The organism is Paractinoplanes lichenicola (assembly GCF_016785085.1).
Classification (GTDB): domain Bacteria; phylum Actinomycetota; class Actinomycetes; order Mycobacteriales; family Micromonosporaceae; genus Actinoplanes; species Actinoplanes lichenicola.
This window is the reverse complement of the sequence record NZ_JAENHO010000004.1, coordinates 669,095-725,032: the sequence shown is the minus strand read 5'-3', so window position 1 is coordinate 725,032 and position 55,938 is coordinate 669,095. Positions and strand designations below refer to the sequence as shown.

56 protein-coding genes and 3 pseudogenes (2 of these 59 only partly in view) are annotated in these 55,938 nt (G+C 66.7%); 26 read left to right on the top strand and 33 right to left on the bottom strand.

Going from position 1 to position 55,938, the window contains the following annotated elements:
* Positions 1-301 carry the 5' portion of a hypothetical protein gene (locus tag JKJ07_RS16965; RefSeq protein WP_202992512.1) on the bottom strand. Its footprint begins 269 nt before the window's first position, so only the first 301 of its 570 coding nucleotides appear in the window; it begins with the start codon at positions 299-301; its stop codon lies off the left edge, out of view.
* A 334-nt stretch (positions 302-635) separates the two neighbouring features.
* On the opposite strand from JKJ07_RS16965, the gene JKJ07_RS16960 reads away from it, so the two are divergent.
* Both JKJ07_RS16960 and JKJ07_RS52245 read left to right on the top strand, forming a co-directional pair.
* Positions 636-1,319, top strand: a complete 684-nt coding sequence (locus tag JKJ07_RS16960; protein ID WP_202992628.1) for an FAD-dependent monooxygenase — start codon at positions 636-638, stop codon at positions 1,317-1,319.
* Positions 1,320-1,630: 311 nt separating this feature from the next.
* A pseudogene (locus JKJ07_RS52245) lies at positions 1,631-1,972 on the top strand (nuclear transport factor 2 family protein); the annotation flags it as partial.
* A 323-nt stretch (positions 1,973-2,295) separates the two neighbouring features.
* Here JKJ07_RS52245 and JKJ07_RS16950 read toward each other — a convergent pair.
* Positions 2,296-2,841, bottom strand: coding sequence for a MarR family winged helix-turn-helix transcriptional regulator (locus tag JKJ07_RS16950; RefSeq protein ID WP_202992511.1), 546 nt, complete (start codon positions 2,839-2,841; stop codon positions 2,296-2,298).
* Positions 2,842-2,931: 90 nt separating this feature from the next.
* Between JKJ07_RS16950 and JKJ07_RS16945 the strand changes: the two genes are divergently transcribed.
* From JKJ07_RS16945 to JKJ07_RS16940, 3 genes are all read left to right on the top strand, one after another.
* Complete coding sequence (locus JKJ07_RS16945) at positions 2,932-3,510, top strand: NADPH-dependent FMN reductase (RefSeq protein WP_202992510.1); 579 nt, start codon at positions 2,932-2,934, stop codon at positions 3,508-3,510.
* Positions 3,503-3,832: a nuclear transport factor 2 family protein gene (locus JKJ07_RS52240; protein ID WP_369077000.1), complete on the top strand. Its 330-nt coding sequence runs from the start codon at positions 3,503-3,505 to the stop codon at positions 3,830-3,832. The genes JKJ07_RS16945 and JKJ07_RS52240 overlap by 8 nt, the downstream gene beginning before the upstream one ends.
* A gap of 146 nt (positions 3,833-3,978) precedes the next feature.
* On the top strand, positions 3,979-4,857 hold the full coding sequence (locus tag JKJ07_RS16940) for a tyrosine-type recombinase/integrase (RefSeq protein ID WP_307834294.1): 879 nt from the start codon (positions 3,979-3,981) through the stop codon (positions 4,855-4,857).
* Positions 4,858-5,297: 440 nt separating this feature from the next.
* Here the strand turns inward: JKJ07_RS16940 and JKJ07_RS16935 are convergent, their stop codons facing one another.
* From JKJ07_RS16935 to JKJ07_RS16895, 9 genes are read right to left on the bottom strand one after another with little or no spacing between them, the layout of a single operon-like run.
* Positions 5,298-6,266 (bottom strand): aldo/keto reductase, encoded by a 969-nt coding sequence (locus tag JKJ07_RS16935; protein ID WP_202992508.1) that lies wholly within the window; start codon positions 6,264-6,266, stop codon positions 5,298-5,300.
* On the bottom strand, positions 6,244-7,017 hold the full coding sequence (locus JKJ07_RS16930; RefSeq protein ID WP_202992507.1) for an N-acyl homoserine lactonase family protein: 774 nt from the start codon (positions 7,015-7,017) through the stop codon (positions 6,244-6,246). The genes JKJ07_RS16935 and JKJ07_RS16930 overlap by 23 nt, the downstream gene beginning before the upstream one ends.
* Positions 7,014-8,036: a hypothetical protein gene (locus JKJ07_RS16925; protein ID WP_202992506.1), complete on the bottom strand. Its 1,023-nt coding sequence runs from the start codon at positions 8,034-8,036 to the stop codon at positions 7,014-7,016. The genes JKJ07_RS16930 and JKJ07_RS16925 overlap by 4 nt, the downstream gene beginning before the upstream one ends.
* Entirely contained in the window at positions 8,033-8,524 is a 492-nt protein-coding gene (locus tag JKJ07_RS16920; RefSeq protein WP_202992505.1) for an HtaA domain-containing protein, read from the bottom strand. Before JKJ07_RS16920 ends, JKJ07_RS16925 begins: the two co-directional genes overlap by 4 nt.
* Positions 8,484-9,899 (bottom strand): NAD-dependent succinate-semialdehyde dehydrogenase, encoded by a 1,416-nt coding sequence (locus tag JKJ07_RS16915; RefSeq protein WP_202992504.1) that lies wholly within the window; start codon positions 9,897-9,899, stop codon positions 8,484-8,486. Before JKJ07_RS16915 ends, JKJ07_RS16920 begins: the two co-directional genes overlap by 41 nt.
* Positions 9,896-11,140 (bottom strand): NAD(P)/FAD-dependent oxidoreductase, encoded by a 1,245-nt coding sequence (locus JKJ07_RS16910; protein ID WP_202992503.1) that lies wholly within the window; start codon positions 11,138-11,140, stop codon positions 9,896-9,898. The genes JKJ07_RS16915 and JKJ07_RS16910 overlap by 4 nt, the downstream gene beginning before the upstream one ends.
* A gap of 4 nt (positions 11,141-11,144) precedes the next feature.
* On the bottom strand, positions 11,145-11,468 hold the full coding sequence (locus JKJ07_RS16905) for a 2Fe-2S iron-sulfur cluster-binding protein (RefSeq protein WP_202992502.1): 324 nt from the start codon (positions 11,466-11,468) through the stop codon (positions 11,145-11,147).
* A gap of 2 nt (positions 11,469-11,470) precedes the next feature.
* Positions 11,471-12,682: a cytochrome P450 gene (locus tag JKJ07_RS16900; RefSeq protein WP_202992501.1), complete on the bottom strand. Its 1,212-nt coding sequence runs from the start codon at positions 12,680-12,682 to the stop codon at positions 11,471-11,473.
* On the bottom strand, positions 12,679-13,962 hold the full coding sequence (locus tag JKJ07_RS16895) for an alpha/beta fold hydrolase (protein WP_202992500.1): 1,284 nt from the start codon (positions 13,960-13,962) through the stop codon (positions 12,679-12,681). Before JKJ07_RS16895 ends, JKJ07_RS16900 begins: the two co-directional genes overlap by 4 nt.
* A gap of 199 nt (positions 13,963-14,161) precedes the next feature.
* Between JKJ07_RS16895 and JKJ07_RS16890 the strand changes: the two genes are divergently transcribed.
* Positions 14,162-14,863, top strand: coding sequence for a TetR/AcrR family transcriptional regulator (locus JKJ07_RS16890; RefSeq protein ID WP_307834293.1), 702 nt, complete (start codon positions 14,162-14,164; stop codon positions 14,861-14,863).
* An 85-nt stretch (positions 14,864-14,948) separates the two neighbouring features.
* Here JKJ07_RS16890 and JKJ07_RS16885 read toward each other — a convergent pair whose 3' ends face one another.
* The 5 genes from JKJ07_RS16885 to JKJ07_RS16865 form a co-directional block, all read right to left on the bottom strand.
* Complete coding sequence (locus JKJ07_RS16885; protein ID WP_202992499.1) at positions 14,949-15,392, bottom strand: universal stress protein; 444 nt, start codon at positions 15,390-15,392, stop codon at positions 14,949-14,951.
* Positions 15,393-15,399: 7 nt separating this feature from the next.
* Positions 15,400-17,052, bottom strand: a complete 1,653-nt coding sequence (locus JKJ07_RS16880; protein ID WP_202992498.1) for an MDR family MFS transporter — start codon at positions 17,050-17,052, stop codon at positions 15,400-15,402.
* Positions 17,049-17,516 carry a MarR family winged helix-turn-helix transcriptional regulator gene (locus tag JKJ07_RS16875; RefSeq protein ID WP_202992497.1) on the bottom strand — a complete coding sequence of 156 codons (468 nt, stop codon included), beginning with the start codon at positions 17,514-17,516 and terminating at the stop codon, positions 17,049-17,051. Before JKJ07_RS16875 ends, JKJ07_RS16880 begins: the two co-directional genes overlap by 4 nt.
* 126 nt (positions 17,517-17,642) lie before the next feature.
* The gene (locus tag JKJ07_RS16870; protein WP_202992496.1) at positions 17,643-18,593 is read right to left on the bottom strand and encodes an alpha/beta hydrolase; all 951 of its coding nucleotides are present in this window, start codon (positions 18,591-18,593) and stop codon (positions 17,643-17,645) included.
* On the bottom strand, positions 18,580-20,253 hold the full coding sequence (locus JKJ07_RS16865; protein ID WP_202992495.1) for a flavin-containing monooxygenase: 1,674 nt from the start codon (positions 20,251-20,253) through the stop codon (positions 18,580-18,582). Before JKJ07_RS16865 ends, JKJ07_RS16870 begins: the two co-directional genes overlap by 14 nt.
* Positions 20,254-20,535: 282 nt before the next feature.
* On the opposite strand from JKJ07_RS16865, the gene JKJ07_RS16860 reads away from it, so the two are divergent.
* The 4 genes from JKJ07_RS16860 (at position 20,536) to JKJ07_RS16845 (ending at position 24,712) form a co-directional block, all read left to right on the top strand.
* Positions 20,536-21,138, top strand: a complete 603-nt coding sequence (locus JKJ07_RS16860) for a TetR/AcrR family transcriptional regulator (RefSeq protein ID WP_202992494.1) — start codon at positions 20,536-20,538, stop codon at positions 21,136-21,138.
* A 115-nt stretch (positions 21,139-21,253) separates the two neighbouring features.
* Positions 21,254-23,698, top strand: a complete 2,445-nt coding sequence (locus tag JKJ07_RS16855; protein ID WP_202992493.1) for a CaiB/BaiF CoA-transferase family protein — start codon at positions 21,254-21,256, stop codon at positions 23,696-23,698.
* A 10-nt stretch (positions 23,699-23,708) separates the two neighbouring features.
* Complete coding sequence (locus tag JKJ07_RS16850) at positions 23,709-24,287, top strand: FAS1-like dehydratase domain-containing protein (protein WP_202992492.1); 579 nt, start codon at positions 23,709-23,711, stop codon at positions 24,285-24,287.
* On the top strand, positions 24,284-24,712 hold the full coding sequence (locus JKJ07_RS16845) for a hotdog family protein (protein WP_202992491.1): 429 nt from the start codon (positions 24,284-24,286) through the stop codon (positions 24,710-24,712). The genes JKJ07_RS16850 and JKJ07_RS16845 overlap by 4 nt, the downstream gene beginning before the upstream one ends.
* 153 nt (positions 24,713-24,865) lie before the next feature.
* On the opposite strand, the gene JKJ07_RS16840 is transcribed toward JKJ07_RS16845, so the two are convergent.
* Together JKJ07_RS16840 and JKJ07_RS16835 are read right to left on the bottom strand one after the other, a co-directional pair.
* Positions 24,866-26,998, bottom strand: a complete 2,133-nt coding sequence (locus JKJ07_RS16840) for an acyl-CoA dehydrogenase family protein (protein ID WP_202992490.1) — start codon at positions 26,996-26,998, stop codon at positions 24,866-24,868.
* A gap of 90 nt (positions 26,999-27,088) precedes the next feature.
* Positions 27,089-29,455, bottom strand: a complete 2,367-nt coding sequence (locus JKJ07_RS16835) for an acetyl-CoA acetyltransferase (RefSeq protein ID WP_202992489.1) — start codon at positions 29,453-29,455, stop codon at positions 27,089-27,091.
* 110 nt (positions 29,456-29,565) lie between these two features.
* Here JKJ07_RS16835 and JKJ07_RS16830 point away from each other — a divergent pair, with 110 nt between their 5' ends.
* A complete protein-coding gene (locus tag JKJ07_RS16830; RefSeq protein ID WP_307834292.1) occupies positions 29,566-30,174 on the top strand; it encodes a TetR/AcrR family transcriptional regulator in 609 nt (202 codons plus the stop codon).
* A complete protein-coding gene (locus JKJ07_RS16825) occupies positions 30,171-31,262 on the top strand; it encodes an MBL fold metallo-hydrolase (protein WP_202992487.1) in 1,092 nt (363 codons plus the stop codon). The genes JKJ07_RS16830 and JKJ07_RS16825 overlap by 4 nt, the downstream gene beginning before the upstream one ends.
* On the opposite strand, the gene JKJ07_RS51750 is transcribed toward JKJ07_RS16825, so the two are convergent.
* The 3 genes from JKJ07_RS51750 to JKJ07_RS16810 form a co-directional block, all read right to left on the bottom strand.
* Positions 31,198-32,007: a cytochrome c oxidase assembly protein gene (locus JKJ07_RS51750; protein WP_202992486.1), complete on the bottom strand. Its 810-nt coding sequence runs from the start codon at positions 32,005-32,007 to the stop codon at positions 31,198-31,200. The two genes, JKJ07_RS16825 and JKJ07_RS51750, sit on opposite strands and share 65 nt — an antisense overlap.
* A gap of 186 nt (positions 32,008-32,193) precedes the next feature.
* Positions 32,194-32,973, bottom strand: a complete 780-nt coding sequence (locus JKJ07_RS16815; protein WP_202992485.1) for an SDR family oxidoreductase — start codon at positions 32,971-32,973, stop codon at positions 32,194-32,196.
* 12 nt (positions 32,974-32,985) lie between these two features.
* Complete coding sequence (locus tag JKJ07_RS16810) at positions 32,986-33,915, bottom strand: zinc-binding dehydrogenase (RefSeq protein WP_202992484.1); 930 nt, start codon at positions 33,913-33,915, stop codon at positions 32,986-32,988.
* 115 nt (positions 33,916-34,030) lie between these two features.
* On the opposite strand from JKJ07_RS16810, the gene JKJ07_RS16805 reads away from it, so the two are divergent.
* Entirely contained in the window at positions 34,031-34,594 is a 564-nt protein-coding gene (locus tag JKJ07_RS16805) for a TetR/AcrR family transcriptional regulator (RefSeq protein ID WP_202992483.1), read from the top strand.
* 282 nt (positions 34,595-34,876) lie between these two features.
* Here the strand turns inward: JKJ07_RS16805 and JKJ07_RS51130 are convergent, their stop codons facing one another.
* The 3 genes and pseudogenes from JKJ07_RS51130 to JKJ07_RS51120 form a co-directional block, all read right to left on the bottom strand.
* Complete coding sequence (locus JKJ07_RS51130) at positions 34,877-35,011, bottom strand: alpha/beta hydrolase family protein (RefSeq protein ID WP_268919161.1); 135 nt, start codon at positions 35,009-35,011, stop codon at positions 34,877-34,879.
* 6 nt (positions 35,012-35,017) lie between these two features.
* Positions 35,018-35,158 (bottom strand): annotated as a pseudogene (locus tag JKJ07_RS51125) (alpha/beta hydrolase fold domain-containing protein); the annotation flags it as partial.
* 22 nt (positions 35,159-35,180) lie between these two features.
* Positions 35,181-35,444: an alpha/beta hydrolase gene (locus tag JKJ07_RS51120; protein WP_307834291.1), complete on the bottom strand. Its 264-nt coding sequence runs from the start codon at positions 35,442-35,444 to the stop codon at positions 35,181-35,183.
* Here JKJ07_RS51120 and JKJ07_RS52235 point away from each other — a divergent pair.
* Positions 35,437-35,601 (top strand): annotated as a pseudogene (locus tag JKJ07_RS52235) (TetR family transcriptional regulator); the annotation flags it as partial. The gene JKJ07_RS51120 and the pseudogene JKJ07_RS52235 sit on opposite strands and share 8 nt — an antisense overlap.
* Before the next feature lie 277 nt (positions 35,602-35,878).
* Here JKJ07_RS52235 and JKJ07_RS16790 read toward each other — a convergent pair.
* On the bottom strand, positions 35,879-36,793 hold the full coding sequence (locus tag JKJ07_RS16790) for a LysR family transcriptional regulator (protein ID WP_202992481.1): 915 nt from the start codon (positions 36,791-36,793) through the stop codon (positions 35,879-35,881).
* Between the two features lie 155 nt (positions 36,794-36,948).
* Between JKJ07_RS16790 and JKJ07_RS16785 the strand changes: the two genes are divergently transcribed.
* The 3 genes from JKJ07_RS16785 to JKJ07_RS49880 all read left to right on the top strand — a co-directional run bounded on the left by JKJ07_RS16785 (position 36,949) and on the right by JKJ07_RS49880 (position 41,559).
* The gene (locus tag JKJ07_RS16785) at positions 36,949-39,279 is read left to right on the top strand and encodes a CaiB/BaiF CoA-transferase family protein (RefSeq protein WP_202992480.1); all 2,331 of its coding nucleotides are present in this window, start codon (positions 36,949-36,951) and stop codon (positions 39,277-39,279) included.
* Between the two features lie 536 nt (positions 39,280-39,815).
* Positions 39,816-40,640: a recombinase family protein gene (locus JKJ07_RS49885; protein WP_236029009.1), complete on the top strand. Its 825-nt coding sequence runs from the start codon at positions 39,816-39,818 to the stop codon at positions 40,638-40,640.
* Between the two features lie 37 nt (positions 40,641-40,677).
* Positions 40,678-41,559 (top strand): recombinase family protein, encoded by an 882-nt coding sequence (locus JKJ07_RS49880; protein ID WP_498370754.1) that lies wholly within the window; start codon positions 40,678-40,680, stop codon positions 41,557-41,559.
* Here the strand turns inward: JKJ07_RS49880 and JKJ07_RS16775 are convergent.
* A protein-coding gene (locus JKJ07_RS16775) for an IS5 family transposase (protein WP_202992478.1) occupies positions 41,543-42,348 on the bottom strand; the annotation gives its coding sequence in 2 pieces (ribosomal slippage) (positions 41,543-42,018 and positions 42,018-42,348; 807 coding nt in all). The two genes, JKJ07_RS49880 and JKJ07_RS16775, sit on opposite strands and share 17 nt — an antisense overlap.
* 164 nt (positions 42,349-42,512) lie before the next feature.
* Between JKJ07_RS16775 and JKJ07_RS16770 the strand changes: the two genes are divergently transcribed.
* On the top strand, positions 42,513-43,952 hold the full coding sequence (locus tag JKJ07_RS16770) for a replication protein RepA (RefSeq protein ID WP_202992477.1): 1,440 nt from the start codon (positions 42,513-42,515) through the stop codon (positions 43,950-43,952).
* A 54-nt stretch (positions 43,953-44,006) separates the two neighbouring features.
* On the opposite strand, the gene JKJ07_RS16765 is transcribed toward JKJ07_RS16770, so the two are convergent.
* Both JKJ07_RS16765 and JKJ07_RS49875 read right to left on the bottom strand, forming a co-directional pair.
* Positions 44,007-45,500 carry a TIR domain-containing protein gene (locus JKJ07_RS16765; RefSeq protein ID WP_202992475.1) on the bottom strand — a complete coding sequence of 498 codons (1,494 nt, stop codon included), beginning with the start codon at positions 45,498-45,500 and terminating at the stop codon, positions 44,007-44,009.
* A 155-nt stretch (positions 45,501-45,655) separates the two neighbouring features.
* Positions 45,656-45,886, bottom strand: coding sequence for a hypothetical protein (locus JKJ07_RS49875; protein WP_236029008.1), 231 nt, complete (start codon positions 45,884-45,886; stop codon positions 45,656-45,658).
* Between JKJ07_RS49875 and JKJ07_RS52230 the strand changes: the two genes are divergently transcribed.
* Entirely contained in the window at positions 45,794-46,207 is a 414-nt protein-coding gene (locus JKJ07_RS52230) for a TIR domain-containing protein (RefSeq protein ID WP_369077001.1), read from the top strand. The genes JKJ07_RS49875 and JKJ07_RS52230 overlap by 93 nt on opposite strands.
* Positions 46,200-46,646, top strand: coding sequence for an HIT family protein (locus JKJ07_RS16755; RefSeq protein ID WP_202992472.1), 447 nt, complete (start codon positions 46,200-46,202; stop codon positions 46,644-46,646). The genes JKJ07_RS52230 and JKJ07_RS16755 overlap by 8 nt, the downstream gene beginning before the upstream one ends.
* A 787-nt stretch (positions 46,647-47,433) precedes the next feature.
* Here JKJ07_RS16755 and JKJ07_RS16750 read toward each other — a convergent pair.
* The gene (locus tag JKJ07_RS16750; RefSeq protein ID WP_307834289.1) at positions 47,434-48,168 is read right to left on the bottom strand and encodes an XRE family transcriptional regulator; all 735 of its coding nucleotides are present in this window, start codon (positions 48,166-48,168) and stop codon (positions 47,434-47,436) included.
* A gap of 139 nt (positions 48,169-48,307) precedes the next feature.
* Positions 48,308-48,475, bottom strand: coding sequence for a hypothetical protein (locus JKJ07_RS16745; RefSeq protein ID WP_202992470.1), 168 nt, complete (start codon positions 48,473-48,475; stop codon positions 48,308-48,310).
* 125 nt (positions 48,476-48,600) lie between these two features.
* On the opposite strand from JKJ07_RS16745, the gene JKJ07_RS16740 reads away from it, so the two are divergent.
* On the top strand, positions 48,601-49,149 hold the full coding sequence (locus JKJ07_RS16740) for an HD domain-containing protein (RefSeq protein ID WP_202992468.1): 549 nt from the start codon (positions 48,601-48,603) through the stop codon (positions 49,147-49,149).
* Positions 49,150-49,152: 3 nt separating this feature from the next.
* Here the strand turns inward: JKJ07_RS16740 and JKJ07_RS16735 are convergent, their stop codons facing one another.
* Genes JKJ07_RS16735 through JKJ07_RS16725 form a run of 3 tightly spaced genes read right to left on the bottom strand, consistent with a single transcriptional unit; the run spans position 49,153 to position 50,815 of the window.
* A complete protein-coding gene (locus tag JKJ07_RS16735; protein ID WP_202992466.1) occupies positions 49,153-49,605 on the bottom strand; it encodes a hypothetical protein in 453 nt (150 codons plus the stop codon).
* Complete coding sequence (locus JKJ07_RS16730) at positions 49,598-50,071, bottom strand: NUDIX domain-containing protein (RefSeq protein ID WP_202992464.1); 474 nt, start codon at positions 50,069-50,071, stop codon at positions 49,598-49,600. The genes JKJ07_RS16735 and JKJ07_RS16730 overlap by 8 nt, the downstream gene beginning before the upstream one ends.
* A 9-nt stretch (positions 50,072-50,080) precedes the next feature.
* A complete protein-coding gene (locus JKJ07_RS16725) occupies positions 50,081-50,815 on the bottom strand; it encodes a helix-turn-helix domain-containing protein (protein ID WP_202992462.1) in 735 nt (244 codons plus the stop codon).
* Between the two features lie 358 nt (positions 50,816-51,173).
* Between JKJ07_RS16725 and JKJ07_RS16720 the strand changes: the two genes are divergently transcribed.
* The 5 genes from JKJ07_RS16720 to JKJ07_RS16700 form a co-directional block, all read left to right on the top strand.
* Entirely contained in the window at positions 51,174-51,368 is a 195-nt protein-coding gene (locus JKJ07_RS16720) for a hypothetical protein (RefSeq protein WP_202992459.1), read from the top strand.
* Between the two features lies 1 nt (position 51,369).
* Complete coding sequence (locus JKJ07_RS16715) at positions 51,370-52,065, top strand: DUF2637 domain-containing protein (protein ID WP_202992457.1); 696 nt, start codon at positions 51,370-51,372, stop codon at positions 52,063-52,065.
* Positions 52,062-52,379, top strand: coding sequence for a hypothetical protein (locus JKJ07_RS16710; RefSeq protein WP_202992455.1), 318 nt, complete (start codon positions 52,062-52,064; stop codon positions 52,377-52,379). The genes JKJ07_RS16715 and JKJ07_RS16710 overlap by 4 nt, the downstream gene beginning before the upstream one ends.
* Before the next feature lie 371 nt (positions 52,380-52,750).
* On the top strand, positions 52,751-54,118 hold the full coding sequence (locus JKJ07_RS16705; RefSeq protein WP_236029007.1) for an FtsK/SpoIIIE domain-containing protein: 1,368 nt from the start codon (positions 52,751-52,753) through the stop codon (positions 54,116-54,118).
* 287 nt (positions 54,119-54,405) lie between these two features.
* A protein-coding gene (locus tag JKJ07_RS16700) for a recombinase family protein (protein ID WP_202992451.1) crosses the window boundary here: on the top strand, positions 54,406-55,938 show its 5' portion. The gene runs 162 nt beyond the window's last position; 1,533 of the gene's 1,695 nt are visible here — the first part of the coding sequence; the start codon lies at positions 54,406-54,408; its stop codon lies off the right edge, out of view.

Genomic DNA, 55,938 nt, shown 5'->3' with positions numbered 1-55,938 from the left:
CCTCCGGACCGCTTTCGTTGATGAGCTTCCGCGCCTTGCTCAGGTCGGTGACGCCGTGATCCTTAAGACATTTGTTGTACGGTGCGAGCAACGCCTCGAACTCCTCCTGCGTGGTGTCGAGCCGCTCTCGGGGCCGCTCCGGCACCTTCGAGGCTGACGCCGTCGGCCCAGGGGCGGCGCTCTGCAGTGTGGCCACCTTCGCCCCGCCCGCATTCCCGGCTTCGCCCTCACCCGGCGACCCGCATCCCGCCAGCCCCGTCAGGACAATCGCCGCAACCGCCAGCGCCTGACTCCTGCGCATCCGTGAACCTCCCGTCACCGCGGCCGGGACAGTCCCGACCGCTGGTCAGCCTGGCAAGCGCATGTCAGGAAGATATGAGGTCGGACCGCTTGGCAGTCTGCACGAATCCGGCTAGCAGACCTGACATGGTTCAAACGACTGGTCTTAGTACGGCTGCCGCTGTCCGAGAGCATGGTCGGAGCCGGTAGATGCAGGGGCGGCCACCGCGTGATCGTCACTAACGGCGACCGTGATCAGAGCCAGACGGCCAGCCCGGATACGGCCTCGTGGGGCCGAGGGCGTCCGCCGGGTACCGCGACCCCGGGCGACCGCCGGCGCTTAAACCTCAAAGGATCTGGAGTCGATCGTCGGGCAGCCGATCGAGTTCGAGGTGCTGGTCCACGCGCAGTGGACGCCCACCGCGCACCTCGCCGCCACGTTCCGCTCCGGGCGGGTGTTCGTCATCGGCGACGCGGCACATGCGCTGCCGCCATCCATGGGCATGGGCGCCAACCTGGCGATCGCCGACGCACACAATTTGGCATGGAAACTTGCTTGGGTGCTCGACGGGCGAGCCGGCGCCGGGCTGCTGGACAGCTATGACCCCGAACGACGCCCGGTGGACGCGTTCATCCTCGAACGGTCGATCATCGAGATGGACTGGAGTGTGAAGCAGTTCGACGAGGCCACCGCGATGATCGGGCTCGGCTATCCGCCTGCTTCATCCCCGGCGATGATCGGCGAGAGCACCGGCATGCCGATCAGAGACCCTCACGACAGTGGACCCGAAGTCCGGATGCGTGTACCGCACCACTGGCTCATTGACGGCCGGTCCACCCTGGACCTGGCGAACAGCAACACGTTCGCCGCCGTAGGAATTATGGACGCTGGAATCACCGAGATTCCGTACGGAAATATTCCCGGTTCGCCGACTGCGCCACAACGAGTATGGCTGATCAGGCCCGACGGCCACATCGCGGCCCACGTCCCTGCCGAGGAAATCGCCAGCACCATCGACTGGATTCTCGAACGCCACTAGGGGATCATCGCGGGGCCCGAATAGCAGCCCGGTTCAAATCTCTATCGTGGCCCGTTTCATCGTTCCGGCGCCATGACTGCAAAGGCGACACACGCCACCGTCCGCATGACGAGTAAAATAAAGTGGTAGCGATCGAGGAAGACGATAAACGAGCATTTGGAATACCTTCTCGACCGTACGGCCGCATCCGAGACGATAATCCAATACTTCAAAGCGCTGGACAACTGCGACTAGCCGGAACTGCGGGAAACGATTGACGACCAGATCGACGTCGACTTCTCGCCGCTGTCCGGCGAGCCGGGAAGGACGCACTATACCGACGACTTCGCGGAGATCGTCAGAACAGTCTGACGAGCGCGCCACCCACTCAACACATAAGCGCCAACCACATGATCAGCGCAGAAGGCGACCACGCTCACGCAATGGTGTCCATGTACGCGTGGCATCAACCGCCCGCACAGGGAGCCGGCATCGGAACCCTGCACGGTTCCTACACGATCGGCCTTGTCCGCAACGGAACTCAGTGGCGGATCCGAGAACTCCGCACGGCCGCCCTGTGGAACAGGCCCGAACAGTCGGACCCCTGGCAATCTGAGCCGCTCTCAAAAAATAGATCGGCATTATTGAACCGTCGGCGATTTCAGACCCGCTAAGCGTCCAGTCCGAAACCAAAAACCGAAACAGCAGCTTTCGCAAACGATGCACAGCAGATAGCCGCATCGGCACTACCATCGACCGACAAATATACCTGAACCTTCAACGAAACTCCATCGAACTCACCACCAAGCACCCGTTCGGCCTGAGCAACGTTTACACGACAGCGAACCTTCTCAGCGGAACCTCGCAGGTTGGAAAACCTATCACTAAGAGCCGGCTAGAAGCCATCGCGGACGCAGCGTCATTGGTCAGCGGCGGCACGATCCACGACGAAGAGATAGCTGACAAAAGTTCCTTGACGCGGCAAATAGTCCACATATCACCATGCACCTGGCCCCTCCCTCTCCATCTGTCGGTCTCGATCGGCGAGCAGTGCCGCGGTTTCAGGCGCGGTAACGGACAGGATGCGCCGGGCAAGGCGGCTTAACTGTGTGATTTGTGGAGTGGACAGCCCCTCGAAGACGAGGCGGCGCACCTCACGGACGTGGTCTGGGGCCGCTGCCGTCAGCTTGGCCTGACCCTCGTCGGTCAGGAAGACGTCGGTGGCGCGAGGTTCGCCGTTGGCTTGAGTGCGACGCTCGACCCATCCCTGCCGCTCGAGGCGTGCTACGGCGTGTGAGAGGCGCGAGGAAGACCCGCCGACCACGTTGGCGAGGGTGGCCAAGCGTGCGCACTGGCCCTCACACTCGGACAAGCCGGACAGAATCGTGTATTCGAAGAGGTTCAGGCCGGAGTCGCGCTTGAGTTGTCCGTCGACGACGGAGGGCATCGTCATCAGCAGGGCAGCCAGGGGCATCCAGGCCGCCTGCTCATCTCGCGATAGCCAGAGGGCCGAGTCGTCCTCGGATGGTTGCGAGCTGGTCATGTGGATCACTCTACCCAATCGCCGTGTTGAAGATTCACGACGCGCGTGCCACGATCGTCGTGAACATTCACGACGACGCAAGGGAGAATCGTGATGCGCATCGGCATCATCCTGGGTAGCACCCGCCCCAACCGGCTCGGCGAGCAGGTCGCCCACTGGGTCCTCGATCTGGCCGCGCGACGCAGCGATGCCGTGTTCGAGCTCCTAGATCTGCGGGAGCACGCGCTGCCGCAGCTCGACGAGGAGGTGCCGCCGGTGGTCGGGCAGTACCAGAACGAGCACACCCGTAACTGGGCCGGCACGATTGCCGCGTACGACGGGTTCGTGATCGTCACACCCGAGTACAACCACAGCGTCCCGGGGGCGCTGAAGAACGCCCTCGACTACCTGTATGCCGAGTGGGGCGACAAGGCCATGGGAATTGTCTCCTATGGCAGCGTGGGCGGCGCCCGGGCCGCCGAGCAGCTTCGCCAGATCGCCGGAGCACTGCGGATGGCGGATGTCCGCCAGCAGGTGCTGTTCTCGCTAATGACCGACTTCGAGAACTTTCAGACCCTACAGCCCAAGCCGTTTCACGAGTCCGCGCTGGAGACCATGCTCGATCAGCTCCTCGCATGGAGCGGCGCGCTGACAGTACTGCGTCGTGAAACCGTCCCCGTCAATGCGTGAGCGCGGCATGTCCATGGAACAACGCCTGCGGACGATCGAGGACCGTCTGGCTATTTACGACTTGCTCGTAGCGTTTCCCCTCAGTGACACCGGCGACCGCGCCGCGGTCGAGGCCGTCTACAGCGAAAGCTTCGTTTTCGACCGCGCGGGTCTCGGCGAAGTCCGGGGCTGGGATGCCCTATGGCTACGGTCGCGAGAAGCGGCTCCAGTTGGTCGCGGGTTTCGGCACCAGTTGTCGATCTCAGCGAGGCGCAATGGTCGGGAGAACCAACCGCAGAGGCTGACCATGGGACCGTCGCAGTGCAGGTCAGCGGCTCGCTAACCGGTGGTGCCCAGTCTCGCGACCACGGACTTCGGCCGGTGCCTGCGTGGTGTCGAAACCGGCGACCAAGTGGTGCCCGATCTGACGACCACAGCCAGCCCTACATCCCAGAAGTCGCCAACGGCGTAAGCGCAGGAAGCCGCCGCGTGTACGAAACGTACTGGCGACGCATCCGCGAAAAATGGGGCCATCGGCGAATCGACGAACCCACTCCACTGGAGATCAAACAGTTTGCCGAGGAGGTCCGCCAGCACGCAGTTGTCCGCCGCAACCACCGCGGCGGTGCGGGTGCAGCCGAGCACTTCATCGCAGCGCTCCGATGCATCTACCGCTACGCCACCGCGGACCAGCTCATAACCGCCGCAGCCAACCCATCAGTCCGCGTCGACAAACCGCACCGCCAGCCCAGCCTCAGACATGCCCTGCCCGGGCCGGCGCTGGCCGCCATCATCAAAGTCGCCGGCGAGACCGGCAACGACCCCGAACTTGACCTGCTCATCCTCCGGATCCACATCGAGACCGCCTGCCGCCGCGGGGGTGCGCTCGCCATCAGGCGCAAAGACCTCGACCCCGAGCAATGCCTCGTCCGGCTGCACGAGAAAGGGCAAACCCAACGCTGGCAGCCGATCTCACCGACCCTTGCCGAAGCGCTCGTCGCCCACTTCGACGAGCGTTCCGGCGGCGACCCCGATGAGCAGATATTGCGATACCGGAACGGTCACTGTGTAGGCCGCCGACGCTACGACCACCTCTGGCGCCGGGTCGGCACCCACCTGCACTGGGTCACCGTCCAGCAAATCAGCGCCCACTGGCTGCGCCACACCACGCTCACCTGGGTCGAGCGGCACTTCTCGTACGCGGTTGCCCGTGCCTTCGCCGGCCACGCCGACAGCAACGAAGCCGGGACCACTGCCACCTACGTCAAAGCGACCTTGCAGGAGGTCGCCCAGGCACTCGCGGCACTGACCGGCGAACCGCATCCCCTCGCCGACGACGACTCGATGTCAGCGATCCTCGGGCCCTGACAGGCCCTGCGCCCGTTGATCTAGCCACGGCTTGCCGACCCGCAGTGACGGCGATCACCCACGGAAAGTTGTGCCTGCTCAGATGCGGTGACGATCAAAACGAGTAATGGCCGAATCATCGAGTCGGCCATTACTTTTTGATCTATTCTTAGGGCACCCATGAGCGTTTGGCTATCATGTGCCCATGAACACCCATGCTGTGCATGGATGCTACGGATTTTGTGTCCGGAGATTGACACAAACCAATACCCATCCCATCCTATCTACCACCATTTCACTTCAATAGCTACACCGGAACCCCGCTTAGAAGCTTCACCCGAGCGGGGTTCTTGCTGGTCTGGGACACCTCATCATTCGCCCTCCACGCAGAAATCGCGGCCTTGGATAGCGCTCTGGGGCGCTTCACCGGCCAGTGATGGCCCACAGCGAGGAGGGTCAGGTTAGAACCCGGTCGGTAGCCGTGAGGTGTACGGGGATTCGAGCGTCGCGACCTCGCTGTCGGTAAGCCGGACGTCAAGGGCGGCCGCCGCGTCAGTGAGGTGGTGCTCCTTGGTGGCGCCGACAATGGGAGCGGTCACCACAGGGTTGCGTAGCACCCAGGCGAGGGCGATCTGGGCCATCGGGAGGCCGCGGGCCTCGGCGACCTTCTGCACGGCGTCGGCAATCGGCTGGTCGTCATCGCTCAGTACGCTGAGACCGAACGCGTCGGTGGCGGATCGACGGGTCCGAGTTCCCCACGGGCGGGTCAGCCGTCCGCGCGCCAGCGGGCTCCAGGGGATGCTGCCGACGCCGAGGTCGGCGAGCAGGCCGAACATCTCGCGTTCTTCCTCGCGCTGCATGAGGCTGTAGTGGTCCTGCATGGACACGAACCGGGTCCAGCCGTTAGCAGTGGCGGTGTATTGCATCTTGGCGAATTGCCAGGCGTGCATGGAGGATGCGCCGAGGTAGCGGGCCTTGCCGGCCTTGACGACGTCGTGCAGCGCCTCCATGGTCTCCTCGACCGGCGTATCCGGGTCGAATCGGTGAATCTGGTAGAGGTCGACGTAGTCGGTGCCCAGGCGCCGTAGCGAGGCATCGATGTTCTCCATGATCGCCTTGCGGGACAGCCCTGATCCGCCCGGCCCGTCGTGCATTGTGGCGTAGACCTTCGTTGCCAGCACGACGTTCTCCCTGCTGGTGTACTCCCGGACTGCCTGGCCGACGACCTCCTCGGACGCGCCGATACCGTACCCGTTGGCGGTGTCCCACAAGGTTATGCCCAGCTCGACGGCCTGCCGGAAGAATGGTCCCGCAGCGTCGGCGTTCAAGACCCAGTCCTGGTGGCCTCGCGTGGGATCCCCGTAGGACATGCAGCCGAGGGCGACCCGGCTTACCTTGAGGCCCGAGTTACCGAGACGGGCGTACTCCATCGATTGGTCCTTTCCAGGGAGTGCCCTTGTTGATGGCCGCCCAGAAGTCGGGGTCGTGGCTGAAGAAGATTTCGGCGCCGGCGTCACGGCGCCGGGCGAAGTCGTGGAGGCTCGCGCGGTAGGCGTCGGCATCGTGGGTGTGATCCGGCAGGCGCAACTGGTCGAGTGCGTCGCGCAGGTTGCAAGCGTCGCCGGCGAGGATCGCTTCGCCGGCGGCCGTGCGGACCCGCGCGGATTGATGGCCCGGCGTGTGCCCGGGGGTCGGATAGATCACGACTGAACCGTCGCCGAAAAGGTCATGCTCGCCGCCGATCGGCTCGATCGGCTGGCCGGTGTCGAATTTCGGTAGGTGGTAGACGGGGTCATAGACGGAGTTGGCGTATCGCCACTCCGCCTCCTGCACAACGACACGTGCATTCGGCAGCCATTGGTTGCCACCGGCGTGATCGGTGTGTAGATGCGAGTTGACGATGATCGACACCGCGGCGGGGTCGTAGCCGGCCGCGGTGATGCGCGCGTCGATGGTGCCGTCAGCAGTCAGGTCGGCGGGCCCGTCGAGAGGCGCACCGTTGGGCCGGCGGAACCGGGGGCCGAGTCCGCTGTCGAAGACAGCGGTTCCCTTGACCGGGTGCTCGATGAGGTACGCCGTGACCGGGGCGGTGATGATGCCGGGCGCACCATCAAGGAAGAAGCTCCAGTCGAGGGTCATCTGGCCGGCGGTGAACGGGACGAGGGTAACGATCGCTGTCATGGCCGGGCGGACAATGCCAGCTCGATGTAGGACAGTTCCATGACGTGCTCAGCGGTCTTCCAGTACAGATCGAGCACTCCGGGCTCGGGGGTCATGAACGATGACGGGGCCCAAGCACCGTCAGGCCGTTGCCGACGGACGAACCACTCACCCATGCGTGCAGTCCAGGGCTCGTGGCCGCCGTCCGGGTCGGCGGTCAGCATGGCCGCAGCGCCCCAGCCGAATTTGCAGATCTGCACGGATGTTTCGTCGTCGTACTGCTCCTGGGTGCCGCCGGTGGTCAGCGCCAGATATTTGCGGCCCAGCTCGAGGGCGTTCTTGTCGCCGGTCTGCTGGCTGTATCCAGCGAGAAATGCGGCGGCGATGCCGGGATGGAAGTAGGCCTGTTTGCGCGCGCGGAAGTCGACGACTCGCAGGAATGATTCCTCGGTGATCAGCTCGTCACCGCGCCGGGACACGTAGAGGCGGTTCGGCAGGTCGGGCTGGTCGGCGTAGTTGCGGGTCAGCCACCGGTGGACACCGCCGGCCATCTCCTGGTCGCCGGTGACCAGGGCGGAGATGCCGAGCTGAGCGGTCTTGAGGTTGTCCTCCAACGGGTCGCTCGCGAAGTTCCGGACGTCGTAGGCGCCGCCGGTCTCCGGGTTCTGGAATCGGGCGAGGGTAGTGCTGATCGCGGTCGCGGTGTCGTAGCGGGTGAGCATCCAGGACGCGATGACCAGCGGGGACAGGTGGTAGACCGGGCTTCCGTCGCCGGGACCGCCGTACGGTCCGGGCCGGAAGTCGCCGTCGTCGGTGAGGGCTTCACGTTCGGCCCAGCCGATCATTGCCGCGGCGGCGTCCGGGGCGCCGCCCACGCACAGCGCCCAGGGAGCACGCCACCAGGAATTGCTGATCTCGGCGCCGTCGGGACGCCCGTTGTCGCCGATGCGTGCGGTCAGCCAGGTGACGCCCTTGGTTCGTGCGTTGCGGATGCGTGACAGCAGGTCGGGGGTGGATTCGGTGGGCCAGGATGCGGTCATGGCGTTGCCTCCTGAAGCGTCGAGCAGGGCAGGGTTGTGAGGTTGTCCAGACGTTCGCCGGCGGGATAGACGAGGTTGAACAGTTCGGAGCCGGCCTCGGTCAGGCGGACGTCGGTGCCCAGGTATCCGTCGGCAGTTTGCCGGAGGTCGAGGGTGGCCAGGGCGATCCGGTCGGGCTCGGCGGCGATGCTCAGGGTCGCGGCCGCGTCGTCGCCGACCTCCAGCCAGGGATCGGCGATACGCAGGAACAACAGGCGGTGGTGTCCGCCGAACCGCACGTCCCCACGGAATTTCACCTTGTTGGCTTCGGGGGCTGACTCGGTGTCGGCGGCGAAGAGGAACTCCTGCTCATCGATGATTTCCGCGCCGTCGGTGACCGAGCAGCGGCCGTCAGGCAGGCGGGAGATGTACTGCAGGAACGACAGTTTGATGCGCCAGCGCAGGCCGCTATCGGCAGAGGAGGGCGTAGGTGGTGGTGAGGTACTCATGGATACCCTCGATTCCGCCTTCACGGCCGAGTCCGGATTGTTTGACGCCGCCGAAGGGCGCCGCGGCGTTGGAGACGACGCCGGCGTTGAGGCCGAACATGCCGGTCTCGAGCCGGTCGATGAGGCGGTGCGCGCGGGCGAGGTCGCGGGTGTAGGCGTAGGCGACCAGCCCGTACTCGGTGTCGTTGGCGAGGCGGACGGCCTCGTCCTCGTCGGTGAACGGCACGATCGCCACGACCGGGCCGAAGATCTCCTCACGGAGCAGTCGGCTACCGGGGGCGACGCCGCTGAGGACGGTCGGCTCGTAAAACGATCCGGGTCCTTCGACTGCACGTCCGCCGATCTCGAGGCGGGCGCCGCGAGTGACGGCGTCGTCGACGAGTTTGCCGACGCCGTCGACGGCCCGCTGGTCGATGAGCGGCCCGATGGTCTCAGCCGTCAGTTCCTTGACTGCCGCGGTGAGGCGCTGGGTGAACTCGCCGGCGATCGGTTCATGGACGAGAAAGCGGTTGGCGGCGGTGCAGGCCTGGCCGATGTTGCGGAATTTGGCCTGCAGCGCGCCGGCTACCGCGGCGTCGAGGTCAGCGTCGTCGAAGACCAGGAACGGCGCGTTGCCGCCGAGCTCCATCGACGTGCGCAGCACGCCGCCTGCCGCTTGGGCGAGCAGGCTGCGCCCGACCGCGGTGGAGCCGGTGAAGCTGAGCTTGCGCAGCCGCGGATCGGTGATCAGCCGTTCGGAGATGAGCACGGGGGCAGAGGTGGGTACGACGTTGACCACGCCGGGCGGCACCCCGACCTCGGTGAGCAGTTGGGCGAACAACAGTGTGGTCAGCGGGGTCTGCTCGGCCGGCTTGATCACCACGGTGCAGCCGGCGGCCAGGGCTGGGGCGATCTTGCGGGTGGCCATCGCGAGCGGGAAGTTCCATGGGGTGATCAGGTAGCTGGGGCCGACGGGGCGGTGGCTGACCATCATCAGTCCGGTGCCTTCGGGGTTGGGGCCGTACCGACCGGCGACGCGAGGCGCCTCCTCGGCGAACCAGCGCAGGAACTCCCCGCCGTAGGTCACCTCGCCGAGGGCCTCGGCGTACGGCTTGCCCATCTCCGCGGTCATCACGGTGGCGAATTCTTCGCGGCGCTGCTGCAACGCGTCGAACGCGGCGCGCAGCAACTCGCCACGGGTCCGGGGCGCCGTTGCCGCCCACTCCGCGGCCGCCGCCACGGCGGCATCCAGCGCGGCCACGCCGTCGTCAGCGGTGGCATCGGCGACAGAGGCGAGCAGGCTGCCGTCGGCGGGGTTACGGACGGGAAACTCAGCTCCGTCCGTGGCCGGACGCCACTGGCCGCCGATCAGCAGCCGAGTAGGAACCGCGTTCACGTGAGCACCAGTTTCTTCAGCGGCACCGCCACGTCCGTGGCCGCCGCGGGTGAGATGGTCCGGCCGCCGGCGAGCGCGGCCTTGACGGCGAGGAAGTCCGCGGGCCGGTTGACGAAGTCCCCCGCGATCAGGCGCTCACCTGCGTAGTAGAGGACGGCGAACTTCTCCATTTCCGGATCACCTCGCAGGACGTAGCGGTCGTGGCCCGACGACAGGCCGGCAACCTGCAGCTTGAGATTGAACTGGTCGGACCAGAACCACGGCACGACTCGGTAGGGCACTGGCCTGCCGGCGATCGTGGCGGCGGCGACCTTGGCCTGTTCGATCGCAGTGTTGACCGACTCGAACCGGATCCGGGCGGGCAGGTCAGGCAGGTCAACCGGGGGCGGGCAGGCTACGCAGTCGCCGGCGGCCACGGTGGTGCCGTCGGAGGTGACGCCGTGGGCATCCACGACGATGCCGTTGCTGATGTCCAGGCCGAGCTGTTCGGCCAGTTCCGTGCGCGGCACTGCACCGATCCCGACTACCACCAGGTCCGCGGTGATGTGCCGGCCGTCGGACAACTCGACGCCGCGGACGTTGCCACGGTCGTCACCGTAGAACTGGACCGGTTGTACGCCCAGGTGCACCTGAACACCCCGGCGGGTGTGTGCCCCGTGGAAGAAGGCGCTCGTCGCCTCGCCGACAGCCCGGCCAAGAAGACGGTCCTCCAGCAGCGCTACCGTCACGCGGTGACCGAGTCTGCGGGCGCTGGCGGCGACTTCCAAGCCGATGAAACCACCACCGATCACCACGACGTGGCCGGCGTTGGCGAGAGCATGCTTGAGTGCGAGCGCATCGTCGGCATCGCGCAGGTACAGGACACCACCCAGATCGGCGCCGGGGACCGGCAGGCGTCGCGGCCGGGCACCGACCGCGAGCGCCAGCCGGCCGAACGCGAATGCACGCCCTGATAGTGCGTGTGCGACACCGGTGCTGCGGTCGACCCGGGTGATCCTTTCGCCCAGGGCCAACGCGATGCCGTGGTCGGCATAGAACGCCTCCGAGCGAAGGGCCAACGCGCCGGGTGTCGTCTCCCCGTGTAACACGGCTTTGGACAGCGGCGGCCGCTGATACGGGGCGTGCCGTTCGGCACCGACCACGGTGATCGGATCGGGGTAGCCGTACTCGCGCAGCGAGCAGGCCAGCTGGATGCCGGCCTGGCAGGCGCCGATGACGAGCACCCCGTCGGTGTCGCTCATGGCGCTACTCCTGCGCTTCGGGGGTGGTGACGCGCAGGTCGCCAAGCTCGTCGGACATCTTGAGCTGGCAGGAAAGTCGCGAGTTGGGGCATCGGTCGACCACTGTGCCGTCGAGCATCTCGTCTTCGAGGTCGGTCATCGGCGGCAACCGGTCGAGGAGGGCCTCGTCGACGAAGACGTGGCACGTCGCGCAGGACAGCACGCCGCCGCACTCACCGACGATGCCGGGCACGCCGTTGCGCACGGCGGTCTGCATGACCGAGTCGCCCACCGCGCTGTCGACGACGCGGACTTCGCCCTCGTCCGAGACGTAGGTGACTTTCGGCATCGTCACACCTCCGCCGTGAACGTCGCCGGCACGGCGACGTAGCCGTTCACGCCGCCGATGCTGGGAAAACCGACCACCTCGTCCGGGTCGATACGCAGGTCCGGGAACCGGGTGAAGATGGTTTCCAGCATCGTCTCGAGCTCGAGCTTGGCCAGCGGCGAGCCGAGACAGCGGTGGTGCCCGGCGCTGAACGCGACGTGGTCGCGGGCGTTCTCCCGTTCCAGATCGAGTGTGCCGGGATCGGTGAACTTCAGCGGATCCTGGTTGGCGGCGGCTAGCCACATCAACACGCGTTCTCCACGCGCGATCGGCTGACCTAGCAGCTCGGTGTCTTTCACCGCGGTGCGCGACAGACCGGCGACGGGCGGATAGAAGCGGAGAAACTCCTCGATGGCGTTGCGGCGGTAGGCCTTGTCGGTGCGGATCCGCTCGGCCTGCTCCGGGTGCCGGCTCAGATAGATCAGCGCACTCGCGGCGGTCGAGACGGTGGTGTCGAACCCGCCGAAGACCAAGGCGTTCATCATGCTCTCGCCGGCGTCCAGACCGAGCGGCTCGCCGAGCACAGTGCCGGTGGCGAGTGCGGAGATGATGTCGCCGGTAGGATTCTTCCCACGCTCAGCGAGCATTTCCCGGAAACCGAGGCGCAGGCGCGCCTGTTCCGCGTGGGGATATTCGGGCTCGTCCGGCAAACGGTAGGCGCCGGCGTGCGCGGCCGCGGCGGCGTCCTGCCAGTCGTCGGCCGGATAGCCAAGGACGTAGAGGGTGGTGCGGGCGGTGGCCGGGATCAGGACATCGTCGATCAGCTCGGCGTGGCCCTTTGCGGCGACCTGGTCGAGCGCCTCGCCGAGGTACCGGGCTACGACGGGGCCCCAGTTGCGCAGCGCCTTGGGAGTGAAGAACGGCGCCTCCAAGCGGCGGCGCTCGGTGTGGAACGGCGGGTCGGATTCGCCGAGGAACAGCCGGTACGGCATCTGCGGAATGGTCTGTCCTCGGCCACCGTTCTCGGTGCCGGTCAGGTCGTTGACCGAGGTGAAGGTGTCCCAATCGGACGCGACCTGGTGCACCGCGTCCCACGAGGCGGTCACCCAGAAGCCGTCGTGGTGCTCGCTCCAGGCGATCGGACTTCCCGTCGCGTGGAAGTCGGCGGCCATGTGCCGCCAGTTGTCGCGGTAATTCACGGACTGGTGGTCGAAGTCGATCGTCGGGCGGGTCATTTTGCGGCACCCGCTTTGGCGATGACCTCGTCGAGGATCGGGACGATGGCTTCGCTGAAGCCGATCGGGTCGTCACACGGTGCGAAGTGGCCGAGGCCTTCGACCTTGACGAACTTGGCGCCCGGCACGAACTTCTCCACCGCTGGGCCCCCGTTGACCTCGTCGTCGCTGGCCGGGTCGTACTGACCGGTGACCACGTAGACGGGCTTGGCGTGCGCGTCGATCTTGTGGCCGTTCTTCTTGAGGTCGTGCTCGTAGGCGAAGTAGTCGTTGTCACCCGCGTAGATGCCCGGGAACGACGACCGGTAGATCCAGTAGGTCTCGTGCGCGTTCGGCTCGGGCGCGACCGGCGCGGTGCCTCCGTAGTTGAGGGCGGGGGCGTAGCTGTCGGCGATCGCCGGAGTCCGGAAAAGGTCGTTCGAGAAGCCCGGGAACAGCGGCGGGTTGCCGTACCAGCCGTTCAGGGAGATGAACGCGCCGAAGCGGTCGCCGCGCTCGGCGGCCAGATCCAGCGCGAGCTGGCCGCCGACCGAACAACCCATGAAGTACGGATTGTCCAGGCCGAGCTTGTCGGCGATCGCGACCACCCAGTTGATCAGCTCGTCCCGGCTGGGCAGGTACGGCTGCTCCCACCAGCGCACGCCGATCGGCGGCATCGACTTCCCGTGATACGGCAGGTCGTAGGCGTACATGGTGAAGCGCTCCTGCATCTGCGGGTCGGCCAGCAGATGCCGGTACTGCCGGCCGTCGGCGCCCGCGGTGGACTGCAGCAGCATGGGGATCGGGCCGGTGCCCGCGGTCTCGTAGTAGATCCGCGCCTCGACGCCGTTGGCGTCCACGTACATGTAGCGGCCGACGGCGGTGTCGGTCTCATGGAACGGGTCGCGGAACTCGCGGCGCGGCGCCGGGCCGGTGACCGACTCGCGTACCACCTGGTAGAGGCGCGTCCAGCCGATCTGCCAAGGAGCGACCACCCGGACGAAGTCTGCCGACACAGTGAGGCCGTGCGCCATGGCCGTGGTGACAGTTTCGTAGCCGGGCGCCGGCAGGGCAGCCGCCAGCGCCTGCGTCCAGAACTCCTCCGGCGCGGAGAACGTGATGTCGGCTTCGCCGTCCGCGTCCTCGATCTTGGTGGCGACGCCGTCGGAGATCAGCAGGTCGAAGGCCTGCCCAGGAATGTCGAACCGGACCCGGCCGGCGTAGCTGCGCAGCTTGTAGGCCAGTTCCTTGTCGGAGCCGGCCGCGGCGAGAACTTTTTGTCGATCGATGACAGCAACCATGAGGGAACTCGCTTCCTCGCGTCCCGAAGAGAAGGCCGGCGGACCACCGCGGCCAAGTTTCGTGTCACTGTGTGACCCGAATCTCGTGTCACCGTATGACATGAAGTTGTGAACGACAAGAGCGAGCTCTGAAACATCCCGGAAATCGGCCGGACGGCCGGGCCGGTCCGGCAGATATCCGGTCGGATAGCCTGACCTGGTGCGCGAAGAGGACTGGGCGACCGGATGGGACAACGCGCTGCAGGCCGCCGCGTGGGGCATAACCCCGATCATCGAAGAGCGGCGCGGCACAACCATCCGTGACACTCGCAGCATCGCGCGCCGGCTCGGCGCCAGCGCAGTGATGCTCTTCGCCCAGCGAGGTTTTGACGACGTGACCGTCGCCGAGATCGCCGAGCACGCCGGGGTCACCTCGCGAACCTTCTTCCGGTATTTCCCGTCGAAGGAAACGGTGCTGCTCGACATCTACGATCAGACGAGCTCACGGGTGATGCAGCTGATCGAAACCGTCCCCACCGCGTCGACCGAGGTTCTGCCCACGCTGACCGAGGCTGTCGTGCGGTGGTGCGAGGAGTTCGGCGAGCTCTTCGCGGCGCTGCAACCGGTAGCTGACGGTTCGAAGACCCTGACCGCAGCCCTGTTGATCCGCGCCACTTACTGGGAGGACCATCTCGCCGAGGCGCTGTGCACCCGCTTCCCCGACCTCGACCCGCAAGACGCCAAAGTCTGGGCCTACACCACGTTCGCCATGATGCGCCTGCTGCAGCACAACTCGGTCGAGAACGGCACCAGCTACGCGGACGCCGCCCGCGATGTCTTCGGCCGACTCGGGCTGCTGACCGGTGGCCGCAAGCCCCGCCGGACGAGTTCCGCCGACCGCCTAGCGAAGCGCGCAGGTTAGCCGAAGCTGACAAATCGCCTTTACGCTCGCTCTACGCAGGACCAAAGCCTCCGCCGAAACGCCGTTCACTTCACGACACCGATGGTCAGGGGACGACAGTGACCGGCCAGCGGCCGCAACGGACAAGCTTCGCGCCCAGCGACCCGGCTATCCGGTGGATGGGTTGGGTGGACCGGCCCACGATCACAGCATCGGCGCTGACCAGCTTGGCCAGCTCGAGGAGCTGGCCGTACGGGTCGCCGGAGCGGGTCACGAAGTGCGCATCGACGCCCAGCGCCGGAACCTCCTGCGCGAAGGCAGCGCGTAGTTCCTGCTCGACCTCGTCCTGGACGTCATTCACCGTAACGGCCACTCCGCCGCCGTCGGCCAGCGGAAGCAGGGCGGGCGGCGGAGTTCGCACATAGGCAACCACGAGCCGGCACCGCTGTCGTCGCGCCAGTCCCACCGCGTAGGCCGCGGCACGAAGCGAGGACGTGGATCCGTCGACTCCGACAAGGAGGGCTGTGCGGGCCGGCTCGTCGTTGCCCATCACCGGGTCAGCGCCCTCTGGCTTCGTCGTCCGCGGTCCGCGCCGGGCCGATCTGATCGATCGGTGGTGCTGCGTCGAGGGCGTCGGCACCGACGGCCACCGCCGCGCCCCGGTCGGGCAGATCCAAGCTGTCGCGCAGGGTGACCGATCGCATGGCGATCGCGGCCAGGACGCCGACGACGGCGATGATCGCGGAGATCAGGAAGATGTGGCCGGTGGCGTCGCCGTAGGCGGCGCGCACGATGTGCTGGACGGCGTCGGGCAGGGCGTTGAGGTTGAGGCTGCTGGAGGCGCTGCCGCTGCTGGAGGCAGGTACTCCGGACGCGGCCAAATCGTGGGTGATCTGGTCGGCGACCCGGCGGGCGAGCACCGCGCCCAGGACCGAGACGCCGATGGTGCCGCCGAGCGAGCGGAAGAACGCGACGGACGAACTGGCTGCGCCGATGTCCTTGAGGGCGACGGAGTTCTGCACCGCCAGGACAAGGTTCTGCATGGCCATACCGACGCCCCCGCCGACCAGGAACATGCCGACACCCACGTACCAGAGCGGGGTTTCGTGGTCGATGGTGGCGAGCATGGCGAAGCCGGCCACGAGGACGACCGTGCCGGTGATGATGTACGGCTTGATCCGGCCGCTGGTCGTGATCATGCGGCCGCTGATGATCGAGGTGAGCAGCACGCCGGCCATCATGGGGATGGTGAGCAGGCCGGCCTCGGTCGGGCTGTAGCCGCGGCCGATCTGGAAGTATTGGCCGAGGAACACGGCGCCGCCGAACATGGCCATCCCGACCGCGAGGCTGGCCAGGATGGCCAGGGCGGTGTTGCGTTCGCGGATGATCGGCAGCGGCACGATGGGTTCGATGGCCCGCGATTCCACCCAGACTGCCAGGGCCAGCAGGATCACGGTGCCGCCGACCATGGTGTAGGTCTGCCAGGACAGCCAGGCGAACGAGCCGTCGACGAAGGAGATCCAGATGAGCAGCAGGCTCACGCCGGCGGCGATGAGGGTGGCGCCCAGGTAGTCGATCTTGACGTTGTCGCGGCGGATCGTCGCGAGGTGCAGGGTGAACTGGAGCAGGGCCAGGGCGATGATGGCGAAGGGCACCCCGACGAAGAAGCACCACCGCCAGCCGAGCCAGTCGGTGTCGACGATCAGTCCACCCAGCAGCGGGCCGCCGACGGTGGCCAGGGCCATGACGCCGCCGAGGTAGCCGTTGTAGCGGCCGCGTTCGCGGGGCGGGATCATCGCGGCGATGGCGACCTGCACGAGCGCCTGCAGTCCGCCGACGCCGATGCCCTGGAAGGCGCGGGCGGCGATCAGTTGGCCGGCGGACTGGCTGAAGCCGGCCACGATCGAGCCGAGCAGGAAGATGACGATGGAGATCTGGATCAGCAGCTTCTTGTTGAACAGGTCGGCCAGCTTGCCCCAGATCGGCGTGGTCGCCGTGGCGGCCAGCAGAGTCGCGGTGACGACCCAGGTGTACTGGGTCTGCGAGCCGTTGAGCGACCCGATGATCTGCGGCAGCGCGGTCGAGACGACGGTGCTGCTGAGCATGGCGACGAAGAGCACCAGCAGCAGGCCGCTGAGCGCTTCCAGCGTCTGCCGATGATTCATGGGTTCGGCGGCGGTGGCGTCCGCCGTCGTAGTGGGTGCGCTCATCGCGCCGCCTCCAGGCTGTTGTCAGTGGTGATGGTGTTCTCGAGCGCCTCGGTGAACCGGGCAAGCCCGCGCGTGAAGACGGCGACCTCGTTGTCGCTCCAGCCGTCGAAGGCCCCGGTGAGCAGGCGGCCGTACCAATCCATGGCATCGGCCAGGGCAGCCCGCCCGGCGTCGGTGACCACAAGCATGGTGGCCCGCCCGTCGTGCGGGTCGGGCTCACGCACGACCAGGCCCTCGGCCACCAGCGCGGCGAGTGTCCGGCTGACCGTCGAGGGGTCGAGCCCGGCTTGAACGGCAAGCTCGCGGGCGCGGCAGGAGCCGGAGATCCGATCGATCTCGGCCAGCAGACCGAGTGAACCGACCGGCACGGTTCCGCGTGCCGCCGCGCGGCGCTGCTTGGCCAGTCTCATTGCTTTGAGCAGGTCATGCATGTGCATGCCGGCTTGACGGGTGGTGCTGTCCACGGCGGCGCCCCTCCTCGGTCACATGGGTGGCGCCACCAATAATCACAAGTATTTGCCCAATGGGCAAGTTTTCCCATTGAGAAAAATGGCCCCGGGACCTGAGGTCCCGGGGCCCGGAGACGGTGATCAGGCGAGAGCACGCCTGAGGGCGTCCAGACGGCCGGCCCAGATCCGTCTGGCGAGCGCGGAGTCGGGGGCGAGATTTTCACCGGCGTGGTAGCTGCCCGGGTGAACGTGCAGCTCCGTGGGCACACCCGCGGCCATCAAGCGCTGCGCGAAGGCGATGTCCTCGTCGCGGAACAGGTCGACCGTACCGACGTCGATGAAGGCCGGCGGCAACCCGGTCAGGTCCTGCGCCCGCGTCGGGGCAGCGTATTGATCGGCCGGCTTGCCGCCCAGGTACCAGCCCCAGGCCTCGATGTTGCCGGCCCGGTCCCAGACCCCGATATCCGCGATCTCCTCGCTGGAGGCGCTGGTGTTGGTGTCGTCGATCATCGGGTAGATCGGCATCATGAACGTCAGCGCCGGGCCACCGCGGTCCCTTGCGATCAAGGCGGTGGCAATGGTGAGCCCGCCGCCGGCGCTGGCGCCGTAGATGGCCAGCCGGTCCGGGTCGAAGCCGAGCTCGCCGGCGTTCTTGGCCATCCACACCAGACCGGCGTAGCAGTCCTCGACCGGCGCCGGGTGGGGGTGCTCCGGGGACAGCCGGTACTCCACCGACACCACCACCGCGCCGATCTGGTCGCAGAGCAGGGTCGCGGTCGCGTCCTCACCCTGAACGCTGCCCATGATCATGCCGCCGCCGTGGATGTAGAAGATGCCGGGAACCGTGCCTTCGGCGTTGACCGGACGATAGATCCGGACCGTGAGGTCGGGCTCGCCGTCAGGCCCGGGGATCGTACGGTCCTCTTTGGCGACGTTCGGATTGTCGGGCAGTTCGACCCCGCTGTTCATGGCGTCGACAGCGGCTCGGCGCTGCACGATGTCGGGCACGGCGTTGAAGCCGCCGGGCATGGCTTCGAGCAGCGCGTCCAGGATCGGGCGCAGCTCCGGGTCGATCAGGTCACGACGCGACATTCGTTGCTCCGTTCAGTTGGAAACCTTCGTAGTTCTTCTCCGCGACCTCGTCGATCTCTTCCTGGTAGAGCGCGTTGCCGCCGATGTAGGGCATGAACACCCGCGGCTTGCCGGGGATGTTCGCGCCCATGTACCAGGAGTCGGCACGAGGCCACAGCGATTCATTGGCCATGTCCGTGCAGTACGTCGTCCACCGGGCCTGCGCGTCCGGCTCGGCCTCGATGCGGTCGATGCCGTTGTCGCGCAAGTGGTCCAGCAGTGCGATCAACCAGTCGACGTGCTGCTCGGCCGACTGGATCACATTGCTGAGCACCGACGGGCTGCCCGGGCCGGTCAGCAGGAAGAGGTTGGGGAAGCCGTGCACGGCCAGACCGAGGTAGGTCTGCGGCCCGTCGGCCCACGCGTCCTGGATCGCGCGGCCGTCGACGCCTTCGATGTTGAGCCGGAAGATGGGGCCGGTCATGGCGTCGAACCCGGTGGCGAACACGATGATGTCGGCCTCGACGAGCTTGCCGCTGGCCAGGAGCACACCGTCCGGGGTGATGCGTTCGATCGGGTCGGTCCGGATGTCCTCGAGCGTCACGTTGGGCCGGTTGAAGGTCTCGTAGTAGCCGGTGTCGATGATCTGGCGCTTGGTGCCGATCGGATAGCTGGGCAGCAGCTTGTCCGCGGTCGCCGGGTCCTGCACGATCGAGCGGATCTTGCCGCGGACGAACTCGGCCGCCTCCTCGTTGGCGGCCGGATCGGTCATCGTGTCGAGGTAGCCGAAGGGGAAGGCGGCCGCGGCGTTCTCCCACAACTGCTCGAAGTAGGCCTGACGTTCCTCCGGGCTGTCGTCGAAGGTCTTCTTGGTGGCGAACGACTCCCAGAGCCGCCGCACGGTGGGCCGGTCCGCCATCTGGATCATCATGTCCTTGAGCCGCTCGAGTGACGTGTCGACGAGCTCGGGCGTCAGCGGCGCATTGCGGGCCGGAATGCAGAACTGTGGTGTGCGCTGCAGAACGGTCAGATGCCCAGCAGTCTCGGCGATCACCGGGGCCGCCTGCACGCCCGACGATCCGGTGCCGATCTGCACCACCCGCCGGCCGGAGAAGTCGATGTCGCGGTGCGGCCAGCGGCCCGTGTGGTACCAGTCGCCCCGGAACGTCTTGAGGCCGGGAATCTTCGGCACCTGCGAGTCGGAGAGGCAGCCGACGGCCGACAGCAGGAACCGGCACCGGACCCGGTCACCCCGGTCGGTCTCGACGATCCAGTGACGAGAGGCTTCGTCCCACGTCGCCCGGTTGACCCGGGTGTCGAAGTGGATGTCGCGGCGCAGGTCGAACCGATCGGCCACGTGGCGGGCGTATTCGAGGATGACCGGCTGGCGGGAGAATCGCTCGGGCCATTTGTACTGGTAGTCCGAGCGCAGGCCGGAGTCCCAGGAGTAGTTGTAGAGCAGGCTTTCGACGTCGCAGCGGGCACCGGGGTACGCGTTCCAGTACCACGTCCCGCCGACGTCGGGGGCCTGCTCGAACGTGACCGCCGACAGGCCGAGATCCCGTACACGGTGCAGCAGATACATTCCGGCGAACCCGGCGCCGATGATCACGACATCGGCGGTCGCCGGAACGTCGCGAGCGTCGCCGGTGGATGAGGCTTCTTGAGTAGGTGCGGACATGGCGCCTCCTGACGAACCGAAAGCGGTGACGAGGAGGGAGGGCTCGAGCGGTCCCTTAGGTGACCATGAGGTGACCTGGACCACAACGTAGAATGCATCCTGCAGTCTCGTCAATGTTTCGACGATGTGTCGGATCCATCGCCGAACAAGCCTCTTGACCTGCTGCTATGCCCCGTCTCGGGCAGCCGGCGGCCGAGTCCCGCGCGTTGCGATTACCGGCATGTAACGTGCTCCCAGCCGCAACGAGCAGACCTTCAGGACCTGAGGAACGGAAGAAGAGCCATGAGCGCGTCACCGATCGGCCCCGGCCGGCCCAGGGATCCGGACGTGGACCGGCGGATCGCCCGGGCAGCGCTGGAGGTCTTCGGTGAGCTCGGCTGGCCCGGGTTCGCCATGGAAGTGGTGGCGCGTCGCGCCGGGGTCGGCAAGGGAACCCTCTACCTGCGCTGGACCGGCAAGGAGACACTGCTGGCCGATGCCCTGACCCATGGCCTGGCCCAAATCAGCGACGTCGACACCGGCAGTCTGCGCGGCGACCTGATCGAGCTGGCCCAGCAGATGCTCGACCTCTACGTAGGTCCGGCCAGCCGCGCCGCGCTGCGCCTGACCATGGAAGCCTCGGCTATACCCGAGTTCGCCGAGCACTACGAGGCGATGCGTACGGCGCAGATCCTGGCCTCGCGGGCGATCGTGCGCCGAGGCGTCAACCGGGGCGAACTGCCGGATGACACTCCCGTCACGCTGCTGCTCGACACCCTCGTCGGCGGCGCCATGCTGCACGCCCTCAGCACGCCGGCCGAGTCACGGACCACACTGGCCAAGGGGACCACGGGGCACGCCGAGCGGCTGGTCGACTTCCTGCTGCGGGCCGTCGTCAGGACCTGATCCCCAGCCCAGGCTATTGCAGAACGGTCACCGTGCCGTTAATCTCCGCGAAATACTGACGTTCACCGTTCCGATTTCGCGGTGCCGTCAGCCCTCCTGCGACAGGAGCTTCGCGATGGCCTTTCTCAGCGGTTACCGGATACTTGACCTCACCGACGAACGCGGCCTGCTGGCCGGACGCATCCTGGCCGAGCTCGGCGCCGACGTCGTGCAGGTCGAACCGTCCACCGGCAGCACCGCACGACGCCGCGGCCGCGGTTTCCTCTGGAGCGCGTACGCAGCCGGCAAACGTGGCATCACCGCCGACCTGGACACCACCGAAGGCCAGGACCTCGTACGCGCCCTGGCCGCCACCGCGGACGTGGTCATCGAGTCCGACGGCCCCTCGGTGCAGGGCCCCCGCGGGCTCGACCACCCCGACCTCGCCGCGATCAATCCCCGGCTCGTGTACGTCTCGATCACTGCGTTCGGGCGTACCGGGCCCAAGGCCGGGTACCACGCCAGCGATCTGACGGTCTGGGCCGCCGGTGGCCCGCTCGACGAGCACCGCGACGGCGATCGCCCGCCGCTGCGGGTCAGCCTGCCCCAGGCGTTCCGGCATGCCGCCACCGACGCGGCCGCCGGAGCCCAGCTGGCACTTCTCGCCCGGCACCACACCGGGCGCGGACAGCTCGTCGACGTATCCACCCAGGCGGTGCTCGGCGCCGCGACCCTGGGCCACGTGCTGGCCCATGCCGTCGGCGACCATCCGCGCGACATGTCCGCCGGGCACACGCTCGAGGTGAAGCGGGTCGACCAGTCGGGCAGCGGCGCGGCCACCGATCCGGCTCTGAAGAAATGGCCGTGCCGTGACGGGCTGATCGAGTTCCATATCGGGATCGGCCCGGCCTCCGGCGGTTTCACCAACGCCTTCCTGCGGTGGATGGCCGACGAAGGCGCCCCGGTCGAACGTTTCGCCGCGCTGGACTTCCGCACCGTCCCCGCGATGATCCAGGCGGGTGAGTTCAGCGACGACGACGTCCTTGAACTGCGGGCAGCCATCGCCGCGTTCCTGGGCGCCAAGACCAAGGACGAGGTGCTCGAGGCGGCGATGCAGCGCAGACTGCTGTGCGTGCCGATCTTCGACACCACCGATGTCCGGAACAGCCGTCAGCTGCGGGCCCGCGAATTCTTCCGTACGGTCGGCGAGCACACGCTGCCCGGGCCCTTCGCTCAGGTCAGCACCGACGCGTTCGCCGAGCCCCGGCCCGCTCCCCGCATCGGCGAGCACACCGCTGAGGTCACGGCCGAATGGCTCGACCCGGCGGCGCCCGGCCCGGCGGCGAGTCAGCAACCGCGGCGGCCGCTGGAGGGCCTGCGGGTACTCGACTTCAGCTGGGTCGTCGCCGGCCCGGTCATCGGGCGAGCACTGGCCGACTTCGGCGCCACCGTCGTCCGTGTCGAATCCTCGGTCCGGATCGAGACCGCCCGGTTCATGCAACCCTTCCAGGGCGGCGTCGTCTCCCCGGAGAACTCCGCGCTCTACAGCACCTGGAACGCCGGCAAGCTCGGCATGACCCTCGACCTGCAGTCCGAACAAGGCCAGCAGATCGCCCGCGACCTGGCCGGCTGGGCCGACGTGGTCGTCGAGTCGTTTTCCCCCGGCCTGATGGCCCGCTGGGGCCTCGACTACGCCACGCTCAGCGCCGACAACCCCGACCTGATCATGCTCAGCACCTCGATCAACGGACAGACCGGGCCCCTGAGCAAACTGGCCGGCTACGGCAACATCGGCGCCGCACTGTCCGGCTTCCAGGCCGCTGTCGGCTGGCCCGACCGCGGACCGTTCGGGCCGTTCGGTCCCTACACCGACTACCTCGGCCCTCGATTCGGCATCTGCACCGTGCTCGGTGCGCTGGAACACCGGCGGCGCACCGGTCAAGGCAGCTACATCGACCTGTCCCAGGTCGAGGCCGGCGTCTGGCTGCAAGCACCGGAGATCGCCGAGAACGCCGCCACCGGAACCGTGATCGCCCGGATGGGTAATGCCGACCGTGAACACGCCCCGCACGGCGTCTATCCCGGGCGCACCGACCCGGACACCGGCGCCGACCGGTTCGTTGCCGTCGCCGTCACCACCGACGACCAATGGCAGGCCCTCACCGGTGTCCTCGGGCGCGCCGACCTGCGCGACGACGACAGCCTGCGGACGGCGCCGGGCCGGTTGGCCCGCCGCGACGAGCTCGACGCCGCCATCGCCGCCTGGACCAGCACCCGCACGGTCGAAGACGCCGAGTCCGAGCTGCAGGCGGCCGGCGTTCCCGCCCACCGCTCGGCCGCCAGCCGCGACTTCTGCCTCGACCCGCAGCTGATCCACCGCGGCCACCTCGTCGAGGTCGCACATCCCTTGCATGGCACCACGACTGTCGAAGGGCCCCGGTATCTGCTGTCCGACACACCGGGCCGCGTCGACCGGGCCGCGCCCACCTTCGGTCAGCACAACGAGCAGATCCTGCGCGACCTGCTCGGCTACGACCAGAAGGCGATCGACGCCATCGTCGACGCCAAGATCCTGAAATGAAAGGCACCCGATGACTGACCCATGGATCCGCGACTGGGACCCGATGATCGACCTGGTCGGCACGGACCTGTCCGACGGTGAGATCCGCTGGGGCGCCGACCGCGTCGAGGCCGGCACGATCCGCCGGTACCTGGAACCCATCGAACTGGGAAGCCCGATCCACTACGACCTGACGGCCGCCCAGCAGTACGGTCACCCTGGCCTCGTAGCCCCGGCAACCAGCCTGCTCGCCTACACCTTGCCGGCGATGTGGAGTCCCGGACAGCCGACGAACTTCAGCGACTCGGCCCCGGACGCCCAACCGGACCGCACGCCGATCAACAACGCCGACCCGGGGCCCGCACCGGCCACCACCGGCTTCTTCGCCACCGACATGGAGATCGACTTCCTGCGGCCGGTGCACGTCGGCGAACGCCTCGGCAGCCGCGGCCGGCGCCTGCTGGCCTGCACGCCCAAGGAAACCCGGGTCGGCCGGGGCGCTTTCATGACCACCGAGTCCGACATCGTCGCCGACAACGGCGACGTCGTCGCCCGCATGCGTACCAGCGTGTACGCGTACAACCCGCACCCCACCGGGAGCAACGCATGAGCACCGACCGCCACATCGACGACGTCAAGGCCGGCGAGACGCTCGACCCGATCGACTACCCGATCACCGTCTACCGCCTCGTCATGGAGGCGGGCGCCAACCGCGACTTCAACTCCATCCACCACAACAGCCGCTACGCCCAGGGCACCGGCGCCCCCGACATGTACGCCAACACCCTGTTCCTGATGGGCATGTGGGAACGCCTCGTCCGCGACTGGGCCGGTCCCGGCGCCACGATCGACGCCATCCGCAAGTTCCGGATGGGCCGCTTCAACGTCGTCGGGCACACCACCACGGTCAGCGGCACCGTCCTTTCGGTCGACCCCGAGACCCGGCGCGTGACCATCGAGGTGCAGTGCGCCGACGAGCAGGGCGTCACGGTCGGCCCCGGCGAGGTCGACGTCACCCTGCCCCCACGGAGCTGACAAAGCTTGGAGCCGCCCGGGCGATTGGCCCGGGCGGCTACGGCTGGCGCCTCTGGCAGTTCATCCCGTGCGGTCGACGCCCCGCCGCGGGTCCTTGCGCTCGGCACCGGCGGGTGTGGGCGGGCTGTACGGGCGTGACGTCGCCGCCCATGGTCAACGCGGCAGCCCCAAGGCACGGCCGACCAGGTTGCGCTGAATGTCGATACTGCCGCCACCGACAACATGCATGATCGAGTAACGCAGGTTGTACTCGAAGGCCCCGCGCCCGGGTACGTCCGGCACGCCCTCGCCCAGTGCTGCGGCGGGACCGAAAATGCGTAGCGCGGCCTCGCTGAAGTCCTCGAGCAGCTGGCTTGCCAGGATCTTGGCCATGGGGGCTTCGAGACGGGCGCCGCCGCCGGTCTTGGCGGTGGCACGGACGCTGGCGTTGACCAGTACCCGGGCCGCCTGCAGCCGAGCGGCCAGTTCGCTGATCGTGCGCCGTTTGGCCGACCCGGCCGGTCCGACGGTGCCGGCCGGATCCTTACGTACCTCGGCGAGCAGGTCGTCGAGCAGTCGCATCACCGAGGCGGCGTTGTTCGCCATCACCACCCGTTCCTGCGCCAGCGCCTCGGTGATGACCTTCCAACCGCCATTGACCTCACCGATGCGGTCGGCGTCGGGCACCCGGAAGTCGTCGAAGAACGTGGAGCAGGAAATTTCCCCTGACAACGCCGTGTGCTGCTGGACCTCGAATCCGGGCCGGTCGACCCGGGTCAGGAACAGGGTGATGCCGGCATGTGGCGGCTTAGCGTCAGGGTCGGTACGGGTGGCCAGCCACACCCAGTCCGCCGTGTGCGCCCCGGTCCCCCACATTTTGCGACCGTTGACGATCCACTCGTCGCCGTCGCGTACCGCCTTGGTGCGTAAGCTGGCCAGGTCGGAGCCGACCTCCGGCTCGGAGTAGCCCAGATAGAACGGGAAGTCGCCGGAAGCGATCAGGGGAAGGATGCGGGCCTGCTGCTCCGGCGTACCGTGACGGATGACCGCCGTGCCCAGCATGTCAGCGGCGATCTTGCTGATCACGGTCAAGTTCTCGTACGCGAGTTCCTCACCGAAGACCATTTGCTCCTCCACCGACGCGCCTCGACCGCCGGCACTTTGCGGCCACGACATCGTCACGTAGCCGCTCTCGGCCGCGGCGTCGAGCAGCTCCCGGTTCGAGCCACCCATGTGCTCGACAGCGGCGGCCGTACGGAATCGGGTGGTGAAGGCCCGGACCTCACGGCGGAACTCCTCCGCGCGCTCGCCCAGCTCGAAAGCCGGCAGGCCTCGCGTGGATTCGATCAGGATGTCAGCCACGTCGCCGGCAGCAAGGGCGACGCCGTCGAGCAGGCTGGCGTCGGCGTGCACCCGCCGGAACAACCACGGCGCATCGTGCTCCTCGAAGTAGCCGGAAGCGGCCAGGGTGTGCTGTGCTCCGAACTGGGCCTGCACCGCTGCCAGGGCAGCGAACTGCACCGCGAGCTGGACGGCGAGGTGCCAGGTGTCGCGGCCGGCGAGGTGCGCATCGACGGCCGCACGGATCAGCGCCCGCGAGGCGGTCATGTCCGTGGCGCCGTTGACGGCCCGGTGCGACACCGCTTGGAAGGCGCCGATCGGCTTGCCGAACGCGACCCGTTCCTTGGCGTGGGCCAGGGAGAACTCGACGGTACGGTCGGCTGCCCCCACCGCCCGGGCCGCGAGCCCCAGCCGAATAAGGGCTTTCGCGTCCTCGACCGCCTCCGGCGCGGTCTTCGCGCGGAAGACGACATCCGCGCGCAGCTCTACGTCGGACCACGACGGCTTGGCAACGCCGGGCGTCTCGGTGACGCCGGCGATCTCGCGCACGATGACCTCGGCGCCGAGCAGCAGGACGACATGGGTGGCGGCCGATGCCGCCTCCACGAAACGCACCGCCGGTGTATCGGCTTCGACGACCGCGATCACCGGTCGTACGCTGCCATCGGCGATGCCGGCGGTAAGCTTCTCGTCGGCGGCCAGCAGGCTGCCCGTCACATAAACGTCCATGAGCGGCAGCGGGCAGGCGACCCGGCCGAGCCGGCCGAGCGCGGCGATCACCGCGTCGACAGCACCGGCCGACGCGAGGTCCGTCCACCCGTACTCCGCGGCCCCGGCCCAGAGAAGGCGCAGTTCCGCACCGAGCGGGTCCTCTCCGGCGCTGCGCGCGTGAGGCCAGCGGGTCGACAGAACGCCGTCGACAGCGCCGGTGAAGTCCTGAAGTTCTTCCGCGGTCAGTCCTGGCATAGCAGGTCCTCCGAACGAGATGGGCCGAGGGCGGCCTGGTGGAAGCCGCCCGGGCAGAGACCGCCCGGGCGACTGGGTGCCGCTGCGCGGCTAACGATTGACCCACCGCGGCTTGCGCTTCTGGGCGAAGGCGGTCAGGCCTTCGATGGCGTCCGCGCTGACCATCAGGTCGTCCAGGGCGGCACTGTGGTGCGTGACGGCGTCGACCACGTCGGGGATGCCCCGGGTCTCCTCCATCACCTGCAGCGAGATACGCACCGAGGTCGGTGACGACTCGAGGATCTCGGCGGCCAGCTCACGAGCGCCCTCCAGGGCCCGGCCGGCCTCGGTGACCCGGTTGACCAACCCGTACGAGCGGGCCTCCTCCGCGGTGATCCGGCGCCCGGTCATGATCATCTCGTTGGCCACCTTGACCGGTACCGTGCGGGGCAGGCGCACGACACCACCGGCCCCGGCAATCAGGCCGACCTTGACCTCGCTGAGCGCGAACTGCGCGGTCGCGTCGGCGACGACCAGATGACTGGCCAGGGCGATCTCGCAGCCGCCGCCCATGGCGAAACCGTTGACCGCCGCGATCACCGGCTTGGGCATGTGCCGGCGCGAGGTGAGCCCGGCGAACCCGTTCTTGGGCACCCACATCGGTTTGCCGGAGCCGGAGTAGATGAGGTCGTTGCCCGCGCTGAACGCTTTGTCGCCCGCGCCGGTGAGGATGGCGACCCACAGGTCGTCGGCGGCGAAGTAGGCGTCGAAGGCGTGGTCGAGCTCGTCGTTGGCCATCGGGGTGAGGCTGTTGCGGGCCTCCGGCCGGTTGATCGTCACTTCGAGCAGGTGCCCGTCGCGGCGGACGAGGATGTTGTCGTAGCGTTCGCGCAGCACGGCCGGCTGCGGCGGGAACAGCTCGTCGATCGCCGCGTCGGAGACGCTGACCCGGTTCCCGAAGCCGAACGAGCGCACGTAGACGCGCTGCCCGATCGGTTCGCCCGTGCTGAGCAGGTCGAGGATGGCCGTGTCCCGGTCGTCGCTGCGGGCCACGAATCGCCGCCCGTCGGCCTCGAGGCGGCCGATCACGATGCCGGTCCGCCCGCCGGTGCGGTCGTGCTTGACGGTGTACGTCTCGATGGTCGCCCAGCCGTCGGCCTGCCGCGCTTCCTCGGGGGCCGGCCACGCGTTCACCTCGGCCTGCAACGCCGCGCTGTTGTCGTTCTTCCAGGGCGACGGGGTGGTGGTGTAAACGCCGACGGAGTACTTGCTCATCAGCCCGCCGTTGGCGCTCACGAAGCCGTAGCTGCCCGGTTTCGAGCGCACCAGATTCACGGTCGAGGCGATCGCGTGCATGGAGTAGTTGTTACCGGCGCCGCCGAAGAACGGCAGCCCGCCGGTCACGGTCAGTCCGCGCGGGTCATCGGCCGACAGGCCGAACGCGTCCACGATGTTGAACACGGGCGCCGGGAAGCAGCTGTACAGGTCGATCGAGGCCAGCTCGTCGAAGCTCACGCCGGCCACCGCGAGAGCTTCCCGGGCCGCCAGCACCGACGCCGGCGACGCCGACAGATCGTTGCGCTCCATCAGGTCGCGCTCGCGCAGGTCGGCGTGCCCGGCCAGGAACACCCATTTCGATTCGGGGATACCGAGCCGGCGGGCGGCGCCGACCGAGGTCAGCAGGACCGCCGCTCCCTGGTTCACCTTCTCCCGCGCGACGACGTAGCGGGTGTAGGGCTCGGCGATGACACGATTCTTCTCGGTCGGTGTCATCAGCTCAGCCGCGGAGCGTTCGACCGGTGCCGAGGAATGCGGGTTGGCCGCCGCGACCCGGGTGAACGGCGCGAACAGCTCACCGATGGCGGCGGCGTACTCGTCACGGGAGAGCTTGAGCCGGGCCCGGCGGGCGTTGTCGAACAGCGCGTACTGGCTCGGCGCGTCGGTCAGCCCGTGCGTGCTGTGGTGCATGTTCACCAGGCCGCGCAGGCCGTAGCCGCGGTCCTCGAGGTCGCCCTCGGGGTGCTCGGTGAAGTCCGGCTTGTCGTCGGCCTTGGCGAACCGCTCGATCGTCGAGATCGCCTCCGAGCCGAAGAGCAGGACCACCTCGGCCTGACCGGCGGCGATGGTGGCGGCAAATTCGTTGACCAGGTGCTGCGGGCTCTGACCACCACCGACCTCGAGGACGGCCCGCTTCGGGTCGGCGCCGAGCCGGCCGGCGACCGAGCGCGGGTAGTTGTCCGAGCGGCCGAGCAGGGCCCGAGCGCCGGGAATCGACGTCTCGAACTGCCGGGTGCCGGCGACGGTGTCGATCTGTGACGGGTCGATGCCGGCGTCGGCGACGGCCTCCCGGGCGGCGTCGGCGGCCAGGTCGACCGGGGACCGCCGCCGGTAGTCCGGTGAGTCGAGCAGTTCGGAGGACTGTCCGACGCCCACCACGATCGGGGTGTGCGGATCGAGGTCGGCAAGATCATGGGACATGGCACGGCTCCCCTATTACTGAACGACTTTCGTTCACTTAGTAAGGACTGTATCGTGACGGTAACCGTTCAGCAATGCGTTGGACGGCAAGCGAAGGAAAGGTGGCTGCGGTGAGCTCACCAGCCGCGACGGGGCGCCCGCGCGATCCCGAGGTCGACCGCCGTATCGCCCGAGCGGCCCTCGACGTGTTCGGCGACGCCGGCTGGGCCGGGTTCGCGATGGAAACCGTCGCCCGCCGCGCCGGCGTCGGCAAGGCCTCGCTCTACCTGCGCTGGAACAGCAAACAGGCACTGCTCACCGACGCGTTGACCCTGGGCCTGCCCCGGGTCAGCGACGTCGACACCGGCACCCTGCACGGCGACCTGGTCGAACTGGCCACCCAGATGCTCGACGTCTACGCCGGGCCGGTGAGCCGGGCGGCGCTGCGACTCTCCCTTGACGCGGGTCAGATTCCGGGTGTTGCCGAACAGTTCGAGGCAATGCGGGAGGCACAGATCCGCGCGGCACGCGCCATCGTGCGACGCGGGATCGCCCGAGGCGAACTGCCCGAATCGGCGTCGGTCACGCTGCTGCTCGACACTCTGCTGGGCGGGGCGATGATGCACGCCCTGTCCACTCCACCCGACCGGCGTGCTGAACTGGCCGATGACACCGCGCCGCACGCCCGGCGACTAGTCGACTTCCTCATGCACTCGGTCACCGCGGGCGCCGGCGCATGATCGTCACCGGAACCGCCCAGCAGCAGGCCTGGCAGCGGCGCGAGCTGCCGCCGGTCGAGCAGGTTCGTGACGACGTGTGGTCCGTGCCGGTACCCATCCCGCACAACCCGTTGCGATACACGCTCAGCTACGCGTTCGTGAACGACGGCGGCATCCTGCTCGTCGATCCGGGCTGGGACACGCCTGAGGGCCGAGCCGCGCTGGAAGCCGGCCTGAATCGGGCCGGGGCCACGGTCAGCGACATCACCGGCGTCGTGGTCACGCACGTGCACCCGGACCATCACGGGCTCAGCGGCTGGCTGCGCGAGCAGAGCGGCGCCTGGATCGGCATGCACCCGGTCGAGGCACAGACCTTGCCCGTACGCGTCTGGCGCGATCGGCAGCCGTCGGACGACCGCGGATGGCTGATCCGGCACGGCGTTCCGGACGACGAGGCCTCCGCGATGACCGTCGACCCGGAACAGCTGCGCGGCGTCTTCGCCATGGCCGAACCGGATCGCGCCATCGAGGACGGGGACCTGCTGCCGGCGGCTGGGCACGAGCTGCGCGCCGTGTGGACCCCCGGCCACACGCCCGGGCACCTGTGCCTGCACGACCCCGGCGACGGCATCCTGCTGACCGGCGACCACCTCCTGCCCCGGATCAGCCCCAACATCGGCGTGCATAGCGGCAACGACGGCGATCCGCTCACCGCCTATCTGGCTTCGCTGGAGCAGACCGCTAAGTTCGCCTCGGACGAGGCCCTGCCGGCCCACGAATATCGCTTCCGCGGCGTCGGCGAGCGCGCCGCGGAACTGATCCACCATCACGAGGAGCGCAGCCGAGAAATCCTGAGCGCCATCGACCCCCGTACCGGGTCGACCGCCTGGGCCATCGCCGCCGCGCTCACCTGGTCGCGGGGGTGGCCGGCCCTGCACGGCATGATGCGGCGGATGGCGCTGGCCGAAACCGTCGCTCATCTGCAGCACCTGGACGCACTTGGCTCGGTCCGGCCGTTCGGGGCCGTTTCTGTCCGGTGGCAGCTCACCGAGATCGGGCTGAATGCAGCAGTACGGGAATCAGAAAGATTGCCTCAACGACCATCATGACGAGCCCGCCCGCACGCTGGTCAGCGATCGGACCGAGAAGCGTGCCGGCGTGAGCATGCCCGGCCACGAGGGGCTGGCTACTGATAAGCAGCGCCAGTCCGATCAGGCCGCCGGGAATGCTCGCGGTGTAGACGGCAGCTCGCCGCAGGCGGGCGACGGCGGGCCGTGAATCGCTCAGCACCGCAGTCCACAGAATGAAGCCTACGAGGAACGTCAGCACAGACAGAACGGTGCCGGTAAACCCGGACCGGATGCGCGGCCTGCTGGAGATGGCCGAGCCCGACCGGGCCGTCGAAGACGGCGACCTGCTCCCCCTGGCTCGGCACGAGGTACGCGCGGTGTGGACGCCGGGCACACCCCCGGCCACCTCTGCCTGCACGACGCCGCCGCCGGCATCCTGCTCACCGGCGACCACCTGCTTCCCCGCATCAGCCCGACGATCGGCGTGCACCCCGGCGCCGAGGGCGACCCGCTCACCGCCTACCTCGACTCGCTGGAGCAGACCGGTAAGTTCACCGCCGAGGAGGCGCTGCCCGCCCACGAGTACCGCTTCCGCGGCATCGACGACCGGGCCGCCGACCTGATCCGCCACCACGACGACCGTAGCCTCGAGATCCTCCGCGTCATCGACACCCTCGGCGAGCCCACCGCTTGGACGATCGCCGAGCGGCTCAGCTGGTCGCGCGGCTGGGACAGCCTGCAGGGCATGATGCGCCGCATGGCCCTCGGAGAGACCCTCGCCCACCTGCACCACCTGGTCGCCACCGGGACCATCCGGCGTTCGGCGGCCCACCCCACGCGATGGGCACGCAGCGCGAGGCGCCGAAGGTGTTCACAGCCGCCGTCATACTCGCCCTGCCCTGCGGCGCCTCGCCGAAGCCACGGAGGGATGACGGCCGGTACGGCTTCGGCGAGGCGCTCGTGGTCAGCGTCAGGTCAGCGGGAAGATGGTGTCGCCACGCATGACCGCGTCGGCTCCACCGTCGATGAAGACGACCTGACCGCACATGTGGCCGTTTTCCACACTGGACAAGAAACGGAGGAGCTCGGCGACGTCTTCGGCCTTCGCGATGCCGCCGAGCGGCATGGGGACCATGCTTTCGAGCTGGCGACGGTTCTCCGCACTGGCAAGCGAGTCGGCCATCATCGGTGTGGCGATCACGCCCGGAGCCACGGCGTTGAGCGCGATGCCCTTGCCGGCCCAGTCGGCGCTGGGCGCGGCACGCCGGACCCAGCGGGCGATCGTCCGCTTCGACGTCGCGTAGATGGCCTGGCCCTCCTCCTTCGCCAGCACCTCGGCCCGGGCTACCGCCGCCGCCTCGTCGCCGGCTTCGAAAGCGGCGGCGAGTTCGGCGTCGTGCGGAAACATGACCGCCATGCTGGCCACCGCCACAGCGCGTGGGGCGTCGGACTGCTCCAGCAGGGGGCGCAGGCCCTCGAGCGTGGCCAGCATGCCGAAATAGTTCACCCTCGCGGTCGCCGCGGAGTTGCTGGCCAGGCCGGCGACGGCCAGGACGGCATCGAGACGCCCACCGCTGATCGCCGTCACGTCGCGCACCATCGAGGCCCGGCCCTGCGCGCCGGACAGGTCCGCGATGACGTCGGCGTCGCGCAGGTCGATGCCGATGACCCGATGCCCGTCGGCCTCGAGAAGTTCTTTCGCGGCCCTGCCGATGCCCGAGGCCGCTCCGCTGATCGCGTAAGTACGCATCTGTCCCACCTCCTATCGGACCGCGACGAGGCGGCCGACGACCTCGCCCCGTCCGAGCCGCTCGATGCCCTCGCCGATCTCGTCGAAGGCGATGCGCTCGACGAGGGGCGTGACCTTGCCCTCCGCGGCCAGAGCGAGGAATCCCGCCAGGTCCTCCTTCGTGCCGATGATCGAGCCGACGTACTCCAGCTGCTTGAGCAGCACGTCGAGCATCTCAATGGTGGCCGTGGGCCGGCCGATGCCGACCTGGACGACACGCCCGCCGGGGCGGATGGCCTTGAAGGCGCCGCCGGTGGTGTCCATCCCGGCGAAGTCGATGATGACGTCGAGCCGCCGATCGGTGAAGTCGGTGATTGCCGCCGAGCAGGCGATCACGCCCTGCTCGGCCGCGAGCGGAAAGAGCGATCCCTTGATCTCGGCCGCGTACACCTCGGCGCCGACGCCAGCGGCGATGCGCGCCCCGATCATGCCGAGGCCGCCGAGCCCGATGACGCCGACCTTCATGCCGGCTTGCACGCGCCCCTGCTTGAGGACGGCGTGGTAGGAGGTGAGGCCGGCGTCGGTGGCGAGCGCCGCGACCGCGTCGTCGACGGTCTCGGGTACGGCGACGAGCTCGTCCGGGCGGGCGACGACCTGTTCGGCGTACCCGCCGTCGCGGCCGAAGCCGGGGCCGGCCGGGTCTGAGATCACCGCGACCCGGTCGCCGACGCGCCAGCCGGTCACGTCAGCGCCGAGTTCGGTGATCTCGCCGCTGATTTCGTGGCCGAGCGTGATCGGGGTGAAGGGCAACGGCTGCCCCTCGCCGTGCAGCAGCCCGACGTCGGAGTGGCACAGCCCGGCCGCCGCGATGTCGATGAGCACCTCGTTCGCGGCGGGCCGGGGCGCCGCGATCTCGTGCCTGGTGAGGCCCTTGCCGGCTGAGGTGAACCGCCATGCTCGCATGTCGCCAGCTTTCCGGGTCCCGGAGCCGCGGCTTCTCACGGACGAGGCCCTAAGTTACTAGTTACACCGAAGTATGGGTACTTCGGAGTCGGTTGTCACCGACTACCATACTCCCGTGACCAGCCGCGCGGACAGTGCCGATCCCCGGGCCGAACGCGTTCGAGCGCAGATTCTTGAGGCCGCCCTCACCCTCGCGTCCACCCGACGCATCGAGGAGATCTCGATCCCCGACATCGCAGCCGCCGCCGGCGTCAGCCGGCAGAGCTTCTACCGGCACTTCACGGACCGCGACAGCGCGATCGCCGCCGCCATCACTTCCTCGTTCCGCACCTGGCTCGATGCCGCCAACTCCGGCGACCCGCGAGCGCGCCTGCGAACGCTGATGGACTACGCCGCCGAACATGGGCAACTGCACCGCAATGTCTACCCGAGCGCCGCCTCACAACTCGCCTCGGCGGCCTTCCGGGCTGAGCTCGAACCGATCGCGGCCGAGCTGGCCCGGCGGCTGCTCACCACCCGGCATTCGATCGGCCAGCTCGACGCCCTCGGCGTCCTGCTGAGTGGTGGGCTCATGGAGACGGTGACCCGATGGACCGAGGGCCGCGGCACCGACACGCCGGACGAGACCAGCGCCACCCTGCTCGGCGCACTCAGCGCGATGCTCGCCGAGAATCCCTGAAGCTGAGGCGTTCCGCGGCCAACTGCCGGAAGACGGCGATCAGGTCGGCCGCCCGCTGGTCCGGCTCGGGCTGACCGGGATTCTTGACCCTAGCCCGGACAATCTCCACGAGACCGCCCAAGAGCAGCGCCGGGGCCGACGCGGTCATCGACTTCGTCGGCCCCGGTCGCGTTCCCCTTCGACCCCCTGGAGCTTCGCCCACGACGAGCTGCGTGCCGGCCGCATCGCGGGGCGCGGGATCATCACCTTCTGAGCTGCTCGAACTCTCCTCCGCGCGTCTCGTCAGAGGGCGCGCTGGAGCGCGCCGAGCCGGGTCGCCCAGATCCGTTTGGCCAACGCGGAGTCCGGGGCGAGGTTCTCCCCGGCGTGGTAGCTGCCCGGGTGCACGTGCAGCTCGGTCGGCACGCCGGCGGCCATCAGGCGCTGAGCGAAGGCGATGTCATCGTCGCGGAACAGGTCGACGGTGCCGACGTCGATGAACGCCGGTGGCAGGCCGGCCAGGCCTTCGGCCCGAGCCGGCGCGGCGTACCGATCGGCCGGTTTGCCGCCGAGATACCAGGCCAGGCCTCGATGTTGTCGACCCGTCCTAGACGCCGATGTCCACGATCTCTTCGCTGGAGGCGGTCGTGTTGCGGTCGTCGATCATGGGGTAGATTGGCATCATATATCTCAGGGCTGGGCCGCCGCGGTCCCGGGCCAACAGCGCGGTGGCGATGGTCAGCCCGCCGCCCGCGCTGGCGCCGTAGACGGCCAGGCGGTCGGGGTCGAACCCGAGCTCGTCGGCGTTCTTGGCCATCCAGACCTGTTTGGTCCGGACGTTGATAAAGCAGCCGTCCTCACCCGTGATCACGGATGACAAGGCGTTCACCGTGTTCGCCCGGCTGCAGCGATCGCCTCAGCCTGGGCGTGGCGGAACTGCAGTACATAGCGGCGCAGCAAGTCTGAGCGAGATTGCAGCAGACGCTGGCGTCACCGCGCGGACCTTCTTCCGGTACTTCCCGTCCGAGGAGACCATGGTCGTCGACATATACGACCAGACCAACGCCCGGCTCATGGAGCTCATCCGGGCTGAAGGCGTACCCGAAGACGAGATCCTGCCGGTCGTCACCGGCGCTGTCGACCGCCTGGGCCATCGCCGCCGCCCTCACCTGGTCACGGGGGTGGCCAGCCCCGCACGGCATTATGCGACGGATGGCGCTGGCCGAAACCGTCGCTCACTTGCACTACCTGGCATCAACCGGGCTTGTGCGCGGCTCGGACGGATCGCCGCAGCTCTGGCGCTGATCAGATCTCCCATTCGCCGTCGGCCCAGGCGGTGCGGACCGCCTCGACGACGCCCCGCACGACCGGATCGGCCGCCCTTTCGGCGAGCCAGACGAGCCCGAGCCGGAACTGGGGAAAGTCGGTCAGCGGCACCACGGCGAAGGCCGGGTCGTCGTACATCCGGGCGCTGCCGCCGGTCGACGGGTCGAGCGAGAACGTCAGATCGCCGGTACGGCGCACATGGGCCGCCAGCATGGCCGAGTCCACCCCGGCCAGCATCCGTAGCCGCAGCAGGCCCCGGCTGATCAGATCATCACGCATGCGCTGCATCGCCAGCGGCTGCAGCGACAGCGGCATCAGAACCACGTTCCGGTCGGCCAGGTCGGCGACGCTCAGCGCCGGCGATCCGGCCAGCGGGTCGTCGCGGCGCATGACGACCAGGAAGCGGTACGAGGCCAGGCTGAGCGACGCCACCGCCGGATCGTCGACCGGTAGGTGCACTAGGGCGGCGTCCAGCTCGCCGCGCGACACGGCCGGTAGCAGATCGGCCGAGGGCGCCAACGTCACCTCCACCGGCCGGCCGGGATTGCCTTTCTCGGCACAGTCGACCACCGTGTCGAGCACCAGCGGCGGCGCGAAATGTGACCCACCGAGGTGCACGGCCCGCTGCTCCCCGGCCGCGATCAGGCGCACCTCGGCGCGCGCCCGCTCGAGTTGGTCGAGCAGCGGCGGCACTCGGGCGGCCAGCGCCCGCCCGGCCGGGGTGAGCTCGACCTGGTGGTAGCCGCGAACGAACAGCGGAGCCCCGAGTTCACGCTCGAGTTCCTTGACGATGCGGCTGACCGGTGACGCGGTCATGTGCAGCCGCTCGGCCGCCCGGCCGAAATGCAACTCTTCGGCCACCGCGAGGAAGCACCGGAGCTGCTGCACGTCCATGACCCCAGTCTGCGTTACTGAACGGTTACCGGCAAGGAATTCCGCCGCCACGTTGCCGCCCGCGGCACGTAACGTGCGCGAAACAGTGATTTACGAACGGCGAGGAGCACGGCGATGGTGTGACCTACCGCACCTGAGCCCTTGAGGAGGCCGCCGTGGACACCGATCTGCCGCTGACCGGAGTACGGGTCGTCGACCGCACCGACGGCCTCGGCGAGACAGCCTCCCGCTTGCTGGCCGACCTCGGCGCCGACGTCATCCGGGCCGAGCCGGCCACGGGTTCGCTGTCGCGCCACCAGGAACCGGTCGTCGACGGCGTCAGCCTCTACTACGCCACCCACAACGCGAACAAGCGTGCCGTCGTCGCAGGTGACGACGACCTGAGCAGCCTGCTGGACAGCGCCGACATCCTGATCACCAACAATGCCGCGGACACCCGGCACCAACGGCCCGGGCTGACCGTCGTGGCCATCACCGACTACGGTCTCACCGGCCCGTACCGGGACTGGCAGGCCACCGAGTGGACCCATCTCGCCCTCGGCGGAGTGCTCTGCCGCTCCGGTCTGCCGGGCCGCGAACCCCTGCTCCCGCCCGGTTCCCTGGCCTACGAGTCGGCGGCGGCCCAGGCCGCCTGGGCCGCACTGCTCGCGTACTACCGCGGCGGCGACCTGGTCGACATCTCCGTCTACGAGGCCATCACCCAGGTCCTCGACCCCGGATTCGGTATCGGCGGCAGCGCCACCGGCGGCGTACCCGCAGTCAACGGTCCGCGCGGCCGACCCGACGCCCGCCACCTCTACCCGATCTTCCGATGCGCCGACGGCTGGGTCCGCATCTGCGTCCTGGCTCCACGCCAGTGGCAAGGCATGTTCACCTGGCTGGGTCAGCCCGCAGAGTTCGCCGACCCAGAACTGGCCAAGCTCGGCAAGCGATTCGCCGCGGCCGGCCGCATCTACCCGGCCATCGGCCGGCTGTTCGCCACGCGCACCCGCGAGCAGATCGTCACCGAAGGACAACAGCACGGCGTCCCCACCGCCGCCCTGCTCTCCCCCACCGAGGTCATGCAGGCCGAACAGTTCACCGCCCGGGGCGCGTTCACCGACGTGCCGTCCGTGCCCGAGGCCCGCATGCCCGACGGTCTGCTCGAGGTCGACGGCCGCCGCGCCGGCATCCGCACTCCGGCTCCCGGCCACGGGCAGCACACCAGCGAAGTCCTCAGCACACTGACCCCGGCCACTCCCGGCGCCGCGGCACCCGACGGCGCTCTTCCCCTGACCGGGTTGCGCGTGCTCGACCTCGGCGTCATCGTGGTGGGCGCCGAACTCGGCCGCCTCTTCGCCGACATGGGCGCCGAGGTCATCAAGGTCGAGAACAGGGCCTTCCCGGACGGCAGCCGCCAGACCTTCGACGGCGCGGCCATCAGCGCGTCGTTCGCCTACGGGCACCGCAACAAGCTCGGCCTCGGCCTCAACCTGCGCAGCCCCGAGGGCATCGAGATTTTCAAACAGCTGGTCGCCGAGTCCGACGTGGTCGTCTCCAACTTCAAGCCCGGCACCATGGAATCACTCGGACTCGGCTACGAGCAGCTCGCCGCGGTCAACCCCGGCATCGTCATCGCCGACAGCAGCGCCTTCGGCCCCACCGGACCATGGAGCCGGCGCATGGGCTACGGCCCTCTCGTCCGCGCATCGACCGGTCTCAGCGGCCTGTGGCGCTATCTGGACGACGAAGGTGGCCACAGTGATGCCTCCACCATCTATCCCGACCACATCGCCGCCCGGATCGAAGCGGTCGCGATCCTGGCCAAACTCATCGCCCGCCGGCACAGCGGCCGCGGCGGCACGGTCAGCGTGGCCCAGGCCGAGGTCATCATGGGCCAGCTGCAGCACCAGCTGGCGCTGGAATCCGTACGCCCCGGCTCGCTGACCGCCGTCGGCAACACCGGCCCGGCCGACGCCCCCTACGGCCTGTTCCCATGCGCCGGCGACGACGAGTGGTGCGTCGTCACCGTGCGCGGTGACAACGACTGGCAACGACTGGCCCAACTGCTCGGGACCGACCTGGACCTGCCGACCGCAGATGACCGGATCGCCCACCGAGAGCAGATCGACGCCCTGGTGTCGGCCTGGACCTCAGCCCGACCACCACGCCGCGCCATGGCCGAACTACAGGCCGCAGGTGTGCCCGCCGCGATGATGCAGCGCGTCCCGGAGCTACTCGACGACCCGCACCTGGCCCACCGCGGCTTTTTCCGAACGATGCACCACCCGCACATCACCGAACCCATGCCCACCGAGAACGGCCCCGCCGTCTTCAAGTCGATCGGGCCGCCACCACTGGAGCCGGCTCCGCTGCCCGGCGAGCACAGCCGCGACGTGCTGATCCGCGTGCTCGGCATGCCGGCCGACGAGGTCGACGCACTGATCACCGCAGGAATCGTGGAACAGTGGACCGACGCACACGCCACCTCCGTCGAACGGGTCTGAGCAGAACGGCATGGGCGCACGGGCCAGACTGAACGATCTCAACAACCGGAAGGCATGAGTCCACAGCTATAGCGACAAAGCTTGCACACGAAGGCTCCGACAAGCTCAAGCCCCGAAGAACAGCGCCACGATACTCAGTCGTCGCGACAGTTCCGATCGTCCGCACCACGGTCGGCGCCGTCCTGGAGACTTCCACTGCTGTAGATGGAATAGCCTCACCGGAACCCCGCTCGGAATTCTTCACCTGAGCGGGGTTTCTTCTGCCTAGGCGTTCCGCACACTGAGCGGCTCACGGCCGGAGATGCTCACCCGATCATGGCCACGCCGGCGACACCGAGCCGACTTCCGGACAGCTCTTCCGTCTCAACAGAGGCTTCTCCTAAGCCCTCGACAGGTAATCGCGCGAGTTCACCGAAGCCTGCGTCTCCCATCACCCTCACCCTTTTCGGTGAAGCAGACATCCGGCCCGTCATGACGGCCTCCCGCGCGAATCTCTCAGGTATCGACGTTCCGCTCCTCGAGACGAGGTGACGCCCATGTCGACACCCCTCACCACCCACTCCCCCGAACCACCCGACGATCTGTTCACCGCCTGGGTCGACCAGACACCCGGCCGTGCACGCCGCCGCGGGCGCCGACCTGACCAGCCGCAGGGCGCACTGCGGTTCGCGTTCTACGGGCGGATGTCGACCACCGAATATCAAGATCCGACCACGTCGCAGCAGTGGCAGCAGGACAACGCCAACCGGCTCATCGCCGGACACGGCACCATCGTCATCAAATACTTCGACGCCGGATACTCCCGGAGCCTTCCCTGGCACAAACGACCCGCCGCCGCCAACCTCCTCGACCTCGCCGCACAACCCGACCGGCCGTTCGACGCGATCGTGATCGGCGAATACGAACGCGCCTTCACCGGCCAACAAGCCATCCAGACCATCCGCCACCTCAACAACCTGGGCGTCACCGTGTGGCTGCCCGAAGCCAACGGACCAATTGATCTCGACGAACCCGCCCACCAAGCCCTGCTGATGATGCTCGGACATCAATCCGAACGAGAAGTCCTAAAATTCCGGATGCGCACCACCGCCGCGATGTGCGCCCAGGCCCACGACCAAGGACGCCACCTCGGCGGCCGCCCGCCGTACGGCTACCAGCTGGTCGACGCCGGACCACACCCCAACCGAGCCCACGCCGCCTGGGGACGACGCCTGCACCGCCTCGACCCCGACCCCGACACCGCCGCACACGTCCGGTGGATCTTCGCCCGACGGCTGACCGGTGCCAGCACCGCTGGTATCGCCCGCACGCTCAACGACCGCCGGAATCCCCTCACCCGCCCAGCACGACCCTGGCCGTAACCGGCACCGGACCAACTCTGTCTGGACGCTGCGTACCGTGGCGGCGATTCTGGCCAACCCGCGCTACACCGGACGGCAAGTCTGGAACCGGCAGCACACCGACCACCGCGAGACCGTGCCCGGAGACAAACGCAGCAGCCTCGGACCTACCCGCACCTGGAATCCCAAGTCCGAGTGGATCATCTCCGAGAACCGCACCCACCCCGCGCTGATCAGCGACGCCGACTTCCTCGCCGCTCAACACGTCTCCGCGATCCACACACCGAACGACGACTCTGTCCGCCGCTATGCGCTGACCGGGCTCCTCGTCTGCGGGCTCTGCGGGCGCCGCCTGGAGGGCCATTGGGTACACGGCCGGCCCGGATACCGCTGCCGGCACGGCCACATCAGCGCCCACTCCAGCGGGGCACGGCCGCGCGCGATCTACTGGCCCGAACGACGCATCACCACCGAGATGCTGCACGACCTCAAACGCCAAGGCGCCCTCACGAGATCAGCTGGAGTAGAAGGGCTGGCCACTCACCTACGCGACCGAGACCTCGTCATCGTCTGCAACCCCGGAAAGCTCACGCTCGACCGGCACCTCGAGCACGACACCGCGCCCAAGCTCGGCGGCCGAACAACGGCGGCTTCCCCACCATTGGGAGCGCGGACTCGCATTCCGGCGCAGCGCGGGATACAGAAAACCCCACCACATCCATCCCCGAGAGGAATGAATCTGGTGGGGGTTAACGTGTCCGGAGCCCGACACGAAGGTCACGCACACCCTGATCGCATCCCGAGATCTGGTTTGCGGGTCGTGAGCGCTGCCCGACCATCCCCTGGGCGTAAGCGGAGGGAAACGCACCGCACGGTCGACATCAGCCAACTCGCATGCCGCTTAAAGCTCCTAACACGATCTCCTAGCGGATCCAGTTGATCAGTCGGCGCCAGCAGATCAGGACGCAAGCGAGACCGACCAGGCCGTCGTGGATGTCGAGGCGTCGTTCCCAGCGCACGGCGAGCCGTCGGAACTGATGCAGCAGGGCGAAGGTCTGCTCGACGACGTAGCGCAGCTTGCCCAAGCCCTTGAATCCTGCGGTCTTGGGCTTCGGGATGATCGGTTCGGTACCGCGTTCGTGGCAGGCCCGGCGGAACGCGTCGCTGCTGTAGCCCTTGTCTGCCAACAGTGTGTCGAACCGTCGGCGTGGCCGCCCGCGGCGGCCGGCGATCGGCGGGTAGCCGTCGAGCAGGTCGAGGGCGCGGCTGATGTCGGGCACGTTCGCGCCAGAGGTGAGCACGTGGATCGGGGTGCCGTGACCGTCGCAGATCAGATGGTGCTTAGAGCCGGGCTTCCCGCGGTTGACCGGCGACGGGCCTGTCCCGGTACCCCCTTTTTCGCGTCGATGTGACTGCCGTCCATCGCCGCCCTCGACCAGTCGATCCGGTTCGCCGCGTTCAGCTTGGTCAGCAGAATCTGGTGCACCTGGTCGAACACAGCGGCCTCTGTCCAGCGCTCGAGCCGCCGCCAGCAGGTCATCCCCGAGCCGAACCCGAGCTCCTGCGGCAGGTCTTCCCACCCGATGCCGGTGTGCAGTACGAACAAGATGCCTTGCAGGCACAGTCGATCCGGCAGCGGCCGCGGCCCTGGCGCTTTGTCCGGCCATGGCGGCAGTACTGGCTCGATCAGCTTCCAGAGATCGTCATCGACGATCCACGCCTTGCTCATGACCAACGAACGAGACTGATCTCCACCTCGTAGCGCTGATCAACATCGATTCAGCAGATCGTGTTAGGGCCTTTTAAGCATGCGCAGGCCTGTCTCCTGCACAGACCTATACCTACCAGGGGCTGGCTAACGCGGCCGGCGCGAGGCCTAACGTAGGTTTGCACTTGGACTTGCCGGCGTGTGACCCTTTCCAGGTGCCAGGACGTCCAAGTGCGGATCTACAGCTTGCTCAGGCGATCGAAAAGTTCCACATACGCCAGCGACAGCCTGCCGGCTACCTGCCCTGGGAACTGACGCAATGTTCATTACCTTATCGCAGCCCTGACGCGCGGAACCGAGTGTGGCGCCGACGCAACGGTGCGGCCGAAATAACCGTAATCACGCGAGCAACCGGCGAACAAGATATCGGCTTGCCGTTCGGAGGACTAGCGGTACTCCTCCTTGCCTTCTTTTGCGGCGAAGCCTTTCGGAGTGGCGAACCCACGATCGAACTGGATGGATCCTACAGCGCCTTTATGAAGAAGCTGGGCCTCGCCAGTACTGGGGGAATGAACGGCAGCCGAAAACGGCTAGCTGAACAACTGCGACGACTCACAAATTCATCCATCAGAATAGGGGACGACTGGTCAGTACCGGAAGAACCAATCTTTTCCGACTGGTCGCTGTGGGGACAGTCCAGAAGCCAGCCACAGCCTGCAGGAAGACGAAATTTTGTTGAGTTTTCCGACAGCTTCTTCCGTCACCTCACTCACGGCGACCCCGTAGCGGTGGATTTGGACGCACTAAGTCTATTGAAGTTTGGCGGTTTGGCGGCAAATCTGTACGTCTTTCTTACGGCGCAGCTTGAACGCGTCAAGGAAGTCGAACACTACAATTGGGAATACCTGGCGGCCAGGTTTAATGGAATACCGGATCCGAACTATGCGTCATCGAAATCGCGGATAAAATATGAAGTCAAACGAGACATACGGAAGACCCTGCCGCTAATTTTAACTCTTCTCAGGTCGCAGCGAATCGCGCTGCATGATTCTGGAATTCACCTGGACATTAGGCCTATGCAAGCATTTTCCCAATCTGCTAAAGGAGTCAAAGCACACCTCAAAAAAGAGCCTACTCCATCTGCCGAGACTCCGCATAAACAGAAGAAAGATAAGGCACCAAGGCGAAATACAAGCCGGATATCACACTTCTTCATTTCCTATCCACGCGAGGAGAAGACTTATGCTAGCCAACTCGCAGAGCTTTTGACCAAAGCCGACCTAAACGCGTGGTATGACCATGATATCGATGTTGGCGAACGATGGGTGGAAGTCGTACGAGAAAAGATTGTCGGCTGCGTTGCCCTAATAGTCATCATGACACCTGATGCCGAACGCTCCAGGTGGGTGCAGCGAGAGGTTCGCCTAGCGGAGTGTGAAGGCAAGCCCATCCTCCCTCTATTACGCTCCGGGGAGGTCTGGTTCAGCTTGAATGACTGCCATTATGGCGATGTAAGGGATGGGGAACTACCAGGAGCCGAATTCGTCGATCAACTCAAGGCACTATGCCAGCCGAAGCAAACAGCGCCGGCACGAAACGCTCGTCGCCTACAGGCAGAATCATGACGTCCGCAGACTTCCGCGTGACTGGCCGCGCCAATATCAAGTCGTTATTTCTAGCTACGCTCGAGCGCTAGACCCGTCCGATCGCTCTGCGATCATCTTAGATAGGGCATCGGCATGAGACGTGGCTTGTTGAAGTAGATCACCCAGAGGGTCATACTCAAGCCCGCCCCGGTTCCGCATTTCATCGTAGGGCGACGGCGCTACAGCGGAGGACCAGATGGGAATCACTTCGCCAGCTTCAATACGTGATTTGTACTGGCTCGCCTCGAATAAGGTCCAACGCTTTCTTCCATACCTATCACCAAGAACGACAACAACAGCCCGAGAGTCAGACGCATAAATTGGCCCCATGTAGGCTTCGATGTCTTGACCAAGGAATCGGTGCTGTTCGGCAAAATCATAGAATACGGTATGCCCATTGTCTTCTAGAGCATTGCGCAGGTGCTCCGCGTAGGACCGATCCTCACCCGCGAATGAGAGAGCAAAATCGTATGTCTGCCGGTAGTCGACATTCGTGAATCCGACTTCACGGACGAAGTCAGGCCACGAGACGTTACGCAGGTAGAAAATAAGCATCGGATTCTCCACAGCAAGAATCCGCGCGTCCGGATCGAAGTGCAAGATCTCGGATATATCTACTTTGTCTGTAAGATTTTTCAGGTAGCCTTGGTCGAGTACGATACTAACGCTGACCTTCTCTGTGGGATGCTTCCGCATTTCTTCAGAGAGTGAGATGCTCCACGAATCCGACTCGGAAAGCCATTTAAGGATGTGTAGATAAGGCGCTCGGCCACTAGGGCGAAACTTCGTTCCACGAGCGAAGGCACGAACCGTGTCGCCAAACCGCTCCTTTTGCCGTTCCACGACTCGACGCTGCACTGCGGCAAACGAAGTACTTATAACCCTTTCAGCGTCGGGCTTCTCAATTACACCTTCGGCTACGCAGGCATCCATACACAGAAGCTGCGCTAGGTAGAAGCTCCCCCGTGCCTTTTCAATGATATGCTCACGAGCAGATATTCGGACATTGAGCGCATTCTCACCCGCCGCTACAAGTTCGCCAATTTTGGAGTCGGGTTCGATCTCGAACTTGACCACGTCGATGCGGTTAGAAAGATCCGGAGATGACTTTATCAGAGCCCTACCCGCATCGTTAATTCCAATGATTACCAACTTGCGTGTTGTGTCCTCCTGATCGGCTGTCACCTTGAGAAGATCTGCGAGATGAGCTTTCGTCTTGTCGTCAAGGCGATGGAAGTCATCCACGATCACCGTGCCAAACCCGCCAAGCTCCGGAAGTAGCTCGATATACTCCACATCGGAGGGAATTCGTGCACTGAGCTTGACAACGTCTTTAGCTATTTCTAGCTCGTCTAGGACCTTGGTAACGGCCGTTGACTTTCCGATCCCTGACGGACCTTCTACAACCACACCTCGGCCAGGCGTGCGTAGAGCAACCATGAGCCGGCTAAATTCGGATGGCTTCACGAAGGTGTGGGTCGGCACGCCAGAGATCTTGAAGACATCCTCAACAGTCAACTTGGACACTACGACAGACTAGCCGAACACGAGACTCTACGGGATGGCGTGACCACGGAGGCTCCACGGTCCTCGGTCGCATCTTTCAGGGTCAGAAGACTGCACCATTCGATCTGTAACAATGGTCCGTTCTTCCGAAATTAGTGTCGGGTAAGCGACAGGTGTCACGACTCCACGCCTTCCCTGAGCCGACAGCTAGCGGTAAAATGGTCGATCTTTGAAAGGAAATTCTTGTGGGAAACGCGGTATTTTACAGCTTTCACTATGATCGGGATGTGCATCGAGTCCAGCTCGTTCGCAATATGAACGCGCTTGAGAAGCAGCCCCTCTTGACCGCCCAAGCCTGGGAAACCGTGAAACAGAAAGGCAAAAAGGGCATTGAGGGCTGGATCCACGAAAAGATGCTATACAAAAAGTCGGTGATCGTACTTATCGGACAGCAGACGGCTTCTCGACCCTGGGTTCAGTACGAGATCGAAAAGGCTTGGAAAGACAAGAGGCCACTTCTAGGAATTCGGATTCACGGAATCCCTTCCATGGAGAAGGCAGTAGACAAGGCCGGGCCGAGTCCCTTCCATTCTACATCGGGCATTCCGATTTTCGACCCAACTCAGATCGACTGGTACGGGAGGATTGATGGGACCGCGACCTACAATTTCCTTAGGAAGAACCTAGACTGGTGGTCCGATCAGGGTGTCGTGCGCCGCAATGGATAGTCAATTAGAGTGCCCGTTTTGCGAAATAGTTAGAAAAAGTGATCCGGACGCGCGAGAGATTTATCGTGACGATAACATCGTCGCATTCTTTCCTACTGAACCCGCAACACTAGGCCACACACTGTTAGTACCCAGGCGTCACATCGAGGATATTTGGGCTTTGGATTCTCGCACGGCTGAAGGCCTTTCAAGGGTCAGCTTGAAAATTGCTAGCGCCATCCGGCGAGCAGTCAACCCTGACGGGCTGAACGTCATCCAGTCGAATGGCGACGCTGCCACTCAGACAGTCCCTCACCTTCACGTTCACGTTGTTCCGCGTTGGCGCGACGATCGCTTCGGGCGGATATGGCCTCCGAAGACGGACTACTCGGACTTTGATAAAGATGAAGCTTGGGGGCGTCTGAGGTGGGCTGTGCGAAACTCAGGTCAAGATGATTGAGAACATTCCGGAACCGACGCCTGACGATCGCCGAAAACACCTTGACTACATTCAAGCTGTTGTAACGCGGATGTCCGCCGCGTCCTCTTCCGCTAAGAGTTGGCTGCTCCCGGTAGTAACGGCCACATACGGATATGCGCTTACGAAAAGCGTTGAGTCGCTAGCCCTTCTAGGAATGGCGGCAGTACTTTTATTCTCCATAATTGACGCTAACTATCTACGCCAAGAAAAGGCGTATCGGAAGCTATACGGTATAGTGACTGCCGACCCGCGGGCGGTTCCCGTATTCTCACTGGATGCGTCGAATGTTTTCTTCACGACCTTAGAGAAGTCGGGTAGCGCCGCGGACGGTTCCATCGCAGTGACTGAGCAAAGAATGCCGCGCTGGCGTAAAGTCGGAGAATTCGCCGGGCGATGGCTTCCCGGCCCCCAAGTATGGCTCTCTTGGTCAATAGCGCCGTTCTACGGTGGGCTACTCGTAGTGGGGTTGGTCATCTACCTATCGAGCAAGTGATCAGTCAGCATTGATTGTGCCGAGCGGTAGTTCCGTCGTAGCACTCACCAATGCGCGACTCCATCACTCGATGTCGAGCTGGCTCGGAGACATCCGTTGGGACGTCAAGTCGTGACAGGACGTCCCGACGGGTGTGGTGCCTTCGATCCCATACTCGCAGCAGTCTGGACCTGCAAGTCGGTATCCAGATCGCGCGAGCATTGGGACACCGGTTGCCCGAGGCCCCGGCCGTGCGTGCCCCCAGATGAGCGTGCGGCCGGGCTGCCCAGGCTTCTACGCCTCAACGGACGCGTCGGAACACGAGGCCCAGACCCGCTCGAACGAGTCGAGGTAGGTAGCCGCCATCCCTTCGGGAACATGTCGCCGCAGGTGCAGTACGGGCGCGTGTGAAGCCGGCCGGCCGAAGACGTGAGCGTTGACCAGTAGGTCGTTGTCCGCGCGGTAGATCGAGTTGTAGAGCACAGTGTCGTGCAGCCGCAGCTCAGCGCCAGCACCGACGACTGGACCAAAGCCGACCAGGGCCGTACGAATGCGAGCACTCATACCGTCGCCGATGCGCTCCTCCGCGCCGCGATCAAGCACGTGGGCGCCCTCCGGCTTCCCGAGAGCGATGCGCACCCGTACGCCGGCCTCCGCCTTGTAGCGCAGTTGAGCGGATGCGGCCACGTCGTCGGCGAGAAAGAGGGCACTGTAGGCGAGGAGATCGATCTCCTCGCGGGCGCCGCCGAAGAGGCGTGTCCACGTATCTACCGGCACGGCGGATCGATGGGGATAGACGGTTACGACCTCGTCGGCGTGGTCGCCATGGGCCGCGGCCCGTGGCAGGTCTGGCCACAGGTCGTATTGCGACCATCCCGTCAAGCTGGCGAGAGCGTTGCGGTGGCGCGGGTAGGGCTTACGCCCGGTCATCCAGCGACGCACGGTCTTCGGGTCGACGCCAAGTCGCGCGGCAACGTCGATCTCGTTGATGCCCGCGCTTCGCATCGCGCGGGTGAGTGGACTGGTCACGCAACGACTCCCATCGCTGGCGATGACCCATCGTATCCAAGAAGTCCCAAGACGTCCTAGCGCCGTAGTTCACACGGTGTGATCTGACGCGAAGACTCTCAAGCAGGCATCGTCCGTCGAGGGATAGGACTGGGCAGGCTCAGTGGGTCAAGATGACCAAGCAAATGAAGAGGCAGCACAGCGTGCTGCTGACCGGCTTGCGCTTGCGCTCGAAGACGCCGGGTTCGATGTAGGCCAAGACTTCCCAGCGCTGCACAACGCCATGGGCCGCAAAGGTGACGCCGTCGTCCGGATCGGCGACGTCCATCCGACTGTGGCCGGTCGGCTCGCCGCTCTACTAGCCGGACGTGCCGCTCAGTAGTTCGTTCTAGACAAAGGAGCAGCGACAGGGCGTCACGTGCGTTCGACGGTACGTTCACATAGGCTCGCAATGTGGACCAGGTCGAGCGCGCCCGTGACCTCACGCGCTCGTTGCTGTCTGAGTCGATCCCCCGACGTTGGTTTCACAGTCAAGGCGTGGGACTCAAGGCTGAGACAGTCGCACATTTGGTCGGCGATGACGCGTCGGCCCTCATCTCCGCTGCGTGGCTGCACGACGTGGGGTATGCCCCGAACCTCGTGGTGACCGGGATGCATCAGCTCGACGGTGCTCGTTACCTGCGCGATGTCGCCCAAGCTGACGACCTGGTGTGCCGGCTCGTCGCACACCACTCGTGCGCCTTCATCGAGGCTCGGAACCGCGGGTTGTCTGACCAGCTCACGCAGGAGTTCCCACCCGTCGGCGGTTTGGCCGCGGATGCGATCACGTATGCAGACATGACCACGACGCCGGACGGCGAGCCCACCGAGGTGGAGCTCCGCCTCGCCGAGATCCTGGCCCGCTACGGCGACGGCGACCTCGTTGCCGAATCGATCCGGGAAGCTAGCCCGTTGATCATCGACTCAGTTCGCATCGTGAAGGCGGCGCTCGATCGGACCTGACGATCATTCCGTCCGGGACAGAGCGCCCTGCTCGTCGCGGCTCCATCGGCGACCTGAGCTGTCCAGGAACTCGATTTGTACCGGTTCCGGCTCTACGTACGTCCGGAGCCAGTCGGCCGGTGCGGGGCGTTGGATGGTTCGGCCTGGTGGAACGAGGCCAATGAACTCCGAGCGCTGTTCTTCGTCGCCGTACGCGGGCATGGGAAGTTCCACCTCGTAGATCGGCATGCCACTGGCGTTGTGGATGTGGAAAGCCAGCTCACGTTCACCGTCGGCCTTGCGGGTCATCTCAACCCAGGCGCTGATTCGCTCGGCCTGCACTCGGCGTGCGTCTTCCGAACGTTCGGCCTCACGGCGGTGTTCGCGGCGCAACAGCATGAACCCGACGAGGAACGCACCGACCGTGCCGACCGCGGAGAACGAGTCCGCGAAGGCCCCGAGCCATTCGCTATCCAAGGTGCACGTCCGCCGAGGTCATGAAGTGGTCGAGACGCTTGCGCATCGATCGGTCCATGGGCAGAGAATCGATCTCCGAGGTGGGGACCCATCGGACGTCGGTCGTCTCGGAGCTTGTCGAAAGGGTTCCCCCGATCGCCCGTGCGGCGAAGACGACCGAGAACTCCTGCCGCACTTCGCCGTTGCTCGTGTAGAGGATGACGTGCCGTGGGTCGGTGAAGATCCCCACCAGGCCGGTGATCTCGACGTTGAGCCCGGTTTCCTCGGCGGTTTCCCGTACGGCGGTCGCCGGAAGCGACTCCCCCAGGTCCATCGCGCCTCCTGGGAGCGCCCAATTGCCGTTGTCCGAACGACGGACCAACAGGACTCGACCGTCGTCATCCGCCACGATCACGTTCGCCGACGGGACGAGCGATGTCGCGGCCGGCGCATCGGGATCGTCGTAGAAGTCTCTCCGCCCGACCATGCTTCCAACCTAGGGCAGCGGAGTCGCGTCGTTCCAGACGCGCTCGAAGCTGTCCAGGTAGGTCGTAACCATGCCACCGCCGGCGACTCGCCGTAGGTGGAGCACCGGCGCCTGGGACGCGGTGACGCCGTAGATGTGCGTGTTGACGAGGAGTTGATCGTCGGCTCGGTAGATCGAGTTGTAGAGCACGGTCCGGTGCAGCCGGAACTCGATGCCGTCGAGCTGGCGCAGCGGCCGGTACATCACGAGGGCATTCTTGATCTTTCCCGCTTGGGCGTCGTCGACGCCTTCGTCGGCGCCCCGCTGGGCCACGACCTCGCTGTCCGGGTCACCGAGCAGGATGCGCACGCGCGCCCCGGCCTCGGCCTTCTGGCGGAAGATCCTCTGAATACCGGCGTCCTCGGACAGAAACAAGCCGCTGTAGACCAGGACGCCGATGTCCTCCCCAGCGCGGTCGAAGATTCGCCGCCAGAGGTCGGACGGAACAGTCCAGCGATGCGGGTAGATGTTGATGATCTCGCTCTCGCTCGCGCTGGCGATTTGATCAGGGTTGAGCGCGTCGGGCCACAGGTACACCTCGTCGACCCCGAGGTGCGCGGCAACCGCGTACCGATGGCGACGGTACGGCGTCCGGCCGTTGATCCACCGCTCCACGCTCTTCGGGTCGACTTGGAGCGCTTCCGCCAGTCCGGCCGGGGTGATGCCACGTTCAAGGATCGCGGTGCGTAGTCGCTCGTTCGGCATCGTCTTCCCGTCGGGACGTCCCAGCCAGCTTGGTCACCCTACGAAAGACGTCAACAAGCCGTCCAGTTAGCAACTGCTGACGTCCCGGCCGCCAGCCGCACTCTCGATGGCGTCGATGCGAATAACGCACCGCCGATCGAGAGGAGCCAGCAATGGAAACCCAACACTTCACCAGCGAGACCCCCACCTGCCCCTGCGGCGCGCAGCTCGGCGCGGGACACCCGACGATGTGCCGCAAGTGCGTTGCCCGAACGCGCTGGAACCGGCGTCACCAGCCGCGCGGCGGCCACGGCGGCAGGGACAAGGCTCTCCGTACGCGTCGAGGGCGCCGCGCTCGCAACAATCACGGCGGTGACGCGTGACGATCGCCATCTCCGCAGTCATTCTGCTCGGGGTCTTCGTCTACCTGCTCTGGCGATACGCCCGACTGCCGCTCTGGCAAGCCGCCGTCTGCGCGGCCTTCGGCTACTTCCTCGCCTCGTCTTCCATCGGCCCCGAAATCGGCGACGGGCTCCGGGCACTGGCGCGGTTCGTCGCCGGACTGGACCTCTGACATGAGCGAAGCTTCAACCGCACCCGGGCGTGATTGGTGGGTCATCGTCGGCATGGCGGTAGCCGCGATCTCCGCGGCAGTGGCCAGCTTCGCCGGCCTTCGCGGACTCGCAGAGGTCGCCGGCTGGCCCGGCCAGCTCGCGTGGCTCTTGCCGGTCACCATCGACGCGTACGCCATGACCGCCGCGCGAGTCTGGCTGGCCGGAACGGTCGGGACGACCCGTGTCCGCAGCTTCGCAAGGGCCAACGCCATCGGCGCCATTGCGACGAGCATCCTCGGCAACGCCGGCTACCACCTCATCGCGGCAGACATCGTCCCCGTCTCCTGGCCGATCGTCGTCCTCGTCGGCGCCGTCCCGGCCGCCGTCCTCGGGCTCACCGCCCACCTTCACGCGCTCACGGCCACCACCGAGGCTGCCGACAACGAGACTCCTGCGCTCAACAACCGTCCCGCGGTCCGTACTCAAGTCCGGACCGATCAGCCCCGGCGCCGCACGGAGGCCGAACTACTCCAAGCCGCCCGGAAGGCCGACTCGATGCACCGCGCCGAACACGACGGCCGCCCTATCAGCCGTGACGGCCTGCGCTCAGCACTGCACATCGCCGGACCGAAGGCAACGGAGCTACGGCGACGGCTTGCCGACGAGGCCGCAACCCCTGTCAGCACCGACCGAGAGGAGGCATCAACCCGCCCATGACGAACCGACCGCGCATCCCGCGCCCGACCATCGACCCGGAGGCCGTACTCGCCCACCTGCACGCCGCACGAAGCCGACCCACCCCGGCAACCGTCTGGACCGCCGCCGCCGACATTCCCGGCCTGCTCACCGAAATCGAACGCCTGGCTGAACTGCTCAGCCGCGCTCAATGGGACTTCGCCGATCTGCTCGCCGCTACTCGCGCCACCCTTGGCGCCGATCGCGAGGGCGAAGCCGACCCGCTGTCCTACCTGCGCGACGCTGTCGCCCAACATCAGCCCTGGCCACTACCTGATGAACGGCAAAGCGAATGAGGGCCTACGGACGCCGACACCGCCGGTGGACCCGGCGCCATCCGCAGCCGCTGCTTCTCGTGCCCGATGAGCCAGTCCTGCTCGTCGGCCTGGCTTCGATAGCCCGAGCGTTGTTTCGGTACCGGTCAGAGGCCGCGCCGATCTACGCGGGCCTCGTACTCGCGGGAGTCGGATCACTGTTGCACCACACCCACCGCAGCGCGTGGCCGCTCGTCGCACTGATTACCGTTCTGGTGGCCGTTGCCTCCGGCCTTCGCGGATTTCCTTGGGGTGTCGAGCGCCGGGAGGAGCGCGCATACGCCGCGACAGCTACAGCCGTGGCGGGTGGCTGGCTCTCTGCGGCTACCGCGCTCGGGGTCAGCTCGCGGCCGTTGTTCACCGTCCTCGTGCTGGGAATCGTCGTGCTTGGCATTCCCTGGTGGTCTCATCGGCGACGCCGTGCCCGCGTCCGCGTGGACCGCGTCATCCACGCCTGGCCCGACCTTGCGGACACGATCGGGCTCGACGGCTCCCGCGTCATGTCGGCCGTCGTCGACACCTGGGGCTGGCGAGCCCGGATGAAGCTGAAGCCAGGCCAGAGCGTCACCGACGTCGTCGCTCGTGTGCCGGCTATCGAGTCGGCTTTGGGGACCCGGCCCGGCGCCGTACGCGTCGAGCAGGACCCCACGCATGCCGGGCGCTGCACAATGAGAGTCCTTGCCGTCGACCCGCACGCAGGGGCAATCCCGTGGCCTGGCCCCACGGCGACGACGCTGGCCGACCCGATCGAGCTGGGCGTCTTCGAGGACGCAACGACCGTCCGCGTGCCGCTCCTGCGGCGGCACGCACTGATCGGTGGCACCACTGACTCGGGAAAGAGCGGTGTCCTCAACGTCGTCCTTGGCAACCTCGTCGCGTGCCCCGACGTCGTGCTCTGGGGCATCGACCTCAAAGGCGGCATGGAACTACAGCCGTGGGCACCGTGCCTCGCGCGGCTGGCGACAACACCCGACGAGGCCCCGCGGCTGCTCGCCGACGCCGTGGCCGTGCTCGAAGCCCGCGCACACGCGTCCAGCCGTGACAACTCCCGCGTCTGGGAACCCACGCCGAACGCGCCAGCGCTGGTCATTGTCATCGACGAGTACGCCGAGTTGGCTGACACCGCACCGGACGCTGTCGGCTACGCCGAATCAGTGGCGCGGCGCGGCCGAGCGGTCGCCGTCGACCTGCTCGCCGCTACTCAACGCCCGACACAAAAGGCCATGGGCGGCGGGGCGCTGCGCTCACAGATGAGCATCCGGGTCTGCCTCCGAGTCCGCGAGCGTCGCGACGTCGATCTCATCCTGGACAAGGGGATACTCGCCGCCGGCTGGCACGCCCACACCCTCGACGCCCCGGGCAAGTTCTACGTCCTGGCCGACGGGCACAACCAACCACGACGCGCCCGCGCCTACCTCGTCACCGACGACCACGTCCGTGACACGGCCGTCCGCTACGCCGACCAGCGACCGGAACTCGATCCGCTGTCACAGGCCGCGATCGACGGGCCCCGTCGTGCCCTCGAACCGCCAAGGGTCACGTCAGCCGACCTGGAATCGGCACTCCTGAGCGCACTCGATGAGGCGCCCGACGACGGGCTGGCCATCCCCGAACTCATCAAAGCGACCGGCATGAGCCGCACTTGGGTTTATGACCGGCTCCACGCGCTCGCCACCAATGGCCGCGCCCGGCAAGTCACCCGGGGCCGCTGGCGAGCGTGAGTCGATGTCCGCGCGGACGTCCGTCCGCTCGCGCGCGTCTGCGCAGATCAACGCGCGGACGAACAACGGACGGACGACCGCACGGACCCGCAATGAGAGGAGAAAGGAGGCCCGACGATCACCATGGAAGACACCACCGCGGAGGGGAGAAATCGCAGCATACGAACGTGCAAGACGCTCGAAATCGAGAACGAGCAGGTCAAGACGTCCCTAGAAGTCCCACTCTCGGAGGCTGCCGCAGATGTGCTGTGGCGCATCATCGACCGAGCCCGGAAGACTCGGCAGACATGAGGTTCGCCTCCTACGGACGCGTGTCGACCGAAGATCAGCAAGACCCGCAGGCGTCGAAAGCCTGGCAGCTCTCTCGCGCTCGCAGCCTGATCGAGCCGGCCGGCGGAGAGATCGTCGCGGAATTCTTCGACGTCGGGCAATCGCGCTCACTGCCATGGAAGCGGCGCCCGGAAGCGCTGCGCCTGCTCGACACGATCAAGAGCCCCGGTCGCGACTTCGACGCCGTCGTCATCGGCGAGCCGCAGCGCGCGTTCTACGGCAGCCAGTTCGGCATGACGTTCCCAGTCTTCGTGCACTACGGCGTCGGACTGTGGGTGCCCGAGATCGGCGGCGCGATCGACCCCGGCTCAGACGCCCACGATCTCGTGATGGCGCTCTACGGCGGCATGAGCAAAGGCGAACGCAACCGCATCAAAGTCCGCGTCCGCTCGGCGATGAAAGCGCAAACCGAACTGGAAGGCCGGTTCCTCGGCGGACGCCCACCGTACGGCTACCGGCTCGCCGACGGTGGCCCGCACCCGAACCCCGCCAAAGCCGCCGAGGGAAGGCGTCTGCATCGCCTCGAACCCGACCCGGTCACCGAACCGGTCGTGAAACGGATCTTCAACGAGTACGTCTCAGGGCGCGGAATGACCTCGATCGCACGCGGCCTGACACAGGACGACATCCCATGCCCGTCCGCCTACGACCGGGCACGAAACTCACACCGTCGAACGCAGGTGTGGGAGACCACTGCGGTGCGCGCGATCCTGCTGAACCCGCGCTACACCGGCCGCCAAGTCTGGAACCGTGCCCGCACGGACGAAGTCTTGATCAACGTCGACGATGTCGCGCTTGGCCACGAGAACCGGCACCGCTGGAACGACCCGAGCCAGTGGGTCTGGTCGCGCGAGGAGTCGCACACGCCGATCGTCAGCACCGATCTCTACGAACGAGCGCAACAGACCATCAAGAAACGCGGAACAAACGGCGACGCCGGCCGAGCGCCACGGCACACCGGCCACCCTTACCTGTTCCGCGGCCTGATCACCTGCGGCCTGTGCGACCGCAAGATGGTCGGCAACCCTAACCACGGACGCCTCTACTACCGGTGTACCGCGAGCCGCGACTTCGTCCGCCAGCACAAGATCAGCCACCCACCCGCGCTGTACCTACGTGAGGACGCCATCACTGACCCGGTCGACCGATTCCTCCGCGAGGAACTGACCGGAACGACACTGGCCGACAACCTCAGCCGAGTCGCAGACGCGCGGTACCGCGCAGCGCTCGCCGCCTACGACGCCCCGGGCCAGATCGAGACCCTGCGCCAGACGATCAATGACGCCGATCAGAAGATCAGCCGCTATCGGGCGACCCTCGACGCCGGCGGTGACCCCGCGCTCATAGCCACCTGGATTGGCGAGGCCACCGCGATCAAGAAGGCCGCTCAGACCCGGCTCGGGCTCACCGAGGCTCCGCCCCAGCGGATGGGCAGCGATCAGCTCGACGCCATCGCGGACGCTTTCAACGACCTGTTTCGCCTGCTCCGC

Bases quoted from the DNA above. Each gene is read 5' to 3' on its own strand.
- JKJ07_RS52240 (WP_369077000.1), top strand. From the start codon at position 3,503: ATGCGTGAGCGCGGCATGTCCATGGAACAACGCCTGCGGACGATCGAG.
- JKJ07_RS16950 (WP_202992511.1), bottom strand. From the start codon at position 2,841: ATGACCAGCTCGCAACCATCCGAGGACGACTCGGCCCTCTGGCTATCG.
- JKJ07_RS16880 (WP_202992498.1), bottom strand. From the start codon at position 17,052: ATGAGCGCACCCACTACGACGGCGGACGCCACCGCCGCCGAACCCATG.
- JKJ07_RS16835 (WP_202992489.1), bottom strand. From the start codon at position 29,455: ATGTCCCATGATCTTGCCGACCTCGATCCGCACACCCCGATCGTGGTG.
- JKJ07_RS16745 (WP_202992470.1), bottom strand. From the start codon at position 48,475: ATGGACGTCGCCGATCCGGACGACGGCGTCACCTTTGCGGCCCATGGC.
- JKJ07_RS16895 (WP_202992500.1), bottom strand. From the start codon at position 13,962: ATGGTTGCTGTCATCGATCGACAAAAAGTTCTCGCCGCGGCCGGCTCC.
- JKJ07_RS16845 (WP_202992491.1), top strand. From the start codon at position 24,284: ATGAGCACCGACCGCCACATCGACGACGTCAAGGCCGGCGAGACGCTC.
- JKJ07_RS52230 (WP_369077001.1), top strand. From the start codon at position 45,794: ATGAACGCGCTTGAGAAGCAGCCCCTCTTGACCGCCCAAGCCTGGGAA.
- JKJ07_RS16815 (WP_202992485.1), bottom strand. From the start codon at position 32,973: ATGCGTACTTACGCGATCAGCGGAGCGGCCTCGGGCATCGGCAGGGCC.
- JKJ07_RS16865 (WP_202992495.1), bottom strand. From the start codon at position 20,253: ATGTCCGCACCTACTCAAGAAGCCTCATCCACCGGCGACGCTCGCGAC.
- JKJ07_RS16930 (WP_202992507.1), bottom strand. From the start codon at position 7,017: ATGACAGCGATCGTTACCCTCGTCCCGTTCACCGCCGGCCAGATGACC.
- JKJ07_RS16730 (WP_202992464.1), bottom strand. From the start codon at position 50,071: ATGGTCGGGCGGAGAGACTTCTACGACGATCCCGATGCGCCGGCCGCG.
- JKJ07_RS16925 (WP_202992506.1), bottom strand. From the start codon at position 8,036: ATGACCGCATCCTGGCCCACCGAATCCACCCCCGACCTGCTGTCACGC.
- JKJ07_RS49885 (WP_236029009.1), top strand. From the start codon at position 39,816: ATGTCGACACCCCTCACCACCCACTCCCCCGAACCACCCGACGATCTG.
- JKJ07_RS16825 (WP_202992487.1), top strand. From the start codon at position 30,171: ATGATCGTCACCGGAACCGCCCAGCAGCAGGCCTGGCAGCGGCGCGAG.
- JKJ07_RS16860 (WP_202992494.1), top strand. From the start codon at position 20,536: ATGAGCGCGTCACCGATCGGCCCCGGCCGGCCCAGGGATCCGGACGTG.
- JKJ07_RS16920 (WP_202992505.1), bottom strand. From the start codon at position 8,524: ATGAGTACCTCACCACCACCTACGCCCTCCTCTGCCGATAGCGGCCTG.
- JKJ07_RS16870 (WP_202992496.1), bottom strand. From the start codon at position 18,593: ATGTCGCGTCGTGACCTGATCGACCCGGAGCTGCGCCCGATCCTGGAC.
- JKJ07_RS16725 (WP_202992462.1), bottom strand. From the start codon at position 50,815: ATGCCGAACGAGCGACTACGCACCGCGATCCTTGAACGTGGCATCACC.
- JKJ07_RS16900 (WP_202992501.1), bottom strand. From the start codon at position 12,682: ATGACCCGCCCGACGATCGACTTCGACCACCAGTCCGTGAATTACCGC.
- JKJ07_RS16855 (WP_202992493.1), top strand. From the start codon at position 21,254: ATGGCCTTTCTCAGCGGTTACCGGATACTTGACCTCACCGACGAACGC.
- JKJ07_RS16905 (WP_202992502.1), bottom strand. From the start codon at position 11,468: ATGCCGAAAGTCACCTACGTCTCGGACGAGGGCGAAGTCCGCGTCGTC.
- JKJ07_RS16840 (WP_202992490.1), bottom strand. From the start codon at position 26,998: ATGCCAGGACTGACCGCGGAAGAACTTCAGGACTTCACCGGCGCTGTC.
- JKJ07_RS16935 (WP_202992508.1), bottom strand. From the start codon at position 6,266: ATGGAGTACGCCCGTCTCGGTAACTCGGGCCTCAAGGTAAGCCGGGTC.
- JKJ07_RS16710 (WP_202992455.1), top strand. From the start codon at position 52,062: ATGACGAACCGACCGCGCATCCCGCGCCCGACCATCGACCCGGAGGCC.
- JKJ07_RS16910 (WP_202992503.1), bottom strand. From the start codon at position 11,140: ATGAGCGACACCGACGGGGTGCTCGTCATCGGCGCCTGCCAGGCCGGC.
- JKJ07_RS16850 (WP_202992492.1), top strand. From the start codon at position 23,709: ATGACTGACCCATGGATCCGCGACTGGGACCCGATGATCGACCTGGTC.
- JKJ07_RS16885 (WP_202992499.1), bottom strand. From the start codon at position 15,392: ATGGGCAACGACGAGCCGGCCCGCACAGCCCTCCTTGTCGGAGTCGAC.
- JKJ07_RS16790 (WP_202992481.1), bottom strand. From the start codon at position 36,793: ATGGACGTGCAGCAGCTCCGGTGCTTCCTCGCGGTGGCCGAAGAGTTG.
- JKJ07_RS16810 (WP_202992484.1), bottom strand. From the start codon at position 33,915: ATGCGAGCATGGCGGTTCACCTCAGCCGGCAAGGGCCTCACCAGGCAC.
- JKJ07_RS51130 (WP_268919161.1), bottom strand. From the start codon at position 35,011: ATGGCCGCCGGCGTGCCGACCGAGCTGCACGTGCACCCGGGCAGCTAC.
- JKJ07_RS16715 (WP_202992457.1), top strand. From the start codon at position 51,370: ATGAGCGAAGCTTCAACCGCACCCGGGCGTGATTGGTGGGTCATCGTC.
- JKJ07_RS16755 (WP_202992472.1), top strand. From the start codon at position 46,200: ATGGATAGTCAATTAGAGTGCCCGTTTTGCGAAATAGTTAGAAAAAGT.